53 protein-coding genes, 4 tRNA genes and 1 riboswitch (1 of these 58 only partly in view) are annotated in these 55566 nt (G+C 71.5%); of the genes, 14 read left to right on the top strand and 43 right to left on the bottom strand.

Annotated elements, in window-relative coordinates; translation table 11 throughout:
• Positions 1–48: 48 nt before the first annotated feature.
• From ACTSKS_RS09055 to ACTSKS_RS09105, 11 genes are all read right to left on the bottom strand, one after another.
• On the bottom strand, positions 49–333 hold the full coding sequence (locus tag ACTSKS_RS09055) for a hypothetical protein (RefSeq protein WP_080696003.1): 285 nt from the start codon (positions 331–333) through the stop codon (positions 49–51).
• A gap of 546 nt (positions 334–879) precedes the next feature.
• Complete coding sequence (gene ribH / locus ACTSKS_RS09060; protein ID WP_036383758.1) at positions 880–1362, bottom strand: 6,7-dimethyl-8-ribityllumazine synthase; 483 nt, start codon at positions 1360–1362, stop codon at positions 880–882.
• Positions 1359–2672, bottom strand: coding sequence for a 3,4-dihydroxy-2-butanone-4-phosphate synthase (gene ribB / locus ACTSKS_RS09065; protein ID WP_237069527.1), 1314 nt, complete (start codon positions 2670–2672; stop codon positions 1359–1361). Before ribB ends, ribH begins: the two co-directional genes overlap by 4 nt.
• Entirely contained in the window at positions 2669–3325 is a 657-nt protein-coding gene (locus tag ACTSKS_RS09070) for a riboflavin synthase (protein WP_010078770.1), read from the bottom strand. The genes ribB and ACTSKS_RS09070 overlap by 4 nt, the downstream gene beginning before the upstream one ends.
• Positions 3326–4462 (bottom strand): bifunctional diaminohydroxyphosphoribosylaminopyrimidine deaminase/5-amino-6-(5-phosphoribosylamino)uracil reductase RibD, encoded by a 1137-nt coding sequence (ribD, locus tag ACTSKS_RS09075; protein WP_237069528.1) that lies wholly within the window; start codon positions 4460–4462, stop codon positions 3326–3328.
• On the bottom strand, positions 4459–5163 hold the full coding sequence (pnuC, locus tag ACTSKS_RS09080; RefSeq protein ID WP_004167571.1) for a nicotinamide riboside transporter PnuC: 705 nt from the start codon (positions 5161–5163) through the stop codon (positions 4459–4461). The genes ribD and pnuC overlap by 4 nt, the downstream gene beginning before the upstream one ends.
• A gap of 82 nt (positions 5164–5245) precedes the next feature.
• A riboswitch (FMN riboswitch) is annotated at positions 5246–5390 on the bottom strand.
• Between the two features lie 94 nt (positions 5391–5484).
• Complete coding sequence (rpe, locus tag ACTSKS_RS09085; protein ID WP_004167572.1) at positions 5485–6156, bottom strand: ribulose-phosphate 3-epimerase; 672 nt, start codon at positions 6154–6156, stop codon at positions 5485–5487.
• Between the two features lie 16 nt (positions 6157–6172).
• Positions 6173–7804 (bottom strand): RsmB/NOP family class I SAM-dependent RNA methyltransferase, encoded by a 1632-nt coding sequence (locus ACTSKS_RS09090; RefSeq protein WP_237069529.1) that lies wholly within the window; start codon positions 7802–7804, stop codon positions 6173–6175.
• On the bottom strand, positions 7801–8901 hold the full coding sequence (locus ACTSKS_RS09095) for a methionyl-tRNA formyltransferase (protein ID WP_004167574.1): 1101 nt from the start codon (positions 8899–8901) through the stop codon (positions 7801–7803). The genes ACTSKS_RS09090 and ACTSKS_RS09095 overlap by 4 nt, the downstream gene beginning before the upstream one ends.
• Positions 8898–9473, bottom strand: a complete 576-nt coding sequence (gene def, locus ACTSKS_RS09100) for a peptide deformylase (protein ID WP_004167575.1) — start codon at positions 9471–9473, stop codon at positions 8898–8900. Before def ends, ACTSKS_RS09095 begins: the two co-directional genes overlap by 4 nt.
• Positions 9470–10459 (bottom strand): hypothetical protein, encoded by a 990-nt coding sequence (locus tag ACTSKS_RS09105; RefSeq protein WP_004167576.1) that lies wholly within the window; start codon positions 10457–10459, stop codon positions 9470–9472. Before ACTSKS_RS09105 ends, def begins: the two co-directional genes overlap by 4 nt.
• 158 nt (positions 10460–10617) lie before the next feature.
• Here ACTSKS_RS09105 and ACTSKS_RS09110 point away from each other — a divergent pair.
• The 4 genes from ACTSKS_RS09110 to ACTSKS_RS09125 all read left to right on the top strand — a co-directional run bounded on the left by ACTSKS_RS09110 (position 10618) and on the right by ACTSKS_RS09125 (position 11012).
• A tRNA-Gly gene (locus ACTSKS_RS09110) sits at positions 10618–10691 on the top strand.
• A gap of 18 nt (positions 10692–10709) precedes the next feature.
• A tRNA-Cys gene (locus tag ACTSKS_RS09115) sits at positions 10710–10780 on the top strand.
• Positions 10781–10838: 58 nt separating this feature from the next.
• Positions 10839–10910 (top strand) — tRNA-Val (locus ACTSKS_RS09120).
• Between the two features lie 28 nt (positions 10911–10938).
• Positions 10939–11012, top strand: a tRNA-Gly gene (locus ACTSKS_RS09125).
• A 146-nt stretch (positions 11013–11158) separates the two neighbouring features.
• Here ACTSKS_RS09125 and zapE read toward each other — a convergent pair.
• Positions 11159–12214, bottom strand: coding sequence for a cell division protein ZapE (zapE, locus tag ACTSKS_RS09130; protein WP_237069530.1), 1056 nt, complete (start codon positions 12212–12214; stop codon positions 11159–11161).
• A 222-nt stretch (positions 12215–12436) separates the two neighbouring features.
• Between zapE and ACTSKS_RS09135 the strand changes: the two genes are divergently transcribed.
• Genes ACTSKS_RS09135 through ACTSKS_RS09145 form a run of 3 tightly spaced genes read left to right on the top strand, consistent with a single transcriptional unit; the run spans position 12437 to position 14352 of the window.
• Positions 12437–13330, top strand: a complete 894-nt coding sequence (locus tag ACTSKS_RS09135) for a sulfurtransferase (protein ID WP_078026254.1) — start codon at positions 12437–12439, stop codon at positions 13328–13330.
• A 37-nt stretch (positions 13331–13367) separates the two neighbouring features.
• Positions 13368–13826, top strand: a complete 459-nt coding sequence (locus tag ACTSKS_RS09140) for a SufE family protein (RefSeq protein ID WP_406891085.1) — start codon at positions 13368–13370, stop codon at positions 13824–13826.
• Between the two features lie 7 nt (positions 13827–13833).
• Positions 13834–14352 (top strand): aminoacyl-tRNA deacylase, encoded by a 519-nt coding sequence (locus tag ACTSKS_RS09145; RefSeq protein WP_069941367.1) that lies wholly within the window; start codon positions 13834–13836, stop codon positions 14350–14352.
• Between the two features lie 24 nt (positions 14353–14376).
• Here ACTSKS_RS09145 and pgsA read toward each other — a convergent pair whose 3' ends face one another.
• From pgsA to ACTSKS_RS09170, 5 genes are all read right to left on the bottom strand, one after another.
• Positions 14377–14988 (bottom strand): phosphatidylinositol phosphate synthase, encoded by a 612-nt coding sequence (pgsA, locus tag ACTSKS_RS09150; protein ID WP_063189619.1) that lies wholly within the window; start codon positions 14986–14988, stop codon positions 14377–14379.
• Complete coding sequence (locus tag ACTSKS_RS09155; protein WP_036340811.1) at positions 14988–15668, bottom strand: HIT family protein; 681 nt, start codon at positions 15666–15668, stop codon at positions 14988–14990. The genes pgsA and ACTSKS_RS09155 overlap by 1 nt, the downstream gene beginning before the upstream one ends.
• Positions 15665–17683, bottom strand: coding sequence for a threonine--tRNA ligase (gene thrS, locus ACTSKS_RS09160; RefSeq protein ID WP_078026251.1), 2019 nt, complete (start codon positions 17681–17683; stop codon positions 15665–15667). The genes ACTSKS_RS09155 and thrS overlap by 4 nt, the downstream gene beginning before the upstream one ends.
• Positions 17684–17792: 109 nt before the next feature.
• Positions 17793–21491 carry a DNA polymerase III subunit alpha gene (locus tag ACTSKS_RS09165; RefSeq protein ID WP_442927476.1) on the bottom strand — a complete coding sequence of 1233 codons (3699 nt, stop codon included), beginning with the start codon at positions 21489–21491 and terminating at the stop codon, positions 17793–17795.
• Positions 21488–21814 (bottom strand): DUF6504 family protein, encoded by a 327-nt coding sequence (locus tag ACTSKS_RS09170; RefSeq protein ID WP_036338972.1) that lies wholly within the window; start codon positions 21812–21814, stop codon positions 21488–21490. The genes ACTSKS_RS09165 and ACTSKS_RS09170 overlap by 4 nt, the downstream gene beginning before the upstream one ends.
• 475 nt (positions 21815–22289) lie before the next feature.
• Between ACTSKS_RS09170 and ACTSKS_RS09175 the strand changes: the two genes are divergently transcribed.
• The gene (locus tag ACTSKS_RS09175; protein ID WP_442927477.1) at positions 22290–23015 is read left to right on the top strand and encodes a DUF6318 family protein; all 726 of its coding nucleotides are present in this window, start codon (positions 22290–22292) and stop codon (positions 23013–23015) included.
• Between the two features lie 479 nt (positions 23016–23494).
• Complete coding sequence (locus ACTSKS_RS09180) at positions 23495–23965, top strand: PKD domain-containing protein (protein ID WP_363931536.1); 471 nt, start codon at positions 23495–23497, stop codon at positions 23963–23965.
• A 68-nt stretch (positions 23966–24033) separates the two neighbouring features.
• Here the strand turns inward: ACTSKS_RS09180 and ACTSKS_RS09185 are convergent, their stop codons facing one another.
• From ACTSKS_RS09185 to ACTSKS_RS09200, 4 genes are all read right to left on the bottom strand, one after another.
• The gene (locus tag ACTSKS_RS09185) at positions 24034–24279 is read right to left on the bottom strand and encodes a hypothetical protein (RefSeq protein WP_036313199.1); all 246 of its coding nucleotides are present in this window, start codon (positions 24277–24279) and stop codon (positions 24034–24036) included.
• Positions 24276–24635: a hypothetical protein gene (locus tag ACTSKS_RS09190; protein ID WP_442927478.1), complete on the bottom strand. Its 360-nt coding sequence runs from the start codon at positions 24633–24635 to the stop codon at positions 24276–24278. The genes ACTSKS_RS09185 and ACTSKS_RS09190 overlap by 4 nt, the downstream gene beginning before the upstream one ends.
• A 92-nt stretch (positions 24636–24727) precedes the next feature.
• Entirely contained in the window at positions 24728–25579 is an 852-nt protein-coding gene (locus ACTSKS_RS09195) for an SOS response-associated peptidase (RefSeq protein ID WP_442927479.1), read from the bottom strand.
• A 1-nt stretch (position 25580) separates the two neighbouring features.
• Entirely contained in the window at positions 25581–25829 is a 249-nt protein-coding gene (locus tag ACTSKS_RS09200) for a hypothetical protein (protein WP_036313195.1), read from the bottom strand.
• 203 nt (positions 25830–26032) lie between these two features.
• Between ACTSKS_RS09200 and ACTSKS_RS09205 the strand changes: the two genes are divergently transcribed.
• Genes ACTSKS_RS09205 through ACTSKS_RS09215 form a run of 3 tightly spaced genes read left to right on the top strand, consistent with a single transcriptional unit; the run spans position 26033 to position 28436 of the window.
• Complete coding sequence (locus tag ACTSKS_RS09205; protein ID WP_442927480.1) at positions 26033–27127, top strand: S-(hydroxymethyl)mycothiol dehydrogenase; 1095 nt, start codon at positions 26033–26035, stop codon at positions 27125–27127.
• Complete coding sequence (locus tag ACTSKS_RS09210) at positions 27127–27783, top strand: MBL fold metallo-hydrolase (RefSeq protein WP_036313191.1); 657 nt, start codon at positions 27127–27129, stop codon at positions 27781–27783. The genes ACTSKS_RS09205 and ACTSKS_RS09210 overlap by 1 nt, the downstream gene beginning before the upstream one ends.
• A gap of 32 nt (positions 27784–27815) precedes the next feature.
• Positions 27816–28436 carry a uridine kinase family protein gene (locus ACTSKS_RS09215; RefSeq protein WP_442927481.1) on the top strand — a complete coding sequence of 207 codons (621 nt, stop codon included), beginning with the start codon at positions 27816–27818 and terminating at the stop codon, positions 28434–28436.
• 27 nt (positions 28437–28463) lie between these two features.
• On the opposite strand, the gene ACTSKS_RS09220 is transcribed toward ACTSKS_RS09215, so the two are convergent.
• The 13 genes from ACTSKS_RS09220 to nrdH form a co-directional block, all read right to left on the bottom strand.
• Complete coding sequence (locus ACTSKS_RS09220; protein WP_036338947.1) at positions 28464–29234, bottom strand: lipoate--protein ligase family protein; 771 nt, start codon at positions 29232–29234, stop codon at positions 28464–28466.
• Positions 29231–30097, bottom strand: coding sequence for a thioesterase family protein (locus ACTSKS_RS09225; protein WP_036313183.1), 867 nt, complete (start codon positions 30095–30097; stop codon positions 29231–29233). Before ACTSKS_RS09225 ends, ACTSKS_RS09220 begins: the two co-directional genes overlap by 4 nt.
• A gap of 88 nt (positions 30098–30185) precedes the next feature.
• The gene (locus ACTSKS_RS09230; protein ID WP_036313181.1) at positions 30186–30863 is read right to left on the bottom strand and encodes a methionine ABC transporter permease; all 678 of its coding nucleotides are present in this window, start codon (positions 30861–30863) and stop codon (positions 30186–30188) included.
• Positions 30860–31954: a methionine ABC transporter ATP-binding protein gene (locus tag ACTSKS_RS09235; protein WP_083325258.1), complete on the bottom strand. Its 1095-nt coding sequence runs from the start codon at positions 31952–31954 to the stop codon at positions 30860–30862. Before ACTSKS_RS09235 ends, ACTSKS_RS09230 begins: the two co-directional genes overlap by 4 nt.
• Before the next feature lie 3 nt (positions 31955–31957).
• On the bottom strand, positions 31958–32863 hold the full coding sequence (locus ACTSKS_RS09240; protein ID WP_073115374.1) for a MetQ/NlpA family ABC transporter substrate-binding protein: 906 nt from the start codon (positions 32861–32863) through the stop codon (positions 31958–31960).
• A gap of 507 nt (positions 32864–33370) precedes the next feature.
• On the bottom strand, positions 33371–34354 hold the full coding sequence (nrdF, locus tag ACTSKS_RS09245; RefSeq protein ID WP_239074567.1) for a class 1b ribonucleoside-diphosphate reductase subunit beta: 984 nt from the start codon (positions 34352–34354) through the stop codon (positions 33371–33373).
• A gap of 192 nt (positions 34355–34546) precedes the next feature.
• Complete coding sequence (locus ACTSKS_RS09250; RefSeq protein WP_143739777.1) at positions 34547–35296, bottom strand: hypothetical protein; 750 nt, start codon at positions 35294–35296, stop codon at positions 34547–34549.
• Complete coding sequence (locus tag ACTSKS_RS09255) at positions 35296–40167, bottom strand: DEAD/DEAH box helicase (RefSeq protein ID WP_442927482.1); 4872 nt, start codon at positions 40165–40167, stop codon at positions 35296–35298. Before ACTSKS_RS09255 ends, ACTSKS_RS09250 begins: the two co-directional genes overlap by 1 nt.
• A 91-nt stretch (positions 40168–40258) precedes the next feature.
• Positions 40259–40744, bottom strand: coding sequence for a hypothetical protein (locus ACTSKS_RS09260; protein ID WP_101967806.1), 486 nt, complete (start codon positions 40742–40744; stop codon positions 40259–40261).
• 46 nt (positions 40745–40790) lie between these two features.
• Positions 40791–41342 carry a hypothetical protein gene (locus ACTSKS_RS09265; protein ID WP_036381631.1) on the bottom strand — a complete coding sequence of 184 codons (552 nt, stop codon included), beginning with the start codon at positions 41340–41342 and terminating at the stop codon, positions 40791–40793.
• Positions 41343–41487: 145 nt separating this feature from the next.
• Positions 41488–43614: a class 1b ribonucleoside-diphosphate reductase subunit alpha gene (gene nrdE / locus ACTSKS_RS09270; protein ID WP_144825547.1), complete on the bottom strand. Its 2127-nt coding sequence runs from the start codon at positions 43612–43614 to the stop codon at positions 41488–41490.
• Positions 43615–43661: 47 nt separating this feature from the next.
• On the bottom strand, positions 43662–44129 hold the full coding sequence (gene nrdI, locus ACTSKS_RS09275) for a class Ib ribonucleoside-diphosphate reductase assembly flavoprotein NrdI (RefSeq protein ID WP_004167610.1): 468 nt from the start codon (positions 44127–44129) through the stop codon (positions 43662–43664).
• Between the two features lie 11 nt (positions 44130–44140).
• Complete coding sequence (gene nrdH / locus ACTSKS_RS09280) at positions 44141–44386, bottom strand: glutaredoxin-like protein NrdH (RefSeq protein WP_036313172.1); 246 nt, start codon at positions 44384–44386, stop codon at positions 44141–44143.
• Between the two features lie 411 nt (positions 44387–44797).
• Here nrdH and ACTSKS_RS09285 point away from each other — a divergent pair, with 411 nt between their 5' ends.
• Positions 44798–45103: a GNAT family N-acetyltransferase gene (locus ACTSKS_RS09285; RefSeq protein ID WP_044659652.1), complete on the top strand. Its 306-nt coding sequence runs from the start codon at positions 44798–44800 to the stop codon at positions 45101–45103.
• 9 nt (positions 45104–45112) lie between these two features.
• Here ACTSKS_RS09285 and ACTSKS_RS09290 read toward each other — a convergent pair whose 3' ends face one another.
• The 6 genes from ACTSKS_RS09290 to ACTSKS_RS09315 form a co-directional block, all read right to left on the bottom strand.
• Entirely contained in the window at positions 45113–45673 is a 561-nt protein-coding gene (locus ACTSKS_RS09290) for a hypothetical protein (protein ID WP_442927483.1), read from the bottom strand.
• 49 nt (positions 45674–45722) lie between these two features.
• On the bottom strand, positions 45723–46106 hold the full coding sequence (locus tag ACTSKS_RS09295) for a hypothetical protein (RefSeq protein ID WP_442927484.1): 384 nt from the start codon (positions 46104–46106) through the stop codon (positions 45723–45725).
• A gap of 202 nt (positions 46107–46308) precedes the next feature.
• Positions 46309–47379, bottom strand: a complete 1071-nt coding sequence (locus ACTSKS_RS09300; RefSeq protein WP_095695654.1) for a DUF305 domain-containing protein — start codon at positions 47377–47379, stop codon at positions 46309–46311.
• Positions 47380–47501: 122 nt separating this feature from the next.
• Entirely contained in the window at positions 47502–48443 is a 942-nt protein-coding gene (locus ACTSKS_RS09305) for a class F sortase (protein ID WP_095695653.1), read from the bottom strand.
• Between the two features lie 157 nt (positions 48444–48600).
• Positions 48601–49686 carry an Ig-like domain-containing protein gene (locus tag ACTSKS_RS09310; RefSeq protein WP_179288609.1) on the bottom strand — a complete coding sequence of 362 codons (1086 nt, stop codon included), beginning with the start codon at positions 49684–49686 and terminating at the stop codon, positions 48601–48603.
• Positions 49687–49780: 94 nt separating this feature from the next.
• Entirely contained in the window at positions 49781–50689 is a 909-nt protein-coding gene (locus tag ACTSKS_RS09315; protein WP_095695652.1) for a LysR family transcriptional regulator, read from the bottom strand.
• Positions 50690–50833: 144 nt separating this feature from the next.
• On the opposite strand from ACTSKS_RS09315, the gene gabT reads away from it, so the two are divergent.
• Positions 50834–52156: a 4-aminobutyrate--2-oxoglutarate transaminase gene (gene gabT / locus ACTSKS_RS09320; RefSeq protein WP_095695651.1), complete on the top strand. Its 1323-nt coding sequence runs from the start codon at positions 50834–50836 to the stop codon at positions 52154–52156.
• Positions 52157–52237: 81 nt separating this feature from the next.
• Here gabT and ACTSKS_RS09325 read toward each other — a convergent pair whose 3' ends face one another.
• The 3 genes from ACTSKS_RS09325 to ACTSKS_RS09335 form a co-directional block, all read right to left on the bottom strand.
• Positions 52238–52549: a hypothetical protein gene (locus ACTSKS_RS09325; protein WP_017487866.1), complete on the bottom strand. Its 312-nt coding sequence runs from the start codon at positions 52547–52549 to the stop codon at positions 52238–52240.
• A 202-nt stretch (positions 52550–52751) separates the two neighbouring features.
• A complete protein-coding gene (locus ACTSKS_RS09330) occupies positions 52752–54137 on the bottom strand; it encodes an NAD-dependent succinate-semialdehyde dehydrogenase (protein WP_095695650.1) in 1386 nt (461 codons plus the stop codon).
• Positions 54134–55566: the 3' portion of an APC family permease gene (locus ACTSKS_RS09335; protein ID WP_095695649.1), read on the bottom strand. Its footprint extends 229 nt past the window's final position; the window shows 1433 of its 1662 coding nt (coding positions 230–1662); its start codon lies off the right edge, out of view; the stop codon is at positions 54134–54136. Before ACTSKS_RS09335 ends, ACTSKS_RS09330 begins: the two co-directional genes overlap by 4 nt.

The following is a 55566-nucleotide window of genomic DNA, read 5'->3' on the forward strand; positions in this document are numbered from 1 at the left end:
CGGTCCGCTGTGGTCCTGAATGCTGTGCTCGCATGGTCCAAACGATTGTCAGACATGCCCTAGGGCTTCGATGACCGCGGCCTGGCTGGGCGTTGCCGGGTTCGTGGCGGCCTCTCGACGCACCGCGTCGCGGATCGCTTCGGGCACTCGCACGTTCAGGGCCACGGTCGGCGCCCCACGCCGCGCCAGGGGCGCATACCCACCGGCCGGGTCCGAGGTCGTTGCCGGTTCTGCGGGGATCACCGCTCCGGGAGCCGGGGTCTGGGGGGCCGGGGTGGGCTTGCGTCGCTGTGCTCGCAGACTCAGGTCGGGCTCAAGCTGCTTCTCGTTCATGCGGTGACCCTTTCGAAGATGAGGCCGGCCAGGTCGGCGTAGGCGGAGGCGACGGGTTCGCGCTTCTCATAGTGGCCCAGCCAGTCGCAGGCCAGACGTGCACCGGGGACGATGGAGCGGGCCGGCACCAGGGGGGTGAGCAGCAGCCCGGTCTCGCGCAGCTCCCAGCAGGGCCATGGACTGTTTGAACGCGGCCACGCTGCGGCAGGCTCCGTGCACCCCGACGCAGTCGTCCGAGGCGGGGCGGGCCGCATAGATCACCCGTCTGCGGCGGTGAACGCGTTGGGGGTCAACGGCCCGCCCTGACGGTCGGGGCAGTGGACGACGAGCTGTGGATGCCGCGAGCGAGACGAAGGGCGGGGGCTTCGCGTCTCCGCCTCTATCGTCGGGTCCCCGCGCCCTCCGGCCGACCCCATCCATGACGGCGCGGGGCTGCCGGCGTTCCGGACGGGCCCGGTTGACCGGCCTGCGATCACCCCACCGGCCCCGGGGACAGGGTCCACGTCGAGAGCAGCCGACCCAGCAGGCAGCCCCGCCCGGCCACCCTCAGTCCCGTGGCGTGACCGAGCGCAGCGCGAGCTCGGTGAGGACGGCCGCCTCGAGGGCCTCGCGTCCCTTGTCCTCTCGGGATCCGGGCAGGCCCGCCCGGTCGCGGGCCTGCTGGTCGGTGTCCACGGTGAGCACGCCGAAGCCCACGGGAACGCCGGTGCGCACCGAGACCTCCGTCACGCCCTGGGTCACGGACTGGCACACGTAGTCGAAGTGCGGGGTGTCCCCGCGCACCACGACGCCGAGGACCACGACGACGTCGAAGCGCTCCGCCAGCCGCGCCGCAGCGACGGTGAGCTCGACGGTGCCGGGCACGCGCACGAGCACGGGCTCCAGGCCCAGGTCGGCCGCGGCGGCCTGCGCCCCGGCGATCAGCCCGTCCATGATCTCCGTGTGCCACTGGGCGGCGACGATCGCCACGTTCAGGCCGCTCGCAGCGGCGGGGTCGGGGGTGAAGGTCGGGGCTCCGGCGCCGCTCATGGGGTGTCCTCCTGGTGGGTGGGGTGGGTCGGGTCGGTGGTCGGGTCATCGGCCGGCGTGGCGGGGCCGCCGGTGGCCGTCGGCGGTTCGAGCACGCGGTCCGCCAGGGCGTGGGCCATGCGGTCCCGCTTGGTGCGCAGGTAGACGACGTTGTGCTCGGTGACGGGCGTGGGGGCCGGGACACGCTCGACGACGTCGATGCCGGCCGCCCGCAGCCCCGCGACCTTCGCGGGGTTGTTGGTGACCAGGCGGATGCGCCGATGGCCGGCGGCCGTGAGGACGGCGGCGGCCCCGGCCCAGTCGCGCGCCTCGGCGGGCAGACCGAGGGCGAGGTTGGCCTCGACGGTGTCCATCCCCTCCTCCTGGAGCCGGTAGGCGCGGATCTTGTTGGCCAGGCCGATGCCGCGTCCTTCGTGGCCCCGGAGGTAGAGGACGGCGCCGCCCTCGGCCGCCGCGCGGGCCAGGGCGTCCTCGAGCTGGGGGCCGCAGTCGCAGCGCAGGGAGCCGAGGACGTCGCCGGTGAGGCACTCCGAGTGCACGCGGACGGTGAGGGGACGCTCCGGGTCGGTCTCCCCCGCCACGAGCAGCAGGTGTTCGGCCCCGGTCTCGGCGTCCACGTGGACGCTCACGCGGAACAGGCCGTGTCGGGTCGGCAGGGTGGCCTCGGCGGGGACGGCGGTCAGGGCCGGCGTCGTCTCCTCCAGGTGGGCCACGAGGTCCTCGATGGAGATGAGGACGAGATCGTGCTCGTCGGAGAACTCCCGCAGGGCGGGCAGGCGCATCATGGTGCCGTCGTCGTGGACGAGCTCGGCGATGGCGGCCACGGGCGCGACGCCGGCCAGGCGGCACAGCTCGACGCCGGCCTCGGTGTGGCCGCGGCGGGCCCGGACGCCGCCGGGGACGGCGCGCAGGGGGAACACGTGACCGGGCCGGGTCAGGTCACCGGGGGCGGCACCGGGGTCGGCGAGCACGCGGAGGGTGCGGGTGCGGTCGGCGGCGGAGATGCCGGTGGTGACGCCGGCGGCGGCGTCCACGCTCACGGTGTAGGCGGTCCCCTTGGGGTCCTCGTTGACGGTGGTCATGGGCGGCAGGGCCAGGCGGTCGGCCAGGCCGGCCGGCAGGGGCGCGCAGATGACGCCCGAGGTGTGGCGGACGGTGAAGGCGGTGACCTCGTCGGTGGCCAGGGCGGCCGCGTAGATCAGGTCACCCTCGTTCTCGCGGTCGGCGTCGTCCACGACGACGACGGGCCGGCCGGCGGCGATCGCGGCGATCGCCGCGGGGACGGGGTCCAGACGGATGTGCTCGCTCACGGGCGGGCCTCCTCGGTGGGTGCGGCGGGGGCGGACGGGATGAGCGCGAGACGCTCGGCGTACCGGGCGAGCACGTCGGTCTCGAGGTTGACGCGGTCGCCCGGCCGCAGGGCGCCTAGGGTGGTGGCCTCGAGCGTGGCCGGGATGATGCCGACCTCGAACCAGTGCGCGGCCGCGCCCGGGTCGGAGACGGCGGTGACGGTGAGGGAGACGCCCTGCAGGGCGATGGCCCCCTGCGCGGGGACGTAGCGGGCCAGGCGGGCGGGCAGGCCGATGCGCAGAGTGGTCCAGGCCCCGTGCGGGGTGACCGCGAGGACCTCGCCGGTCCCGTCCACGTGGCCCTGGACCACGTGCCCGTCCAGGTGGTCGGTGGGGCGCAGGCAGCGCTCGAGGTTGACCCGGTCCCCCGGGGCGCGGTCGCCGAGGCTGGTCATGCGCAGCGTCTGGCCCATGAGGTCGGCACGGAACACGCCGGGGCGCTCCGTGGGCTCGTCGAGGGCCGTGAGGCACACGCCGTCGACGGCGAGCGAGCCGCCGGCGGGCAGCCCGTCGAGGGCGCCGCCGGCGTCGAGGGTCAGCAGGGCGGTGTCGGCGGCCGCGTCGTGCTCGAGGGCGACGACGGTGCCGAGATGGGTGACGATGCCGGTGAACACTCAGTCCTCCTGGAAACGGGTCGGGGCGGGGGCGGTGGGCAGGCGCGGGGCCGGCACCGGGCTCAGGTGGGCCCAGACGTCGTCCCCGAAGGCACGGACGGGGCCGCCCTCCGCGGGGTCGGGGTGCCAGCGCAGTCCCTCGGACAGCGTGGCGACGTCCAGGCCGGCGACGGCGGCGCGGCCCGGGCCGAGCAGCAGGGGCGCGGTGTAGACCATGAGCTCGTCCACGAGGCCGGCGCGCAGCCAGGCGCCGAGCACGCGGGGTCCGCCCTCGATGAGCACGTGTGCCGGGCGGTCCCCGCTGCGGGGCCAGGGCCCGGGATGGGCGGCGAGCGCGGCGAGGACGGCGTGCGGGTCGTGGTCCGGCACGTGCAGCAGGACCGGGTGGGTGCGCAGGGCGGCGCCGTCGGGCACGGGCCGGTGACCCTGGACGACGGGCACGGGCTGGTGCGCGAGTTCGGCGCCGGCGGCGTCACGGGCGGTGAGGCGGGGGTCGTCGGTCAGGACGGTCCCCGTGCCGACGACGATGGCGTCGACGCGGGAGCGCACCTCGTGGGCGTGGACGCGGGAGTCCGGGCCGGTGATCCACTGGCTCGTGCCGTCGGCGGCCGCGGCGTGGCCGTCGAGGGACTGGGCGAGGTGCCCGGTCACCCACGGGCGGCCCGCGTCGCGGACCTCGCGCCAGCGGGCGGAGAGCGCGAGGGCGGCCGCCTCGCCGGTGGGGCCGGTCACGCGCACCCCGTGCGCGGCGAGGCGGGCCGCGCCGCCGCCGTCGTGACCGGTGGGGTCCGCGACGGCGTAGCGCAGTGCGCCGATCCCCGCGTCCAGGACGGCCTGCGAGCAGGGGCCGGTGCTGCCGGTGTGGTCGCAGGGCTCGAGGGTGACGTGCAGCGTCAGGCCGGCGGGGTCGAGGGCGGCCAGGGCCGGATCCGCGGCACGGGCGGCCCGCCAGCGGGTCAGGGCGTCGACCTCGGCGTGGGCGGTCCCCCGTCCGCGGTGGTGGCCGACGGCCAGGACGCGGCCGGCCTCGTCGGTCAGGACGGCCCCGACGAGGGGGTTGGCGCCGCGCACGCCGCGCAGCGCGGCGCGGACGGCGAGGTCCATGGGGTCGGCGGACGGGGTCTCGGCGGTGCTCATCGGGCGACGTCCCCCTCGGGGCCGTCGGGCAGCAGCGTCTCCACGGCGGGCTTGTCCCGGTCCGTGGCGCGCAGCCACACGAAGAAGCCGATCAGGGTGAAGGCGCCGTAGAAGGCGTACATCACGGCCGAGGCGTAGTAGCCGGTGCTCCACAGCAGGGGCACGCCGACGACGTCCACGGCCACCCAGATCAGCCAGAACTCCACCCAGCCGCGCGCCATGCCATAGGTCGCCAGCAGCGATCCCACGAACGTCCAGGCGTCCGCCCACACCGGCTCCCACGAACCCAGCGCGCGAAACACGGGGGTGAGGGCGACGGTGCCGACCGCCATGGCCGTCACGAGGAACACGCGCCCGCGCCAGCCGGCCCACTCCGGGGTGATGGCGGGGGCGTCCTCGGCGTGGCCCCGGCGGGCCTGACGCCAGCGCGCCCAGCCGTAGACGGAGACGGCGATGAACATGACCTGTCGGCCGGCCTGGCCGAGCAGGGTGGCGTGGTCGGCCCCCGTGAACAGGGAGGCGAGGAAGACCGTCAGCAGGATGAGGTTGCCGAGGATGCCCACGGGCCAGGCCCAGACCCTGCGCGCCATGCCGCCCAGGGCGGAGGCGAGGCCGAAGACGTTGCCCAGCACCTCGCGCATGAGCAGGCCGCCGCCGGCGACCGGGATGGTCCAGTTGAACGCGTCCACCAGCCAGTCCATGACCGTGACGCCACCTCCTCGGATCGGGACTCCGAGGGGTGCGCTCCGCAGCCCTCCCGCGCAGGGCGCGGAACGGCTCCGCCGCGTGCCTCTCCCATCCCGACTGTACGGTCGGCACCGGAATTCCACCGGTCAGGCCGCTCGGCACCTCCTCGGATGAGGACGGGCCGCGCGGTTAGCGGGCTGTCACCGCCGGTGCGGACTTCCACCGCATCTCGGAGCACGTTGCTGTCCAGCAGTATCGCACGCCCGGCCGGCCGGGGACGACGGACGACGCCGGGCGACGTCCGGCGCGGCGGCCGGGCGACCGCGTCTCCGGGCTCAGTGGCAGGCGCGGGCGGCGGCGGTGCGCAGGCCGACGAGGGCGGCGTCGGGGTCCTCGGCGCCGAACACCGCGGAGCCGGCCACGAACACGTCGGCCCCGGCCTCGGCCGCGCGTTCGATGGTCTCCCGGTTCACGCCGCCGTCGACCTGGAGGGCCAGCGGGACGGGCCCGCCGTCGAGGGCGCGGCGGGCCCGGCGGATCTTCGGCAGCACGACGTCGAGGAACGCCTGCCCCCCGAAGCCGGGCTCCACGGTCATCAGCAGGAGCATGTCCAGCTCCGGGAGCATGTCCAGGTAGGGCTCGACCGCGGTCGCCGGCCGCAGCGCCATGCCGGCCTTCGCTCCGGCCGCGCGCAGCTCGCGGGCCAGCCGGACGGGCGCCGCCGAGGCCTCGGCGTGGAAGGTGACGGACTCGGCCCCCGCCTCCGCGTAGCCCGGCGCCCAGCGGTCGGCGTCCTCGATCATCAGGTGGAGGTCCAGCGGCAGGTCCGTGGCGCGTCGGATCGCCTCGACCACGGGCAGGCCGAGGGTGAGGTTCGGGACGAAGTGGTTGTCCATGACGTCCACGTGCACCGCGTCCGCGCTGGGGATGCGGGCCAGCTCGTCGGCGAGGCGGGCGAAGTCCGCGGACAGGATCGAGGGGTGCAGGCGCGGGGCGTGGGCGGTCATGGTCGGGTCCTCTCGGTCAGGCGCCGGGGGCGCGCAGCAGGGCCAGGAACATGGCGTCGGTGCCGTGCCGGTGCGGCCAGAGCTGGGCCGTGTGGGCGACCACGTCGCCCGGCTCCGGCCCGCCGGCGGGTTCGGCCTCGTCCAGGCGCAGATCGTCGAGCGCGACGGCGTCGAGGGCGGTGCCGGCGTCGAGCAGCTCCAGCTCGGGGTGGCGGCGCACGAGGTCCTGGACCTGGACGACGGTCTCCGCGACGTGCGGGGAGCAGGTCACGTAGGCGAGCACCCCGCCGGGGGCCAGGACGGTGACCGCCGCGTCGAGCAGCTCGGCCTGCAGGCCGGTGAGCTCGGCGAGGTCGGCCGGGGTGCGGCGCCAGCGCGACTCGGGGCGACGGCGCAGCGCACCGAGGCCGGTGCAGGGGGCGTCCACGAGGACGCGGTCGAACGCCGAGGCCGCCTCGGGGGCGTCGGCGATCGTGCGGCCGTCCCCGACCCGGACGGTCCAGGCGTCGGCGGGCACGGCGGCAAGTGCCTGCCGGACGAGGTCGGCGCGGTGCGGGGCGACCTCGTTGGCCACGAGCGTCGCACCCCGCTCGGCGGCGAGGGCGGCCAGCAGGGCCGCCTTGCCGCCGGGGCCGGCGCATAGGTCGAGCCAGCGCTCGGCCCGCCCCGCGGCCGCGGGGACGGGTGCCTGGGCCAGCGCCCGGGCGGTGAGCTGGGAGCCGGCGTCCTGGACGCGGAGCACGCCCTCGCGCACCCCAGGCAGGCGGCCGGCGTCGCCGCCGGAGTGCAGGGCGGAGTCCGGGGCCAGCCGCCCGGGTTCGGCACCGTCGTCGAGGGCCGCGGCGAGCGCCTCGGCCCCACCGGCCACGGGCAGGGCGACGAGGTTGACCACGGGCGGGGCGTTGTCCGCCTCGAGCAGGGCGGCCAGCTCGGCGTCGCGGTCGGCGATGTGGCGAGTGCCGCGGTGGGCAGCCAAGGCCTGGCGCAGCGCGCGGACGATCCACACCGGGTGCGAGGCGCGGACGGCCAGGGCGGCGTCGCCGCCGTCGGCGGGGGCGACGTCGGCCAGCCACTCCTCGAGGGGCCGTTCGGCGACCCGACGCAGCACCGCGTTCACGAACCCGGAGGCGCCGGCCCCGATCTCGGCCCGCACGAGGGAGACGGTGGCGTCGAGGGCGGCGTGGGCGGGCACGCGCATGCCCAGCAGCTGGTGGGCGCCGAGCCGCAGGGCATCGAGCACGGGTGGGTCGATCTTCTCGAGCGGGCGGTCCACGCAGCGGGTCAGGATCGCGTCGTACAGGCCGAGGCCGCGCAGGGTGCCGTAGGCGAGTTCGGTGGCGAAGCCGGCGTCGCGCCGGTCGAGGCGGGCCTGGCGGATGCGCGCCGGGAGGACCAGGTTCGCGTACGCGTCCTCGGCGTGGACGGCGCGGACCACCCCGAACGCGACGCGGCGCGCCGGGTCGGAGGTGCGGGAGCGCTGCGACGGCGCCTGCGCCGAGTACTTCCGCCCGGCGCCGGAGCGACCCCGGTTGCGGGTGCGCCCCTGCGCGTCGCGGCGGTCCTGGGAGTCCGCCCGGGGTGCGCGGCCGCGTTCCCCGCGGGCGCCTCGCTCGCCCCGGCCCCGTCCTGGCTGTCCTTCGCGGCTCATGCGCGTGCCTCCTCGTCCTGTGCCGCGGTGTTCCGCGCGGCCTCGCGTGCCGCCGCCCGGGCGGCGGCCTCCTGACGGACCTGCGCCTCGTGGTCGGCGAGCTCCTCCCCGGCCAGCAGCGCGGCCCCGGCGGCGGCGCCGCGCGCCCAGTCGGCGGCCGGCATCAGCTTCCTGCCCGCCGGCTGGACGCGGGAGAGCCGGACGGCCCCCCCGGCGGTGCGCAGCCAGGCGGCCTTCGCGGCCACCAGGATCTGCCCGGGAACCGCGGCGTCGAGGGCGGGGGGCCAGCCGTCGTCGCCGGCGCGGACCGGGGCGACGCCGTCGAGCTTGAAGCGGGCCGGGGCGGCGCCGTCGCCCGCGGTCAGCCAGCCCCAGGCGCCGGGCTCGGGGGTGACGCCGTTGATCCGGGCGGCCACCTCGGCCGCCGGGCGGGCGGGGTCCACCAGGCCGTCTGCGGCCGTGAGCTTCGGCGCGTGGGTGGGTGCGCCGCGCTGGGGCGTGGCCGTCGCGGTGCCGTCCGCCAGGCGGTCGAGCACGTCGATCACGAGCGGGCCGCCGCGCTCGGCGAGGTCGGTGAGCACGGCCCCGGCGGTCTCGTCGGCCGCGACGGGGCGGGTGAGGCGGGCGAAGACGGGTCCGGTGTCCAGGCCCTCTTCGAGCTGGAACACGTCGGCGGCGATCTCGGTCTCCCCGGCCATCACGGCGCGCTGGACGGGGGCGGCACCGCGGTAGGCCGGCAGCGCGGAGAAGTGCAGGTTGAGCCAGCCGTGGCGCGGGATCTGCAGGGCCTCGGCGGGCACGAGGGCCCCGTAGGCGACGACGACGGCCACGTCCGCCTCCAGCGCGCGCATCGCCTGGAGGGCATCGGCGCCCTCGGGTCCGCGGAGTCGGTCGGCCTTGAGCACGGGCAGGCCCGCCTCCTCGGCCACGACCGCGACCGGCGACGGGGTCAGCACCCGCCGGCGCCCGACCGGGGCGTCCGGCCGGGTGAGCACGCCGACGACCTCGTGGGGTGAGTCGAGCAGGGCGCGAAGCACGGGCACGGCGGTCTCGGGCGTGCCGGCGTAGAGCACGCGCAGGGGTGTCGGGGCGGTCATCGGGCGGCTCCTGTTCCGGCGGCGGGGGCGCCGAAGGCCGAGCTGACGGCGGCCGCGCGCGCGGCCCCGATGCGGCGAGCGGCGCGGTCCACCTCGCCGGCGCGCATGCGGCGGCGGGCCTCACGGCGTTCCTCGCCGTCGAGACGGTCGACGTAGAGGATCCCGTCGAGGTGGTCGGTCTCGTGCTGGAGGCAGCGGGCGAGCAGGCCGGTCCCCCGGTGCTCCACCGGGTTCCCGTCCACGTCGGTGCCGCGGACGACGGCCTCGGCGGCGCGCGCCGGGTGGTAGCGCAGCCCCGGCACGGACAGACACCCCTCGCCCGGCTCCCGCAGCGCCTGCCCGGCGGTCTCGAGCACGGGATTGACCACATGCCCGGCGACGCCGGCGACGTCGAACACGAAGACGCGCAGACCCACGCCCACCTGGGGCGCGGCCAGGCCCACGCCCCCGACGGCGTGCATCGTCGCGATCATGTCCGTCACGAGGGCGCGCACGTCCGCCCCCGCGGGGACGGGCGACGCGGCGGTGCGCAGGACGGGGTCGGGGACGGTGCGGACGGGCAGGACGGTCACGCCGTCACCCTATCGCCGCCCTCGGCGGCGGACGCCGGGCGCGACGACGACCCGTCGGGCGCCACGTCCGGGGCGGCGTGGGAGCCGCCGCCGAACGCCGCGGCGCGCACGGCCTGCAGGCCGGTGGCCGCCGACGCCGGGACCGACGGCGGAGGCGGGCCGATGACGCGGAGCGCAGGTCCGGCGTCGTCCACGGCCTGCGCGTGCCTCCAGACCTGGCGCAGGGCCCAGAACTTGTGCCAGTGGCGGGGCAGCACGCCCGGGTTCGCCTGATGCACGGCGACCTCGGTCTCCCCCAGGGCGACGCCGAGCAGCATCTCGGCCTGACCGTGCCGCCACTCCTCCCAGGTGCCGGCCTCGGGGTCCACCAGGGACTCCTCCGCCTTCAGGCCGGCAGTCAGCTGCATGACCACCTTGGGGTCGAGCGCCTTGACCCGTCCGTCCCGCCCCGTGCCCTTCGTCTTGTAGTCGATCAGGCACAGCCGGCCACCGATCCGGGCGACGAGGTCCAGCGTGCCCGCGTAGCCCACCGTGTGGTTCCAGACGGTGATCTCGGCCGCGATCGGCCGGACGTCGTAGAGGTCCCACCACTCGTCGAAGCGGTCCGCGTAGGCGCCCTCGCCATGCTCGATCAGTCGGGCCCGGGCCTCCGCCATGGTGTGGGGGCGGCCGAGGGCACGCTGGGCGACCTGCTCGGCGTAGTCGTGCACGCGGTCCCCGCGCTCGGCCGCGGCGTCCCGGTAGCGAGCGGCGGCGTCGGCGGACTGCCGGGCCACCTGCTTCAGGCGCGCCGCGGAGCCCACGGATTCCGCCAGGCGCGGATCCTGGGTCACGGACTGGGCCGCCATCCACCCGACCCAGCCGTCCAGGTCCGTCTTCTCCATGCCGATCACGGTGGTGATGGACGGGACCTCGGGCAGGCCCGAGAGGGAGCGCGCGTACATGCGTCCGTGGGGGGTCTGATGCGCGAGGCGTGGCTGGGTCATGGTCAGCCATTCTGGCAGGGTCCACGGACCCCCGACGGAGTGGCCCGACACGCCTGCCGACGCCGATTTTGCATCCGGGCGGAGATGGCCTAGAGTTCTTTCTCGTTGGAAAACGCAGGTGAGCGGCTCGGACGAGCCGATCCCGGCGGCACCGACACGCGGATGTAGCTCAGTTGGCTAGAGCGCCACCTTGCCAAGGTGGAGGTCGCGAGTTCGAATCTCGTCATCCGCTCGCTCAACCTTCACCCCTGGTCGGGTGGCCGAGAGGCGAGGCAGCGGCCTGCAAAGCCGTATACGCGGGTTCGAATCCCGTCCCGACCTCGCAGGCTTCTCCGACCGGGAGTGGCGGCATGTTCATCACCTCCTCGGAGGTGGACGAGCGCGATTGGCGCAGCGGTAGCGCGCTTCCCTGACACGGAAGAGGTCACTGGTTCGAACCCAGTATCGCGCACGGAGACGATCCGTGAGGATCGACTCAGGCGGATGTAGCTCAGTTGGCTAGAGCGCCACCTTGCCAAGGTGGAGGTCGCGAGTTCGAATCTCGTCATCCGCTCCGATCTGAAGGCCCCTCCCCTCGGGAGGGGCCTTCGTCGTGTCCGGCGGCCCGCATCCGCCCGGGCGAGGCCCGCCTCGGCGACGAGGGGCCGGGCAGGACGTCACGTCACGTCCCGCCCGGCCCCGAGTGGCGACCAGGCCGGCTCACTTGTGCTCGGCCACGCCCGTCTGGCCCTCCCGGACCAGGGCGGTCATGCGGGAGACCGTGCGGAAGTACTTCTTCATGTACCCGCCGTGCATCATCTCCTGCGTGAACAGGGCGTCGAAGGGCACGCCGGAGGCGAGGACGGGCACGTCCTTGTCGTACAGGCGGTCCGCGAACACCACGAAGCGCAGGGCCGTGGCCTGCTCCGTGATGGTGTGCACGTCGTGGAGGGCGAGCACGTCCACGTCCTTGACGAGCTCGCGGTAGCGGGAGGGATGCACGCGGGAGAGCATCGCGGTGAGGTCCGCGAAGTCGTCCACGGCGAGCACGCCCGCGTCGGGGAAGTTCTCCCGGGCGGTGGCCTCGACGGCGGCGTCGTCCAGCGGCGACGGGGCGGCAGAGAGGCCGCGGTGGCGGTAGTCCTCGCCGTCCACGCGGATGACCTCGAACTGGTCGGCCAGGACCTGGATCTCGCGCTTGAAGTCCTGCGCCGCGAAGCGCCCCTCGCCGAGCGAGCCCGGCAGGGTGTTGGAGGTCGCCACCAGGCGCACGCCGGCGTCGGCCAGCTCGCGCATGAGGCGGGACATCAGCACGGTGTCCCCCGGGTCGTCGAGCTCGAACTCGTCGATGCACACGAGGGTGTACTCCTTGAGCTCGTCCACCGCCTTGCGGAAGGACAGGGCGCCCACGAGGTTGGTGTACTCCACGAACGTGCCGAACGCCTTGGGTCCGGGGGCCGCGTGCCACGTCGAGGCCAGCAGGTGGGTCTTGCCGACACCGAAGCCGCCGTCGAGGTAGATGCCGGCCGGCCCCGCCGCCCGCTTCTTCCCGCCGAACAGGCCGCCGAGGAACCCGCCGCCCGAGCCGCCCCGGCCGAGGTCTGCCGCGAACCGGCGCAGCCGCTCCACGGCCTGTGCCTGCGTGGGGTGCGCGGGGTCCGGGATGTAGGTGTCGAAGGACACCGTGCCGAAGCGGTACGACGGGTGGAAGCCGGCCAGCAGCTGGTCCGGGGTGACCTGCGGCGAACGGTCGGCGAGGTGGACGATCTGAGCCACGGGACACTCCCAGGGTCGACGACGGGGATTCCGGGCCATGCTATCGGGCCGCGGACCCGACCCATGTGACCTCGCGTGTCCCGGACTGAGGGGCCCCTACCCTCTTAGGTGACACCGATGTGCCGTAATCTGGCGTGCAGGGCACGGACACGGAACCCGCCGTCGTCGTGCCGCCCGCCCCGGGCCCGTGCGGGCCCGCCCGACGCGAAGGAAGGCAGTGCCATGACCGATACCGCCGCGAAGTTCTCCGAGTACGCCCACCCCGAGAAGCTGGTGTCCACGCAGTGGGTCGCCGACCATGTCGGCGACGAGGACGTCGTGGTCCTCGAGTCCAACGAGGACGCTCTCCTCTACTCCACCGGCCACATCCCCGGCGCCCAGCGCGTCGACTGGCACACCGAGCTCAACGACCCCGTCACCCGCGACTTCGTCGGCCCCGAGGCCTTCGCCGAGTTCGCCGCCTCCAAGGGGATCTCCCGGGACACCACCGTGGTGTTCTACGGCGACAAGTCCAACTGGTGGGCCGCCTACGCCCTGTGGGTGTTCACCCTCTACGGCCATGAGGACCTGCGCCTGATGGACGGCGGCCGTGACAAGTGGATCGCGGAGGGACGCGAGACCACCCGCGAGGTCCCGACCGTGGCCCGCGCCGAGTACCCGGTGATCGAGCGCGACGACCACACCGAGCGCGCCGCCCGCGAGGACGTCCTGCAGGCCATCGGGACCACCCCGCTGATCGACGTCCGCTCCCGTCCCGAGTACACGGGCGAGACCACGCACATGGCCGGCTACCCGCAGGAGGGCACTCTGCGCGGCGGCCACATCCCCACGGCGGCGTCCGTGCCGTGGGCGTCCGCGGCCAACGAGGACGGCACCTTCAAGTCCCGCGCCGAGCTGGAGCAGGTCTATCGCGCCGGCGCCGGGCTGCAGGAGGGCGACGACGTGATCGCCTACTGCCGCATCGGCGAGCGGTCCTCCCACACCTGGTTCGTGCTCAAGTACCTGCTCGGCCACGAGGACGTCCGCAACTACGACGGCTCCTGGACCGAGTGGGGCAACGCCGTGCGCCTGCCGATCGCCGTCGGCGAAGAGCCGGGCGAGGCCCCCGCGCGCTGAGCCCCCGGCACGGCGTGGATCACTAGACTGGGACACCATGACCGAGAACCACGCCGTGCCCGCCGCCCTGGCCGAGATCATCGACGACTTCGCCGGGGTGCCCGATCCCGAGAAGCTCGAGCTGCTGCTGGAGTTCTCGGACGAGCTGCCGGCGCTGCCGGAGCGCTACGACGGCCACGAGGCCGAGATGGAGCAGGTCGTGGAGTGTCAGACCCCGCTGTTCCTGGCCGTCGAACTCGAGGGTGAGCCCGGCCCGCAGGCCCCGGTCCGCCTCTTCATCACCGCTCCCCCGGAGGCGCCCACCACGCGCGGCTTCGCCTCCGTGCTCACCCAGGGCCTGGACGGGCTGAGCGCCCTCGAGGTCGTGGACGTGCCCGAAGACATCCCCACCCGCCTCGGCCTGGCCCAGGCCCTCACCCCCCTGCGCCTGCGCGGCATGTCCGCCATGCTCGGCCGCATCAAGCGCAACGTGCGCGAGCAGGCCGGGATCGCCTGAGTCCGCCGTGGGCCAGCGCAAGAAGGATCGCGGCGCCCGGCACGGGGCGGCCACGCCGGCCGTCGCCGCACTCGAGGCCGCCGGGGTCCCGTACCGGCTGCACACCTTCGACGTGGCCCTCGACGCCGGCGGCGAGCGGTTCGGCGTCCAGGTCGCCCGGGCGCTCAGCGTGCCCGCCGACCGACTGTTCAAGACGCTGATGGTGGCGGACCCCGACGGCGCGCTCGCCGCATGCGTGGTGCCCGTGTCCGGTCAGCTGGACCTGCGGGCCGCCGCCGCGGTGCTGGGCGTCAAGCGACTCGCCCTGGCGGATCTGGCCGTCGTCGAACGCCGGACCGGCTACGTGCGGGGCGGCGTCTCGCCCCTGGGCCAGCGCCGGCCCCACCCCGTCGTCCTGGACTCCTCCGCTCTCGACGCGGAACTCATGTACGTCTCCGGCGGGCAACGCGGCCTGGATGTCGAGATCGCCCCCGCCGACCTCGTGCAGGTGACGGGCGCCGTCGTCGCGGAGATCGCGGCGGACTGACGGGCGAGTCCTGCGGCGGACCGGTCAGGCGTCGTCGCGCGCCTGGCGGCGCACCGCGACCATGCGCTGGCCGACGGTGACCAAGGACGCGGCAGCGAGCAGCCCCAAGGTGACGGCCAGGACGACCGGGGGCAGACCGAGGCCGGTGAGGCCGGCGACCACGAGGGTGGCCACGAGCCGTTCCGCTCGCTCGGCGATGCCCACGTGCGCGTCCCAGCCGAGGGCCTCCGCCTTGGCACGCACATAGGAGACGAGCATGCCCAGGGCGAGGCAGGCCCCGGAGAGCGCGCCGACCGCGGGTGCGGCGCCGACGCCGAAGCCCCACAGGCACAGCCCGAGGAACACGGCCGCGTCCTGCACACGGTCCAGGGTGGAGTCGAGGAACGCGCCCCAGCGGCCGGTGGACCCGGCCTCGCGCGCCATGATCCCGTCCACCAGGTCCGAGAACACGAACGCGGTGATGAAGAGCGTGCCCCAGAACAGGTGCCCCAGGGGGAACAGCACGAGCGCGCCCAGGCTCACGCCGAGCGTGCCCACGACCGTCACGGTGTCCGGACTGACCCCGGCCCGCAGGAGCGTACGGGCCACCGGGGTGAACAGGCGGGTGGTGACGCCGCGCGCGTGACGGTCCAGCATCAGGCGGGGCCTCCGGCCCCCGGGCGAGGATGCTCGCCCGCGGCACGGGCGTTGGCCGCCTGGCGCGCGGCGTGGTCCCGGGCGGCCCGGTCCCAGACGTCCGCGAGGATCTGCCGGGTCTCCCCCAGGGTCTGCGACATGTTCTTGGTCCGGGCGATGATCGGCAGGAAGTTGCCGTCGCCGGTCCACCGCGGCACCACGTGCTGGTGCAGATGGGCCGCGATCCCGGCGCCGGCCACCGCCCCCTGGTTCATGCCGAGGTTGTAGCCGGACGCGCCGGCGGCCTGGCCGAGGGCGAGCATCGCCGTCTGGGTCAGCTCCGCCATCTCGGCGGCCTCCTCCGTGGTGGTGTCCGTGTACAGGGGCACGTGGCGGTAGGGGCAGACGAGCAGGTGACCGGGGTTGTACGGGTACAGGTTCAGCACCACGTAGGCGGTGCGGCCGCGGTGGACGATGAGGGAGTCCTCATCGTCGCGCTGCGGGGCCGCACAGAACGGGCAGGTGTGCTCGTCCTTGACCTGGCCCGTCCCCTTGGACACGTACGCCATGCGGTGGGCGTTCCAGAACCGCTCGAAGGCGTCCGGGGCGCCGGGCAGCTCGAAGCCGTCCGTGGCGGCGGCGTCCGCCGACGCGCGGGCCTGCGCTCGCGCGTCGGATCCGCCGGTGCCGGGGCTGGTCATGGGGTGACCTCGCGCTCGCGCACCGCCTTCACAATGCGTTCGATCGCCTCCTCCACCGGCACGCCGTTGTCCTGGGTGCCGTCGCGGAAGCGGAAGGACACGGCGTTCGCCTCCCTGTCCTCGCCGCCGGCGATCAGCACGAACGGCGCCTTCTCCTTGGCCGCGGTGCGGATCTTCTTCGGGAAGCGGTCCGAGGAGTCGTCCAGGCGCGCCCGGATCCCCTCGGCGCGCAGCTTCGCGACGACGTCGTCCAGGTAGTCGTTGAATGCCTCGGCCACCGGGATGGCCACGACCTGCTCCGGGGCAAGCCAGGCCGGGAACGCGCCGGCGTAGTGCTCGGTGAGGACGCCCAGGAAGCGCTCGATGGAGCCGAAGAGGGCGCGGTGGATCATCACGGGGCGCTGACGGGTGCCGTCGGCGGCCTGGTACTCGAGGTCGAAGCGCTCGGGCAGGTTGAAGTCCAGCTGGATGGTGGACATCTGCCACGTGCGGCCGATGGCGTCCCGGGCCTGGACCGAGATCTTCGGGCCGTAGAACGCGGCGCCGCCCGGATCCGGGACGAGCTGCAGACCGGAGGCCTCCGCGACCTCGGCGAGGGTGCGGGTGGCCTCCTCCCAGATCTCGTCGGAGCCGACGAACTTCTCCGGGTCCTTCGTGGAGAGCTCGAGGTAGAAGTCGTTGAGGCCGTAGTCCTTGAGCAGGTCGAGGACGAAGTTGAGCGTGGTGGTCAGCTCCTCCTTCATCTGCTCGCGGGTGCAGTAGATGTGGGCGTCGTCCTGGGTCATGCCGCGCACGCGCGTGAGCCCGTGCACCACGCCGGACTTCTCGTACCGGTACACGGAGCCGAACTCGAACAGCCGCAGCGGCAGCTCACGGTAGGACCGGCCGCGGGAGCGGTAGATCAGGTTGTGCATGGGGCAGTTCATCGGCTTGAGGTAGTAGTTCTGCCCCTGGCGGGTGATCTCGCCGGTCTCGGGATCACGGACCTCGTCGATGTGCATGGGCGGGAACATGCCGTCCGCGTACCAGTCGAGGTGGCCGGACACCTCGTAGAGGTGCTGCTTGGTGATGTGCGGGGTGTAGACGAACTCGTAGCCGGCCTCGGTGTGGCGCCGACGGGAGTAGTCCTCCATCTCCTTGCGGATGATGCCGCCGCGCGGGTGGAACACGGGCAGGCCGGAGCCGAGCTCGTCCGGGAAGGAGAACAGGTCCAGCTCGGCGCCGAGCTTGCGGTGGTCGCGGCGCTCGGCCTCGGCGAGACGCTCCTGGTAGGCCTTGAGGTCGTCCTTGCTGGCCCAGGCGGTGCCGTAGATGCGCTGCAGCTGCTTGTTCTTCTCATTGCCGAGCCAGTAGGCGGCGGCGGAGCGGGTGAGCGCGAAGCCGTTGCCGATGAGCTTGGTGGAGGGCAGGTGCGGGCCGCGGCAGAGGTCGCACCACACGGCGTCGCCGGTCTTGCGGTCCACGTTGTCGTAGATGGTGATCTCCCCGGCCCCGACCTCCACGGAGGCGCCCTCGCCGGCGGTGTCCGCGGCGTCCTTCTTGCCGAGCAGCTCGAGCTTGTAGGGCTCCTCCGCCATCTCGGCGCGGGCGGTCTCCTCGTCCACGACGCGGCGGCGGAAGGTCTGGCCGGACTTCACGATCTTCTGCATGAGCGAGGAGATCTGCTTGAGGTCCTCGGGGGTGAAGGGCTCGTCGACGTCGAAGTCGAAGTAGAAGCCGTCCGTGATGTACGGGCCGATGCCGAGCTTGGCGCCCGGGCGCAGCTGCTGCACGGCCTGGGCCATCACGTGGGCGGTGGAGTGCCGCAGCACCTCGAGTCCCTCGGGCTCCGTGATGTCCACCGACTCGACGGATGCGCCGGCGGGGATCTCGCGGGCCAGGTCCCAGAGCAGGCCGTCCACCCGCATCACGGCGGTGGTCGGCTTCTCGCGGAAGAGGTCGAGGCCGGTGGTGCCGTGCGTCACCTCCCGCAGCTCTCCGTCCACGGTCAGCAGGATGTTCTTCGGCTCCGACACGGTGCTCCTTCGAGGTCTGGCTTCGGGATCGGTGGCGTACGGGGGCCACCGTCGGCCGCGTCCCATTCTAGGGGCGCGGCCGGACGGCGGGGCACGGAGGCGGACGGTCTCATCTGTCCGGGGTGGGCAGCAGCTCCCACGTCTCCGGGTGGGGCACCGGGATCGGGGTGTGCTCCGGCGCGGGCCGATCGGGTGCCGTGCGGCCGGGGCGGGCCCCGCCGGCCGGTCCGACGTCGGTGCGCACCTTCACGGGCCAGCCGCCCGTGCCGTGGTGCGGGATGTCCGGCAGGGGCTGCGCCCCGGTGCCCGCCCGGCTGCTGCGGCGCGCGGCGGCGGCTCGGCGGTCCGCCGCGAGCCAGTCCCGCCACTGCTGCCGGGTGGCGTCCAGGTAGTCGGGGTCCGGGAGCGTCTCGGGCCGGTGCAGGTCCCAGGCGCGCACGGCCTGGACGGACACGGCCCGGTCGCCGGTGCGCCGGACGGTGCCCTCGATCAGCAGGAGGCGGGCGGAGAAGAGCATCTCTCCCGAGGCGTGCTGGGCCTCCGTGAAGAAGGAGGCGTCCACGCAGCCGGTGCCGTCGTCCACGGAGAGGAACACCACCCGCTTGCCGCTGCGCATGGGCGGGGTCTGGGTGGCCACGCGCACCCCTGCCACGAGCACCCGGGACTGCGTGCGCAGCCCGAGCAGGTCCTTCGCCCGGGTGACGCCGAGCGCGTCCAGGTACGGGGCGTGGGAGTCCATGAGGTGGGCGGTGACGTCCAGGGCGGTGAGCTCCAGCTCGGTGCGGACCCGGGCGGCCGGGCCCGGGTCCGGGAAGAGCGGGGCGAGGGCGGTGAGCTCGGTGTCCGGCAGGTCCAGGGCCAGCTGGCCCTCCACCTGCCGTGGACGGGCGGACCGCGAGCGCGGGGCGGTGCGGCCGGGGGCGGTGCCGCGGGTGGTGGAGTGCTGGAGTTCGAGGTGGTGGACGAGGTCGGTGCGGGAGGCGCCGCCGGGTGGGAGGAGGCAGTCGAGGGCGCCGAGCTGGGCGAGGCGTTCGAGGTTGCGGGCGGTGGGGCGGGCGCGGTCGCGGACGTCGGCGAGGGAGCGGTAGGGACGGCCGGCGTCGAGGCGGTCGGTCTCGGCTTCGCTGAGTCCGGAGAGGCTGGTGAGGGGCAGGCGGATGCCCCAGCGGCCGGGGGCGCCGTCGTCGATCTCGGGGTGGGCGGGGACCCACTCGACGTGGACGTGGCGGGAGGAGGCGTTGACGTCCACGGGGAGGACGGGGATGCCCATGCGGCGGGCCTCGGCGACCATGAGGCGGGCGGGGTACATGCCGGGGTCGTGTTCGAGGATGGCGGCCATGAAGGCGGCGGGGTGGTGGGTCTTGAGCCAGGCGGAGTGGTAGGTGGGGACGGCGAAGGCGGCGCCGTGGGCCTTGCAGAAGCCGAAGGAGCCGAAGGCGGAGAGGGTGGCCCAGACCTCGTCGATGACTTCGAGGGAGTAGCCGCGGGCGAGGGCGCCGGTGCGGAAGGCCTCTTCGACGAGGTGTTCCTGCGGGCCGCCGAGGAGGCGGCGGTGCTCGTCGGCGCGGGCCAGTCCGCAGCCGGTCATGACGTCCATGGTGCGCAGGACCTGTTCGTGGAAGACGGTGACCCCGTGGGTCTCGGCGAGGACGGGCCGCAGGTCGGGGTGCGGGTAGTGGGCGGGTGCCCAGCCGTGCCGCTGTTCAAGGAAGGGTCGGACCATGTCGGACTGCATGGGGCCGGGGCGGAAGAGGGAGATGTCCACGGTGAGGTCGTTGAACTCGCGGGGGGCGAGTTTGCCGACGAGTTCGCGCTGGCCCGGGGACTCGATCTGGAAGCAGCCGAGGGTGTGGGTGGTGCGGATCATCGCGTAGGTGGCGTCGTCGTCGAGGGGCACCTGTTCGAGGTCGATGCGCTCGCCCGTGGTGCGTTCGACCTCGGCGATCGTGTAGGCGATGGCGGACTGCATGCGCACGCCGAGGATGTCGAGCTTGAGGAAGCCCATGGGGTCCATGTCGTGCTTGTCGAACTGGCTCATGGGCAGGCCCATGCCGGAGGGCTGGACGGGGGTGCGGTGCAGCAGGGTGGCGTCGCCGAGGATGACGCCGCAGGGGTGCATGGAGATGTGGCGGGGCAGGCGGTCGAGGCGTTCGGTGAGGTCGACGAGCAGGTCCAGCTGGCGGTCGCCCTCGGCGCGGCCGGACTCGATGCGGCGGGAGAGGCCGCCGAGTTCGGGCATGCGCTGGAGGGCTTCGCGGAAGTTCGAGGCGGAGAAGCGCCAGAGCTGCTTGGCGATGGCGTCCACCTCGGGTTCGGGCATGCCGAGGGCGAGGCCGGCGTCGCGGACGGCGCCGCGGGCCCGGTAGGCGTTCTGCATGCTCATGAGGGTGGTGCGCTCGGCGCCGAAGCGTTCGACGACGGCGTGGTAGATCTCGTGGCGGCGGGCGGACTCCACGTCGATGTCGATGTCCGGGAGGGTGGAGCGGTCGGTGGAGAGGAAGCGCTCCATGATCAGGCCGTTGGCCATGGGGTCGACATGGGAGATGCGCAGGGCGTGGTTGACGAGGGAGGAGGCGCCGGAGCCGCGGGCGGCCACGCGGATGCCCATGCCCTCGATGAGGTCGACGACGGCGGCCACGGTGAGGAAGTAGGAGGAGAAGCCGAGTCGGGTGATGATGCCGAGCTCGTGTTCGGCGCGGTCCTGCAGGTCTCGGGCCGCCTGGCTGGTGCCGGGGAGGCCTCCTCCGGTGTGGAGGTGGGGGTAGCGGGCGAGGAGGCCGGTGCGGGTGCGCTCGCGCAGCACGTGCTCCGGGGGGCCGTCGATGCCGATGACGGCGGCCTCGGGGACGCGAGGCACGCCCCAGCCGAGGTCGGTCTCGGGGTCGAGTGCGCAGGCCTCGGCGAGGCGGCGGGTGGCCTCGAGCAGGGGGGCGGGGCGGTCGTCGGCGGCGGAGGCGACCTCGTGGGCGATGCGGTGCATGGCGGCGGTGGACTTGAGCCAGCCCTGCCCGTTGGGCTGCAGGTCGTGGAGGGCGTCGAGGGAGCTGAGGGCGCGGACGGCGTCGAGGACGTCCGCGGTGGCGGCACCGTCCGGGGCCGCGTAGCGCACGGCGTTGGTCAGGACGGCGGGGATGCGGGCCTGGCGGGCGGCGCGGAGGGTCTTCACGGCGTGCCCGGTGTCGAGGCGGTGGCCGGGGGCGGAGAGGTGGGTGACGACGTCGGCGTGGGGGCTGCCTGCGGGCAGGGCCGCCTTCCAGCGGCGCAGGGCGGCGAGGCCGGCCGCGTACCGGCGGCGGGCCAGGTGGCGGCCGACGTCCGAGTCCGGGCCGAGGAGGACGAACAGCTCGGGGGTGGGCGGGTTGTCCCGGTTGGCGGCGGTGGGGACCCGGCCGGCCGCCGCGGCGGCGAGCTCGGCGACGCTGGCCCACGGGCTGCCGCCCGCCGCTCCCCCGGTGGTGCGGGCGTGGGCGGCGGAGACGAGCTCACACAGGGAGCGGTAGCCGGAGCCATGACAGCCTCCTCGGGCGAGCACGACCACGCGGCCGGCGTCCTCGTCCTCGCTCCACCGGACGGCCAGGTCCACGCCCACGATCGGGGTGATGCCGTGGCGCAGGCAGGCGCCCACGTGTTTGGCCATGCCGTAGAGCCCGTCCCGGTCGGTGCAGGCCAGCAGGTCCATGTCCGCGGCCGCGGCGGCGGCCACGAGGTCCTCGGGCCAGCTGACCCCGTAATGGGCACTGAACGCGGAGGCGACGTGCAGGTGGGCGAAGGGGGCGGCGGTGCGTCCGGCCGCGGCGGCCTGGCTCATGCCGACCGCCTCAGGTCCTGGGCGTGCTCGTGGACGCGCACGAGCCGCCACCGGCCGGAGTCCAGGTGGTGGGCGACGTCGAGGGTCTGCAGGGGCGCGGCGCCGGCCCGGGCCAGGCGGACCTGCAGCCGCCACATCTCGTGGTCGACGAGACCGGCGCCGCGGCCCTTCTCCGCGCGGACCTCCTCCGCCCACCAGCGGCGCCGCTCGAACCAGCGCACGGGGCGCTCTGCGAGGACGTAGTCCCGCCCGTTCCAGCGCAGCCCCTGCGGGGTACCGTCTGCCCCGCACTCCACCGCCACCGACTGTGTGAGGACTCCCATTCTGCTTCTCTCCCTGTGCACTGCTGACCGGACCGACGACGGGATGCCGTCGGGCGATGGGAGCGCGGCCCGTCCGGCGGACCGGACGCGGGGAAGAAGTGGGAAGGTGGGGCCGCACCCCCGATCGTACTCGAATATGTGTTCGAATGCGATGGAGGCGAACGTAGGGTGGCCGCCGGACACGTTAAGGACGCATCGCCCCGAGACGAGCGAGGCCGGGAACGCCCTTTTCGTGAGACCGGCTGGCCGAGTCCTGGCGGGGGACCTCGAATCCGACCCTGGGGCGCACATGCACGAGAAAATCGTCTCTTGGGCCGGACGAAGTGCGTCGGCACGGCCCTGTGGACAATGCGAGCAGGACCACAATCCGCCTGCGTATACTCCGAACCAACCGGGCCTCGCATGCCACGGGCACCGCGCTGCGGGATCAGCGCGGGAGGCGCGGACACACGACGGACGTCCAGTTGGAGGGGAAATGTCTCTCACCGCACCCGGGCGCGCCCTGCGCCGCCACCGATTCGCCCAGGCCGGCACGCTCAGCGTGGCCTTGGCGCTCGCGCTGACCGCCTGCGGCGGACAGTCCGAGCCCGCCGAGTCGTCGACGACGTCGCCCTCGTCCGCCAAGCCCGCCGTCGAGACGTCCGCGCCCGCGAGCACGAGCGAGACCGCAGGCGTCAGCTCATCCCCCGCGGCCACGACGAGCGGGTCCGGCGAATACATGCCCGCGTCTGCCGACGGCCCCGCTCAGAACGTGCCCAAGCCGGAGATGCCCGCCGCCATGAAGGAAGAGACCAAGGAGGGCGCCGAGGCGGCGATTCGCTACTTCTGGGACGTGCACTACTACGCCGAGCAGACCGGAGACACGGAACTCCTCGACTCTCTCTACAGCGAGTATTGCGAGTTCTGCCAGTTCAGCTCGAACGACCTGCAAATGATCTACAAAGACGGGGGGTGGTACACCGGCACTGAGGTACAGATCGATTCGATTCTGACTCATCGATCCGAAACCGGGTATGTCTCGACACTCCTTGTCACTACGGGCACAGGAACGGGATACACCAAGGGCGGGGTTGTTCCCGAGAACGGAGATGTTGAAGCGGCCTCCAAGCAGCCTTGGATCGCGGAGGTCTCGTTTAACCCCGAATCTTCACACTGGATTGTTGATGAGATGTCATATGAAGGTTCGATCGGATCTAACTGATGGGGCGCACCTGGATTGCATTAGTGGCATTATTGATCAGCCTCCTGTTCGTGCCTACCACTGCCGCCGCCACCCCTTCACACGCACGAGACATCGAGTCGTGCACTTCTTCGAAGAGCCACTACTCAATAAATAAAAAGGGCATTGCGGCGAATAAGAAATGCTCAGATAGACACTCATCAACCTCAAGTTCAGTTGTTGCAACTGATTACTCAGCGACCGCCGCCCGCCCGGACCCACACCTAGAGCACAAAACGGTCAGTGCATGCTTCTCGGGGCAGCTGGGCAATCCGGATTTCGAGAGTTGTCGAGAGCAAGAGGCGAACTTCTGCCCCGAGGGTTCGTGGATCAGGGCGCAGACCGTAGACACTCGTCAGCCTGATGCTAATCCCGCCTATGGCGCCCCTAAATGTTGGACGGCCAAGGCCTCCAGCAACGGCACCCCGCCCGTCTCCATCGACGAGGTCCGCACGCTCCTCGTGCTGGAGCCTGAGATCCGGTCGGACAATGGCGGACGCGGGATCCGCCATGCGGAGACCAACTTCTACGCAGACGCCGAGACGCGCACGCTCGTCACCACCCTCAACGGGGTCGAGGTCGAACTCCGCGCCACGCCGGTGAGCTTCCACTGGGATTACGGGGACGGGTCCCCCACCAAGACCACCTCGGTCGCAGGCCAGAGCCAGCCGGAGTTCAACGTCCCCACCCCCACGAGCCACGTGTACGAGGACACCGGGCAGTACACGGTCCGCCTCACCACCGTCTACATCGGCGAATACCGGGAGGCCGGGGGCGAGTGGGTGCTCATCCCGGGCACCATCAGCCTCGACTCGGCCCCCGTCACCGCGGACATCTGGCGCACCATCACCCGCAATGTCGCCGATGACTGCAGCGTCGACTCCTCAGCCTGGGGCTGCACCGGCCCCATCGAATCCACTCCGGCCGGCTGAGCACAGACCGCGGGGCGGCCGACGGTCTCCCGTCCACCGCCCCGCGGCCCACTCGTCGGGCAGGTGCGTCAGACCCGGCGCACCCACCCCCGGGCCAGGAACACGAGTCCCGCGCCGACGGCCGCGAGCGCTCCGAGCGCGCCCGCCGGCACCTCACGCCCGGTCTCGACCGTGTCCGGGGTCGTGTGGGCGTCCTCCCCCGCCGGCACGTTCAGGGCCCGGGGCTTCTGCCCATCCGCGAGCGACTCCACGAGTGCGAAGACGTCGGACCGCTCCGCGTCCTGGGTGATGATGACGTCCTCACTCCTGGTCACCCCGTCCAGCGACCAGTCGCGAACGAGGCGGTCGTCGGTCGGGTATGTCGCGTCGGCGAGGTAGTGAAACCCGGTGAAAATTCCAACGCGGTGTCGCGCCAGAGGGTGCCCCAGCGCGGACCCCACGAGAGGTCCGCGACCGACGCGTCGTCGCCCTGGCGCTTGGACCACAATGGCAGCTCCACGCCCGGCTCGGCGTACTTCAGCGCGAGGACCCGCTCGGGGTAGTCCCCAAACACGGGGTCGGCCCGGCTGTGCTCGCCCCACGCGTAGACGAGCCCGGCAGAGGGGCCTCTGTTGCCCTCCGGAATGCCGGCGGTCTCGTCGTCGAGGGCGGCCACCGGGGTGCCGCCCACGGACAGGGTGAACAGGAGATGACCGTCTCCGGCCTCACCGCGGCACCGCGCTTCCGCGTCTCACGGGCAGGTCATCCCCGTCGCCCCGTCTCTCAGAGCAGCGTGCCCTGCTGCTCTCTCATCTCCTGGATCAGTTCTGGCCCGTTGTTCCGGACGTTCCCCACGGCGCTCCCCACGGGCCGCAGCGACCAGCCCGCCGCGACGTCGTACGCGCCGGCGCACACCTGGCCCACGAGGGCGTCGGCTTCTTCGGCAGACCCGAGCGTGTCCGGAGCGAGCCACCGGTCCATCGTCTCGGCATCCATGGGCACGGGCAGCCGGTCGTGCAGCTGGCCGAGCGCGGCGAGCACCGGATCGTCGTCGTCCGCGTCGGGCGCGGCCATGGTGAGGATCGTCGTCGAGAGGACCCAGGCGTCCTCCCCCGCGGCCTTGGCCTCGGGGTCCTGCCACCACTCGTACAGGCCGGCGAACCAGATGACCGGCCCCTCGCCGTCCCCGGCCCCGGCCGGGTGCACGTAGTAGGGCTCCTTCTTCGCGGCCCGCCCGTCGGGACCCTTGGCACCAGGCTCCGGCGCCTTCCACTCGTAGTAGCCCTCCACCGGCACGGCGCAGCGGCGGGCGCGGACGGCGGCCCGGAACGTCGGCTTGGAGGCCACGGTCTCCGAGCGCGCGTTGAACGCACGGGACCCCACGGACAGCTCCTTCGCCCACGGCGGCACCAGGCCCCAGCGGGCCACGTGGATCCGCCGGGTCACCCCGGCACCGCCGTCGCCCCCACGGGTGCCTCCGGCGCCGACGTCGTCCGCGTGCGCCACGAGGATCGGCACCTCGGCTGTCGGCGCCACGTTCCAGCTCTGGCGCAGCACCAGGTCCTCATTCGCCTCGGCATCGCCCAGGGCCACCAGGTCGCTCGTGGCGCGGGCCATCACGTAGCGGCCGCACACGTCAGCGGTCCCTCCCGTCCCGGCCGCGCTCGACATACATCCACGCGATGCCGAGGGCGAAGCCCATCATCGCGCAGCCGATCACGGTGCCCCAGGGCCTCTCGGTGCCCAGTCCGAACACCACGCCCAGCCCGACGCCGATCAGCAGCCCCACCAGTGGGATGCGCCACTGAGCGAGCGTGCCGGCACCGGCCGGAGCCCCGGCTGGAGCCTCGTGGGCCTCGTCCTCGTCTCTGCCATGTCGTGCCACGGTTCGCCCCTCCGTTCACATCGATGTTGCGGCTCAGGTTGCAGTCTCCCCCGGCCGCCGCGGCGACACCACACCCCAGGCCCGGGCCTCTCACCGATGCGTCGCACAGAGTCCTGTGATGGGATGGGCAGAACGAGCCCGCACGCCGCGCCGCCCCACGCATGCGCGGCATCGGGCAGATCCCCACCACCAGGAGGAACAACGTGTCCCAGAAGGTCCGCGGCGTCGTCGCCATGGCGAAGGACGCCCCCGTCACCGTCGAGACCATCGTCATCCCCGATCCGGGACCCGGCGAGGCCGTCGTCGACATCAAGACCTGCGGCGTCTGCCACACGGATCTGCACTACCAGCAGGGCGGGATCGGGGATGAGTACCCGTACCTGCTCGGCCACGAGGCCACGGGTGTGGTCTCCGCGATCGGCGAGGGCGTCGACCACGTCAAGGTCGGCGACACCGTGATCCTCAACTGGCGCGCCGTGTGCGGCGAGTGCCGCGCGTGCCGGAAGGGCGAGCCGAAGTACTGCTTCAACACCCACAACGCGACCCAGAAGATGACCCTCGAGGACGGCACGGAGCTGTCCCCGGCCCTGGGCATCGGGGCGTTCGCGGACAAGACGCTCGTCCACGCCAAGCAGTGCACCCAGGTCGACGGCGTTGACACGCCCGAGGAACAGGCCGCGGTCGGCCTGCTCGGCTGCGGGATCATGGCCGGCATCGGCGCGGCCATCAACACCGGCGAGGTCAAGCGCGGCGAGTCCGTGGCCGTGATCGGCTGCGGCGGCGTCGGCGTGGCCGCGATCGCCGGGGCGAAGCTCGCCGGCGCCACCACGATCATCGCGGTGGACATCGACGCCAAGAAGCTCGCGAAGGCCGAGGAGCTCGGCGCCACCCACACCGTGAACTCGAAGGACGAGGACCCCGTGGAGGCCATCCGCGCGGCGACCGGCGGCTTCGGCGCCGACGTGGTCATCGAGGCGGTCGGCCGCCCGGAGACCTACGAGCAGGCGTTCTACGCCCGGGACCTGGCCGGCCGCGTCGTCTTGGTGGGCGTGCCCACCCCCGGCATGGAGCTGAAGCTGCCCCTGCCGGAGGTGTTCGGCCGCGGCGGCGCGCTGAAGTCCTCGTGGTACGGCGACTGCCTGCCGGAGCGCGACTTCCCCATGCTCGTGGACCAGTACCGCCTGGGCCGCCTGCCGCTGGACGAGTTCGTCACGGAGACCATCGCCCTGGACGAGGTGAACGAGGCCTTCGAGACGATGAAGTCCGGCGACGTCCTGCGCTCGGTGGTGGTGCTCTGATGGCGCGCATCGATCACCTGGTCACCTCCGGCACGTTCTCCCTGGACGGGGAGACGTTCGACGTGGACAACAACGTGTGGATCGTCGGCGGCGCGGAGCAGTGCGTCGTCATCGACCCGGCCCACGACGCCTCGGCCGTCTGGAAGAAGGTGAACGGCCGCCAGGTGCTGGCCATCGTCCTCACCCACGGCCACGACGACCACATCCGCCAGGTCCAGGAGTTCCGCCAGATGGTGGACGCCCCCGTGCTGCTCCACCCCGCCGACCGCATGCTCTGGGACGACGTCTTCCCCGACGAGGAGCCCGACGGCGCGCTCGCCGAGGGCGACGTCCTGCGCGTGGCCGGCGTCGAGCTGCGGGTGCTGCACACCCCCGGTCACTCCCCCGGCTCGGTCTGCCTGTACGCCCCCGCCCTGGGCGAGGCCGGCGACGACGGCGCCCCGACCGGCGTCGTGTTCTCCGGCGACACCCTGTTCCAGGGCGGGCCCGGCGCCACCGGCCGCTCGTACTCGGACTTCGACACGATCATCGAGTCCATCCGCGAGCGCCTGCTCCCGCTGCCGGAGGCCACCGTGGTCCACACCGGCCACGGCGACTCCACCACGATCGGCACGGAGAAGCCGCACCTGCAGGAGTGGATCGACCGCGGCCACTGAGGACGCGCCGAGGTGGGGAAGAATGGTCCCCCGTGACCATCCTCCCCGCCTCGCCCCCTCCCTCCGTGATCCTGCTCGGCGGCGCGTCGGGCTCCGGCAAGTCCTACCTGGCCCGGCGGCACGGCCGGCCCCACCTCTCGCTCGATGCGTTCTACCGTCCGCAGTCCGACGACGGCGCCGCGGGCGGGCCCGGCCCCGTGTTCCCGCGCACCCCCTACGGTGAGATCGACTGGGACCACCCCGGAACGTGGGATGAGCAGGCGGCCGTGGACGCCGTCGTCGAGCTGCTCGAGGAGGGCGCCACGCGCGTGCCCGACTACGACATCTCCACGTCCTCCGTCCGCGGGCACAGCACCGTCGCGCTCGAGCCGGACGGGGTGATCGTGGCGGAGGGCATCTTCGCCGAGCGCATGCCCGCCGCCCTGGACCGGGCCGAGGTCCACTACGCGGCCTGGTACATCGACCAGGCGCGGACCACGACGGCGGCCCGCCGGTTCGTGCGCGATGTCGCCGAACGCCGCAAGCCGGTGCCGTTCCTCGTGCAGCGGGGCTGGTCCCTGTACCGGACGGACGCGGCGCGCCGGGCGGCGGCCGTGGCGGCCGGCTTCACCCCGCGACGCAAGCGGGAGATCATCGCGGATCTCACGGCCTGACGGCCCGCCCGCAGCCAGTCCGTGCCCTCAGCCGGAGGTGCGCGCGCCGAGGACGGCGAGCTGCTCGGCCACGACCTCGATCCCGGCGGCGGCCGCCCACGCCGTGTACTCCTCCCGCAGGGCCGCGGCGAACGCGGGAACGCTCACCCCGGGACGCACGTCCTCGGCCGCGCCCGCCGTACGGGGATCCATGTCCAGACCGAGCTCCCGGTAGACGTCGACGAGCACGGCCCGCAGCGGAGCGGGGTCGGACACCACCACGTGGGTGGAGAACAGGAACGCCCCCTTCACCACGCGCTGCGCGGAGCCGGCCAGCTTCACCGGGTATGTCGGCGCAGGACCCTGCACGGAGAACTCGCCCGGGCAGTACTCCCCCGGAATCTCGCCCACGGAGGCGGGCACGTCCATGCGCGCGAACGCCCGCACGAACAGGTCGGCGAACTCCGCGAACCGGGCCTGCTGCGTGAGCGCCGCGTCCTCCTGCTGGCTCAGGTGGTCCACCACCAGGCAGCCGTGGTGGTAGGCCGCCGCCCGTCCGCCGGCCCGGCGCACCACCGGCTCGAAGCCGTGGGCGCGGGCCGCCGCGGCCGCGGCCTCGAAGCCGGGCAGCCGGGCGTCGCGCTGGCCGAACGCGACCGTCGGTTCGGGCACGTACACGCGGATCAGGCCGTCGAGGGCCCTTCCCTCGGCCGCGGCGGCGCGGAAGACGGCCAGCTCGTCCATGGCCCAGTCGAGGTCTTCGACGGCCCCGAGGGTCCGCTCCTGCACGGCCCAGCGCAGCCGGGGAGCTGCGCTCACAGGCCGCCCTCGGCCGGCCAGGAGCGCAGGGTGAGGGTCTGCTCGGCGTGGGCGAAGGGGCCGTCGTCGTCGTGGAGGACGGTGCTGGTCAGGCCCACGCCGTCCGGGCCCACCGTGACCTGCCCCGCGAGGCCGAGCCAGTGGCCGGTGGGCTCGCGGTACAGGTGGATCTGCAGGTCCACGTTGGGGAAGAACCACCCGCCCGGCTTCGCCGGCAGGGCCGGGGCGATCCCGTTGGCCGCGTCGGTGAGGCTGATCAGGCGCACCAGGTCGCTCGTGCTCTCCCCCGCCACCATCTCGCGGTCCGTGGTGAGCCACACCCGGCCGTGGCCCGGCCCGTGGCCGGGCAGGACGACGCCGTCGAGGGAGGCGATGTACCCGCCTCCCCATCCGTGGAGCGCGTTGTGCGACTGCGCCTGCGAGCGCGGCGGGAGGGGCTCGTCCGGCAGCTGGGCGACGGCGGAGGTGTCCGAGGTGGACAGCAGCCAGGCGCGCAGGGTCAGCACGGTGCGGCCCCGGGCGTGGAGCACGGACTCGACGAGCTCGATGGTGCGGCCCGGACGCAGGGTGCGCGTGACCACCTCGAGCTCGCCCGACCAGAGCGTGCCCAGGATGTCGTAGGAGAGCCGTCCCACCCGCAGCCCGGGAGTGGTCTCGTGCGCAGCCACCTCGTGCAGCAGCAGGCCCGAGACGGCGGCCATGTGCATCTCCTCTTCCCGCCATGCGCCCTGGGCGTGCACGGTGGAGCGCACGCGGGAGGTGCGGACGCCGTCGGCGTCCACGGTGGGCTCGCCGAGGCGGACGTAGAAGGCCAGGGGATCGCCGGCGACGGAGGTCGCGGGGGTGGAGGTGATGTCGGTCATGGGCCGAAGTCTGCCAGAACGACGACGACGGCCGGTGACGTCCCCGCGGGGATGTCACCGGCCGTCGTCGTGCGGACCGAGCCGGGGTTCAGCGGCGCATGACCTTGCGGGCGATGCCGTTGCCGATCAGCTGCAGCGCCTGGACGAACACGATCACCACGATCACGGCCAGCCAGGTGACCTCCGGACGGAACCGGTTGTAGCCCTCCACGATGGCGAAGTTGCCGACGCCGCCGCCGCCGATGATGCCCGCCATCGCGGACATGTCCACGAGCGAGATGATCACGAACGTGAAGCCGAGGATCAGCGGGCCGAGGGCCTCGGGCAGCACCACGGCGCGCACGATCCGCATGCGGGAGGCGCCCATCGCGCGGGCGGCCTCGATCACGCCGGGGTCCAGCGAGACGAGGTTCTGCTCCACGATGCGGGCGATGCCGAACGTGGACGCCCAGATCATGCAGAACACCACGGCGGTGTTGCCGATGCCGGTGCCGAGCACCGCGATGGTCAGCGGCTGCAGGGCGGCGATGAGGATGACGAACGGGATGGGCCGGATGAGGTTCACGATGAAGTTCGTGACCAGGTAGACGGCACGGTTGGCGAAGATGCCGCCCGGGCGCGTGGTGTAGAGGACGAGCCCGACCAGCAGGCCGAGGATGCCGCCGAGGATGAAGGACCAGCCGACCATGTAGAGGGTGTCCCCCACGGCGGTCATCAGCTCGGGGCCGTAGTACCCCCAGTCGAGGTTCTGGAATCGGTCGATCACTGGTGCACCTCCTGCACGTCTCCGGCGCCGGCCAGGTCCGCGACAAACGCGTCCACCGCGGCGGCCTCGCCCGTGAGCGCCACGGTGAGCAGGCCGTACGCGGAGTCCTTGGTGGCGGACATGCCGCCGTGGACGATCTCGAAGCCCACGCCGCGCGTCGATGCGGTGCCGAGCACCGCCGAGACCGCGGCGGAGTCCTTGAGCGAGACCATGATCAGCCGACCCTCGGTGCGCGCCCGGATGCGGGCCACCTCCTCGGCATTCGGCCGGTCCTTGAGCGCCGTGGCCACGAAGGACGCGGCGTCGGCGGAGTGGGCGGGCCGAGAGAAGAGGTCGTAGACCTTGCCGGACTCCACCACGCGGCCGCTGTCCATCACGGCGACGCGGTCGGCGATCGAGCGGATGACCTCCATCTCGTGGGTGATGGCCACGATCGTGACCCCGAGCTCCTCGTTGACGCGGCGCAGCACGGAGAGCACCTCGTGCGTCGTCGAGGGATCCAGGGCGCTGGTGGCCTCGTCTGCGAGCAGGATCTCCGGCTCGGCGGCCAGGGCGCGGGCGATGCCGACGCGCTGCTTCTGGCCGCCCGAGAGCTGCTCCGGGTAGTGCTTGGCCTTGTCCGCCAGGCCGACGAACTCGAGCAGCTCCGCCACGCGAGCGCGGCGTTTGGACCGCGGCCAGCCGGCCGTGTCCAGAGCGAACTCGATGTTCCCGGCCACCGTGCGGGAGGTCAGCAGGTTGAACTGCTGGAACACCATGCCGATGCGGGTGCGCAGCGGACGCAGCTTCGCTTCGGAGAGATGGGAGACCTGCTGGCCCAGCACCGTGACGGTGCCCGACGTCGGCTTCTCCAGCCCGTTGATCATGCGGATCAGGGTGGACTTGCCGGCGCCGGAGAAGCCGATGACGCCGAAGACCTCGCCGCGGTTCACGGCGAGCGAGACGTCGTCCACGGCCTTCACACCGGCACCCTTCTTGGTGGCGTAGACGCGGCTGACGTGGTCGAAGACGATGACCGGCTCCCCCGGGGCGCCCGCGGAGGGGCGCCCCGGGGTGACCGCGTCACGGTCGGACGTATGGGAACCTGCCATGGATCAGGCGCCCTGCTTCGCGATCGCGTCCTGGTACTGCTTCAGGGTCTCGTCGATCTGGGCGGTGTCGAGCTGCACCGGCACGCTCGTGCCGGAGGAGAGCTTCGCGGACTCATCCAGCACGGGCTGCTCGTGGTACAGGGCCGCGATCTTCTTGTAGGTCTCGTTGTCGCGGTCCTCGCGACGCACGGCGAAGCCGTTGACGTACGGCTTGGCGGAGTCGTCCTCGGGGTCGTCCTTGAACAGGGCGGTGTTCGTGTCGATGCCGGCGTCCGCCGAGAAGGTGTTGTTGATGACCGCGCCCTGCACGGACTCGAGCGCGTTCACGGTCTGCTGCGCGGCCACGGGCTGCACCGTCACGGTGGAGGCGGCCTCGTCGATGTCGCGGACCTCCGGGCGGATGGTCTCATTGGACAGCTTCAACAGGCCGGCGGCGACGAGCACATTGATGGCACGGGCCTGATTCACGGTGTCGTTCGGGATGGCGACGGTGTCGCCCTTCTTGAACTCGGAGACGTCCGTGTACTTCTTGGAGTACAGGGGCAGCGGGATGATCTCGGTGGTCCCGATCATCGTCAGGTCCTTGCCGGAGGCCTGGTTGTAGTCGGCCAAGTAGGCGATGTGCTGGAACCAGTTCATGTCGATGTCGCCGTTGTCCAGCGCCGGGTTCGGCTGCGTGTACTCGGTGAAGTTGCGGATCTCGACGTCGATGCCGTGCTTCTCCTTCGCGAGCTTCACCAGGGCGCGGTGCGACTCGTTCTCGGACACGACGCCGATGCGCACGGTCTGGGCGCCGTCGTCGCTCTTCTCCTCGGCCTGCGAGTTGCAGGCGGTCAGGGCGAACGCGCCGACGGCGGCCAGGGACAGGCCGGCGAAGGAGCGGCGGGAGATGTTCGAGGGGGTCGTCATGGGGTTCTCCTTGGAGGACGGTGCGACGTCGCCGGCGCGGGTGGGCGCGGCGGGTACGGAACGGTGCGGAGTGGGCCGTGCGGTGGGTGATTCCCCGCGGGGCACAGCACGGCGGGCGGGGGCGAGAGACGCCCCGAGCCGGAGGCCGGGATCCTTTCGAACGCTGCTCTTGCCCGTCCCCCAGTCACCGCGGGCTCCCCTCGAGGGGTCTGCACGCAGCGGAGGCGGGCCGCTTCTCGGTCCGTTGCCACCCGTGAACATGGGGTTGGCGAGCGGCTCGTCGTGGGACCACGTGGACCCGCCGAGGCGGGATCCACAGCCGCTTCTCCTGAAGCTGGGCCCAAGCCTATCGCAGCGTGTGCGCTCCATCGTGCAGGCCGGTGACGCGCAGCGTCATACTGCGGTGCCCGGGGCCGACGTGTGATGCATCTCGCGAGACGACGACGGCCGGGCGCCTCCGTGGGGAGGCGACCGGCCGTCGTCGGGACGGGGCTCAGGCGGACGGGATCAGAAGTCCCAGTCCTCGTCCTCGGTGTTCTCGGCCTTGCCGATCACGTAGGAGGAGCCTGATCCGGAGAAGAAGTCGTGGTTCTCGTCCGAGTTCGGGGAGAGCGCGGAGAGGATGGCGGGGTTCACGTTCGTGGTCTCGGCCGGGAACATGGGCTCGTAGCCCAGGTTCATCAGCGCCTTGTTCGCGTTGTAGTGCAGGAACTTCTTCACGTCCTCGGCCAGGCCGAGGGCGTCGTAGAGGTCATGGGTGTACTCAACCTCGTTCTCGTACAGCTCGAACAGCAGCTCGAAGGTGAAGGCCTTGAGCTCCTCCCGCTTCTCCTCAGGCAGGGTCTCGATGCTCCGCTGGTACTTGTAGCCGATGTAGTACCCGTGCACGGCCTCGTCGCGGATGATCAGGCGGATCAGGTCGGCGGTGTTGGTGAGGCGGGCGTGCGCGGAGAGGTACATGGGCCAGTAGAAGCCCGAGTAGAAGAGGAAAGACTCGAGCAGGGTGGAGGCGATCTTCTTCTTGTACGGGTCCTGGCCGTCATAGCGCTCCACGATCAGGCCGGCCTTGGCCTGCAGGTTCCGGTTCTCACGGGACCAGCGGAACGCCTCGTCGATCTCCGGGGTGGAGGCCAGCGTGGAGAAGATCGAGGAGTACGACTTCGCGTGCACCGACTCCATGAACGCGATGTTCGTGAGGACGGCCTCCTCGTGCGGGGTCATGGCGTCCGGGATGAGGGAGACGGCGCCCACGGTGCCCTGGATCGTGTCCAGCAGCGTCAGGCCCGTGAACACGCGCATGGAGAGCAGTCGCTCCTCATCCGTGAGGTGGGACCAGGACTGGACGTCGTTGGACAGCGGCACCTTCTCCGGCAGCCAGAAGTTGTTGACGAGGCGGTTCCACACCTCCACGTCCTTCTCGTCCTGAATGCGGTTCCAGTTGATCGCCTCGACGAGGTGGGACTGCTGGGTCTCGGTCACGGCAGGGCACATCCTTCAGAAGAATTCGTTGAGAATCCGCGGATTCCGGGGGCTCACGGGAGCACGGTCATCGGGGCGCGGGTCCCGGACAGTCTAGGCGCTGGGTGCCGCTGGGGCCATGGAGGCGAGGGTGTGGTCGGCCACCCTGGCGCGAAGTCGCTTCCACCCCGCTGGACCGATGCCGGTCCGACACGTCCCCAGGTTCTAACCCTCGCCGCGCTCCGCCATGCTGGCGACGGTGAGTGCTCGTTCGAGCTGGGCATGCGCCATCGGCGCGTCGATCATGCGCCGGATGGATTCAGGATCCGAAGCCTTTCCAGGGACCCGGAGCGCGTCAGCCACGATCCGTGTCACGTCGTCCGCTTGGAGTCGGGCCACTGCCTTTTCCCACTCGTCGCGACGCACCACTGAGGCATCGGTCTTGTCGGCACCGGTAGCATCCGCTGTCGCCATCCGATCGCGCAGGGCGAGGCCGAGCATGAAAACGCTGACAAGATTCGCACGGGCCGCCTGCCCACTCGGGTCATCCCGTATGGCTTGGAGTGTTTGTTCCACAGACCGGCGGAAGGCCTGAGGTGACATGGCTGCAACAACCTGCACCTGCCGGACCTGCTGCAGTCGTTCGGTCCGCGTCAAACGGGCCCAGAGTGCTCGAGCCTTGGGAACGGCGACTGCGCCTGCCCAACGCCCAACGGCGGGTAGGGCATAACGGATGCCGACACGCACGAGCGCACCAGCTGCCAGCACAAGGAGCGCCTCCCACTCCTGGGCGGCCTGGCCGCCAATGCGGTGGCTGGAGGCCCCGCCCGTCGGCCCGTCCTCGACCCACCGCCATGCCGCATGACCGCGGAGTTTCCCTTGATCGTCGAAAAGGTGACCGGTCTTGGCCCCGCCGCCATTCCTGGCATTTCCTAAACGCAACCCATCCGGAATCTCCGGCTCCCAGCGTCCCATCACTCCACCTCCAGCGTCGGCAGTGCATCGACGATCTTCATGGTCTCCACGCTTACCGTCACGATGCGGCCGAGCAGGTCGCGGATGTAGCGCGGGTCGCCGTGTTCGCGGCCCCAGTCATTGGGGTCGTTGACGATCCCCGAAGCCTTGTCCGTCTTCACCTGGTAGCGCTCGAGGATCCAATCCACGGCAGAGCGCGACCCGAGCGTGTACCGCTGGACCTCTTCCGGCAGGCCGGTCAGGGTGAGGTAGCCGTTGTACTTCACGGTGGTTTGGTCCCACGCACCGGCCTTGCCGCCGTACTTCATCTGGGTGACCCGGTACCGCTCGACCTCGTCGAGCGCCTCCGGATCGATGGCCCAGTGCTCCTGCAGCGAGTAGGGCTCCACGGACTCGTAGCCGATATGCAGCTCGGAGAGCGCCCGGCCTGCATTGGAGAACGCCCGGAAGTCCGACGACGGCACCTGCGGAATGCGCGGCAGCATCTTCCTCAGGTCCGCTGCGAACCTCTCCCGGTAATCGGGCGAGTGCAGCACGCCGTAGACGTAGTAGAAGATATCGTCCTTCGTCACCGCCTCGCCGTATTTGGCACGGTAGGACGCCAGGGTGGCGTCCGTGATGTTGTCCACTCGCGTGTAGGCCGCGCTGCCCGAGGTTGTCATCGCGGCTTCGGCAAACAAGTCACCCTCAAACTCGACGTAGGTGTAGCGAGGAAAGAACTGACCCTGTCCAGATCCCCAATAGGAGAGATCCGGCAGAGCGTCCGTCGCCAAAACACTGAACCACTTATCGCTACCAGGGCCTACCATATAAAAACCTACGTTTTTCGAAATCTCATCCGGAAAAAATCGTCGCATAGCGGCCGGACGATGGATCAAATCTGGATTTGCTGTGACGTAACGCTTGTTGAATGGGCGATACGACGCCGGGTGGAACCGAATCGGGTTGACGCAGATCTTCCGGCCCGCCTCGTGACGCGCAACGAGTGACGAGCTCCAGCTAACGTGGCTGGGGTCCATGTCGCGTTGACCAGCTTCTATGCCAGCATTGAAGTAATCAGAAATACGTTTCACTTTCTCATGAAGGGATTCCTTTGAATCAGAGTAGACCCAGGCATCACGATTCGTCTGGAGTCCAGCGCCATTGGACGCAAAAATTGCGTTGCGACCGTCTTTCATGGACAGCGGATGGAATGTGTGGAACCGTTCATCCCGCTGATTGATCCAATCACCCTCGGCGTTCGGGGTGATCTCCTGCCAGTTCAGAGACCCCAGCGTCGCCTGATCCACCAGGTTCAGTTTGGCCTCCCGGTCTAGGTAGTCGCCGATGTCCTTGTAGTGCAGGCGCGCCGCCTCCACATCTCCGGGCCGCTTCACCAGCAGAAGCACGGCCACGGTTGCCCTACTGCCCGGACCAAAGATCTGCCCACCTTCGCGACGAGCTCTCTCCCCAGACGTCCGTGTGTTCCCCCGGAGGTTATACACGTAGACCTCGTGGAACTCGGAGTACAACGTCTTGCGCAGACCAGCCGCCGTGTTCCCGTCGATGTACCCGCCGTTGGACACATAACAGAGCACTCCGCCCTGCTCCGATTTCAGCAGCCGGTCAGACCCCCACCGAATGGCCCGGATGTACGAGTCATAGAGCGAATTCTTGTTCTGCGCTGTCGAGAGCTTCGCGTAGCTGTCCCGGATGGATGCGTCCAAGGTCGGGTAGCTCAGGTTCGCGTTGTCGTCGTTGCCGGAGGTCTGCCCCACCGAGTACGGCGGGTTGCCGAGGATCACCCGGATGTCCAGGTTGTTCTGCGCCACCACGCGGTCGTTATTGGAGCGGAACACCTTCTCATCCAAGGTGTCCCCGTGCTCCGTCATCTGGAAAGTGTCCGTCAGCACAATCCCATTGAACGGTTCGTACCCGACCGCCGCGGCATCGTCCCCGCGCGCCGCGGCCTGCTCCACCATGAGGCCGTGGAACGTGGCCTCGATGTTGATGGCCGCAATGTAGTAGGCCATAAGCAGCAGCTCATTGGCGTGCAGCTCCTGCGTGTACTTGCGCAGCAGATCCTCCGGCCGGATCAGCCCGGACTGCAGCAGCCGCACCACGAAGGTGCCCGTGCCCGTGAACGGATCCAGCACGTGCACGCCCTCATCCGTGACGCCCACACCGAAGTTCTCTCGCAGCGCCTCGTCCACGGCACGGAGGATGAAGTCCACCACCTGCACCGGCGTGTACACGATCCCCAGGGATTCCGCCGTCCGCGGGAACGCCAGCTTGAAGAACCGCTCGTACAGCTCCGTGATGATCTTCTGCTTGCCCTCGGCGCTCTCGATGCCCTCAGCGCGCACCCGCACACCCCGGTAGAACTCCTCGAGGGAGTCCACCTCCGTCTCCAGGTTGCACGAGTCCAACACCTGCACCATGGCGTCCATCACCTGGGACACCGGATTGTGCGCCGCGAAGGAGTAGTCCTCGAACAGCGCCTCGAACACGGGCTTCGTGATGAGGTGCTGGGAGAGCATCTCTACCGCGTCCCGCTCGGTGATGGACTCGTTCAGGTTGCCCTGCAAGCCCTCGAGGAACGCCGCGAACTCCTCCCGCGGCCGCGGGTCCGGGCCGTCCAGGATGCCGCGGATGCGGATGATGTGCCGGTCCGCGATGTCCTTGACGTCCTTGGCCCAGTCCTCCCAGTAGCGCCGATCCCCCACCTTGCGCACCAGACGCGCGTAGATGGCGTCCTTCCACTGCTGAGCGTCCTGCATGGCGAACAGGGCCTGACGCGTGCCCCGAACGGACTTGTCCTCGCCCGAGCCGGGAGCGCCGTCGTCCTCCGCGGCGTCGCCCGAACCGATGCCGATCACCTGCACCCGGTCCTCCACCGACCGGCCCAGCGCGATCTGGTTGACCATCGCCTCGAAGCGGTCGTCGTGGGCGCGCAGTGCCTGCAGCACGTCCCACACCACCTTGTAGGCCTTCGAGTCGTTCAGGGCCGACTCCGGGTCCGCCGTCGCATCCACCGCGATGGGCAGGATGATGTAGCCGGTCTTCTTGCCCTCGGCCCGCCGCATGACCCGCCCCACGGACTGCACTACGTCCACCTGCGAGTTCCGCGGGCTCAGGAACAGCACCGCGTCCAGGGTGGGGACATCCACGCCCTCCGAGAGGCACTTGGCGTTGGAGAGGACCCGCACCGTGTTCTCCCCCGCCGGCTGCTTCAGCCAGTCCAGCTCACGCACCCGCTGCGCCATGGGGAAGGTGCCGTCCACATGGGAGGCCTCCACCCGCAGGTCCGGGGTCATGGGGTCCGTGGAGGTGGCCAGCTGACGGCTCACCTGCTCGAACTGGAGGGCCAGCTGCTTCGACTCCTTGATGTTCCGGGCGAACGCCACCGCGCGGCGCATCGGCGCGGCATCCACCTCGTCCAGCCGGCCGCCGTCCACCCCGCGCTTGGCCAGCCCATTCCAACAGCCCACGATCCGCGCGGCGTCGTCCAGGTCCAGACCCTCGGTGTCCGCGAGCATCTGCTGGAAGGAGGCGCCGATCGCGTTGGTGTCCACCGCGAGGATCAGCACCTTGTAGTCCGTCAGGTGGCCTTGCTCCACCGCCTTGCCGAACCCCAGCCGGTGGAACTCCGGGCCGTAGATGGACTCATCGTCCATCGAGTAGACCGTGACCTGGTCCTGCGCGGCCTTCGCCTTGGCCTCCTGCACGTAAATGCGCGGGGTGGCCGTCATGTACAGGCGCTTGGCCGCCCGGATCTTCGCGGCGTCGTGGACCATCGTGAACGCCGAGCCGTCCTGGCCCTGCTCGGTGACGCCCGTGGTGCGGTGGGCTTCATCGCAGATGACCAGGTCGAACTCAGCGAGGCCGAGGTCCTGGGCCTGCCGGACCACGTCGATGGACTGGTACGTGGAGAAGACCACCGTCACGGCCTCGTCCCCGGTGGAGACGGCCGCGCGGGCCGCGAGCTTCGCCGGGTCCGTGCTGGCCGGGAAACCCAGGTCCGAGGCAGCGATGTCCTCACTGGCCCGGCGCCGCCCCACAGAAGCGTCTGAACACACGGCGAACGGGCGCAGCGGTACGGCCGCATTGGCCGTCCACTCATTCAGCGTCTGCTGCAGCAACGCGATCGACGGCACCAGGAACAGCACCGTGCCGCCCACCGGCACCATCCGCTCCACCAGCTTCAGCGACGTGAACGTCTTGCCCGTGCCGCAGGCCATGATCAGGCGGCCACGGTCCTTGGTCTCGAACCCGGCCACGACGTCGTCGATCGCCTCCCGCTGGTACCGACGGGGCTCCTTGCGTGGGCGCTGGGTCAGCTCCTCCGGGCGGTCGAAGGTGAACTCGGACCAGTCCACGGTCGAGTCCACCAGCGTCTGGATCCCCACCCTGGTGACGTCCTTGGACTGGCCCGCCCGCGCTGCTTCCGCTGACGAGGACCACTCGAGCGCCGTGTCGATCACCATGCCGTGGGCGAAGTCCACCTTTCCCAGCTCGGTGAAGAAGGAGTCAATGCTGCCCTTCTGCAGCTTCTTCTCCGGATCGAAGAACTTCACCTGGACGCCGGTGAGTTCACCGGTGTAGCGATCCTTCGCGACGATGTCGATGCCGTTGTCCGGCCTATTCTCCCGACCGGGCCATTCATTCCACAGCCACACGTCCGAGAACTGGTCCGCGAACTTCGGCTCCACCTCGAGGAATCGCTTGGCCAGCCGTTCGAAGCGACGGCCCTGTTCCTGGCGGGAGAGCTCTGAGAGCCAGAGACGATCAAGCACCTCGTCGAAACCGACGCGGGACTCACCCCCGGAGTCCGCCTGGCCCATGGACGAGGGGCCGGTCGAGGATGCGGCGTCCGGCGTCGAGATGGTCATGCGGACCATTGTGACCCGGGGCCACCGGGGAGTGGAATGCGGCTCGCGGGGGTGTCTCACCGGGTGGCCGGCTTATTGGCGGCTCAGCGGTTCAGCGGCGCCAGCCCTCCGGCTGCGCGGCCAGGCCGACGATCATGTCCCACGGCAAGACGGCGCGGATCTTGCCGCACCGGCGTCGGTGGTCAGACTCCGCTGCGGCCGCGTCGGCGGCTTCCCTCACCGTGGCCTCGTCTGCTCCCAGGGCCTCGGCGATCCAGAGGATCGCCTCGCTGCACAGGAGCCGGTTGTACGCCCGCCGCGCGGAGGTGTTGGGCGTCCCACGGGTGTACGCGCCGGATCCGTTGGTCGACTGCGTGCTGAACCACCGGACCATGTGCTGCCGCTGCGACGAGTACCAGACGTTCCGTCGCTGCCCGTGACGATCCTCGTAGTCCTGCGCGATCGGCGTGCGCTCCGTGAGGGTGCCGAGAATGGTGGCGAAGGCTCGGGTCGTGAAGTCGCCGGGCGCGACGTCATCATCCGTTGCATGCTGTGCCCCGCGCTTCCGGCGGGCCCAGGACTGTGTTGGACTGCTCATGATCACCATTCTGGCCTGCACCGGACCCTGAGCGCCGAGCCTCCCGTCAGTTCGTGCGCTTGAGGCCGCGGCGCAGCCAGGGGTCGGCCCAGCGGGTGAGGGCCGGCAGCACGAGGTAGACCATGAACGGCATCACCAGCACGACGTTCGCGAGCACCCGCAGCGGCAGGGGCACGTCCGCCGGCAGGAGGTGGGACGGCAGCCACTGGCCGAGCAGGCTCATGGGGAAGAACCCGGAGAAGATCACGATCATCTGCTTCCACCGGGGCGGGGTGACGGGGTCGGCGAGCTCCGCCGGATCGAACCAGCCCTCGAGCCCGGTCCGCGCGCTGACCTGCTCGGACACCACCTGGCCGGCCATCTGCGCCGCCCAGGCCGCCCGCTCAGGCGACTCCTCCCACGCCCGGCACGTGGCGTCGTCGGCGAACCGGTACACCATGTGCCACACGTGCGAGTCCCGCTCCAGGCGCTCCAGCCCGGAGCCGAGGTAGCCGTCGAAGCCGAGCATGACGTCCTGCCCCGCGCGCACCCAGTCGCGGATCCGCGGAGCGGCCTCGGGCGCCATGTGCCGGGCGATCTGCTTGGTCACCGTGCTCATGCCAGGAGGATACGGGGCGCGGGTCGGCCGGGCCTGCCCGCCGTCCCCGACCAGGCGTGCCACCCCACTTCGCGGCGGGAAATCGAGCGCAAGCGCGCTCAGAAGCGCGGAATACGCGGGATTTCCCGCCTCGAAGGGTCGGCTGTCAGAGCATGCAGCTCACGCAGCCCTCGACCTCGGTGCCCTCCAGCGCGAGCTGGCGCAGGCGGATGTAGTAGATCGTCTTGATGCCCTTCGTCCACGCGTAGATCTGCGCGCGGTTCAGGTCACGGGTGGTGGCCGTGTCCTTGAAGAACAGCGTCAGGGACAGGCCCTGGTCCACGTGCTGCGTCGCCGCGGCGTACGTGTCGATGATCTTCTCGTAGCCGATCTCGTACGCGTCCTCGTAGTACTCGAGGTTCTCGTTGGTGAGGTACGGCGCCGGGTAGTAGACGCGGCCGAGCTTGCCCTCCTTGCGGATCTCGATCTTCGAGGCCACCGGGTGGATCGAGGAGGTCGAGTTGTTGATGTAGGAGATCGAGCCCGTGGGCGGGACGGCCTGCAGGTTGCGGTTGAAGATGCCGTGCTCCATGACGGAGGCCTTCAGCTCACGCCAGTCGTCCTGCGTGGGCAGGGCGATGCCGGCCTCGGCGAACAGCTCGGCGACGCGCTCGGTGGCGGGCGCCCACTCCTGATCCGTGTACTTGTCGAAGAACTCCCCCGAGGCGTACTTCGAGTCCTCGAACCCGCCGAACCGCTGACCGGTCTCGATGGCAATCCGGTTCGAGGCCCGCAGCGCGTGGAACAGCACCGCGTAGAAGTACATGTTCGTGAAGTCGATGCCCTCCTCCGAGCCGTAGTGGACGCGCTCGCGCGCCAGGTAGCCGTGGAGGTTCATCTGCCCCAGACCGATGGCGTGGGAGGCGGCGTTGCCCTTGGCGATGGACGGCACCGACTGGATGTCGGACATGACCGACACGGCCGTCAGCGCACGGATCGCGGTCTCCACGGAGCGGCCGAAGTCCGGCGAGTCCATGGTCTTGGCGATGTTCATCGAGCCGAGGTTGCAGGAGATGTCCTGGCCCACGTGGGCGTAGCTCAGGTCCTCGTTGTACTCGGAGGCCTCGGAGACCTGCAGGATCTCGGAGCACAGGTTGGACATGGTGATGCGGCCCTTGATCGGGTTCGCGGCGTTCACGGTGTCCTCGAACACGACGTACGGGTAGCCGGACTCGAACTGGATCTCGGCGATGGTCTGGAAGAACTCGCGCGCGTTGATCTTGGTCTTCTTGATCCGCGGGTCGTCGACCATCTCGTAGTACTTCTCGGTCACGGAGATCTCGGAGAACGGCACCCCGTAGACACGCTCGACGTCGTACGGCGAGAACAGGTACATGTCCTCGTTCCTCTTCGCCAGCTGGAACGTGATGTCCGGGATCACGACGCCGAGGGAGAGGGTCTTGATGCGGATCTTCTCGTCCGCGTTCTCGCGCTTGGTGTCGAGGAAGCGGTGGATGTCCGGGTGGTGCGCGTTGAGGTACACCGCGCCGGCGCCCTGGCGCGCGCCGAGCTGGTTGGCGTAGGAGAAGGAGTCCTCGAGGAGCTTCATCACGGGGATGACGCCGGAGGACTGGTTCTCGATCTGCTTGATGGGCGCGCCGTGCTCGCGGATGTTGGTCAGCGAGAGGGCCACCCCGCCGCCGCGCTTGGACAGCTGCAGGGCGGAGTTGATGCCGCGGGCGATCGACTCCATGTTGTCCTCGATGCGCAGCAGGAAGCAGGAGACGAGCTCACCGCGCTGCTTCTTGCCCGAGTTGAGGAACGTGGGGGTGGCCGGCTGGAAGCGGCCGGCGATCATCTCGTCCACCAGGTGGGTGGCCAGCTCCTGGTCGCCCCGGGCCAGGTGGAGGGCGACGACGGCGACGCGGTCCTCGTAGCGCTCGAGGTAGCGCTTGCCGTCGAAGGTCTTCAGGGCGTACGAGGTGTAGAACTTGAACGCGCCGAGGAAGGTCGGGAAGCGGAACTTGGCCTTGTAGGCACGATCGAACAGGCCCCGGATGAACTCGAAGGGATACTGCTCGAACGTCTCGGTCTCGTAGTAGTCGTTCTTCTGCAGGTAGTCGAGCTTCTCCTCCAGGTCGTGGAAGAACACCGTGTTGGTGTTGACGTGCTGCAGGAAGTACTGGCGCGCGGCCGCGTGGTCGGCCTCGAACTGGATGCGACCGTCGGCGCCGTAGAGGTTCAGCATGGCGTTGAGCTCGTGATAGCCGAGGTTCTGCCACTCGGCGGGCATGTTCTTCGCCTGGCGGATGAGGTCCGCCTCGGTGGGTGCGGTGGTGGTCATGTCCACAGTCCTTCCAGGCCGCCGCGGACGCGTTCGACGTCGTCGGGCGTGCCCATCAGCTCGAATTTGTACATGAGGGGCACCTGGCACTTGCGGGAGATGATGTAGCCGGCCAGGCAGTAGCCCTCATGGAAGTTGGTGTTCCCGGACGCGATCACGCCCCGAATCCAGTGACGGTTCTCCGGGACGTTGAGGAACTTGATCACCTGCTTCGGGACCGCGCCCGGCCCGCTGCCCCCGCCGTAGGTGGGGGTCATCAGGACGTACGGGGCGGTGGCCCCGAGGGTGGGCTCCCGGGTGATCAACGGCAGTCGAGCCACCCGGTCCTCGGGCAGCTCGAGCTTCTCGACGAAGCGGTGCGTGTAGTTGGAGGCGGAGGAGAAGTAGATCAGTCCCGCGTCGGTGGGGACGAGCCCCTGCGCCTCGGCCGAGCGGATGTGGCTCGGGTCCGCGGCGACGGTCATGTCGGCTCCGGTCAGGCCACCGATGCCGCGGCGGACTCGGCGAGCTCGGCGATCTTGTCCGGGCGGAAGCCGGACCAGGAGTCGGTCTCGGTGACGACGACGGGGGCCTGCATGAAGCCGAGGGCACGGACGCGCTCGAGGGCGGCGGGGTCCTGGGACATGTCCACGACCTCGTAGGCGATGCCCTTCTTGTCCAGTGCACGGTAGGTGGCGTTGCACTGCACGCAGGCCGGCTTGGTGTACACGGTGACGGTCATGGCGATCCCTGTTCTTTCGTGGTCTCTGGTGGTCTGCGGGTGTCGGCGCGGCGCTCGCGAGGTGCATCGCGGGGCGTGCCGAACATCTGCGTCGATACTACATCTAGTGATCACGGCCGGGAACCATCCCTACATGTAGTAGTCACACCGCTGTAGTTACGTATCCCCACCCTCTGCCCATCCTGTCCACACCCTGCTGTGCGAGACGATCCGCGCGGACATGCGGGACACGCCGGGACCGAGGTCGACTGTCCACAGCCGGTGGAGGTCTCGGGGCCGGGTCCCCACAGCCGGAAAGTCGAGTTCGCCACGTCTGCGAGCGGCGTGTCCGACCCCCGCGGACCACTACATGTAGGAGCCCGCCGCCGGCCGGCGTCGGAATACCCCGTGACCACCGGGGGTTGCCCCGGCATGAGCACCTCCCCCACCGTCACCCGCAATGACGCCGAGTCCCGCTACGAGCTCCACGACGGCGGCACACTGCTCGCCGTCCTCGACTTCCGGGACAACGGCGCGGCCGTCTCCCTGAACCGCGCGTTCACCATCCCGGTGCACCGCGGCCGGGGCCACGCCGCCGCGCTGACCGCCGGCGCCGTCGAGGACATCGAGACGAACGGCGGCCCCGCAGGGGGCCGCCGCATCGTGCCGATGTGCTGGTACGTCGCCCAGTGGTTCGACGAGCACCCGGAGAAGAGCGCGCTGCTCGCGCCCCGCTGACCGGCGCGGTCAGGCCGCGACGCGGTGCCGGCGCACCACGGCCAGGACGCCCGCGGCCAGCACCGCGACGGCGACGGGCCACGCCGCCGGACCACGCCCGGTCTCGACCGCGTCCGGCACCGTGTGCTCGCCCTCGGCCGGATCCGCAGGGGTCTCGGGCTCCGCCGGCGAGGTGGGAGTGTCGGGATCGGCCGGCTGGCCCGGAGCCGGAGCGTCGTCGAACAGACCGGCCACGGGGAAGGTCACGAACCCCGGGATCCGCCCGTTCTCCCAGTCGTAGAGGTCCACGCGGGGGTCGCCGAACCGCACGGTCACCGTCCGCGTCGTCGTCACGCCGTCCCTCGTGGCCCGCAGGGTGACAATGTCGGATCCGGTGAAGCCCTCGGGCGCCTGGTACACGTAGCCGCGCGGCCCGCCGGTCTCCTCCTCCGTCACCTCGACGACCCGACCCTCGGCCGGGCCCGCGACGAGCGTCAGCGGCGCCGCCTCATCGCCCGTGTACGAGGAGATGAACACGTGTCGCTCCCCCGGCGCCGCGAGCAGGGTGGTGTCCCAGGCGGTGGGGAGCATGTGGAAGCCGAGCTCATGACGCTGGTCGGCGCGCAGCGGCTCGCCCGGGTCAGCGGTAGAGGGTGTAGACGACGGGACCGGTCCCCGACTCGCCCAGGCTCCGCCGGGCCGCGGCGACGTCGAAGTCACCGCGCTCCAACTCGTCGTCGTACGTGAACGGGACCTCGGTCTCGGCGCCGCGGGCCTCCCCCTCCAGCGCCGGAGCCACCGTCAGGCGGACGTCGGACTCGTCCACCTCGAACTCGGTGCCGAAGGAGGCACCGGTCTCACCCTCCGCGCTGGCCACGAGGAAGGATCCGCCGGGCAGGTCGTGCTCGGCGGTCCATCCAGCGGGGTGGGCGGGTGAGGCGAGGGCGGGGGTCGCCCCCAGGCCGGTGAGAAGGACGCCGGCGCCCAGGGCGGCGGCAAGGCGGGTCGGTCGGGCGGTGCGCATCGTGCTCCTCCAGGGGTACGGTGCTGCGACGGGCCGAAGGGTTCTCCGGCTCGGACGCCCGAGGTCGACCGGATGCCGCACTCGCCGCTTCGGCACGAATCTACGCCGCGCGGACGTGAGGCGGGTCACTGTCCGGTGACGAAGCGCTATCGACTCGGTCACGGCGACGCGCGATGCGGATCGGGCCGGCCGGCGCCGCGCGTCAGCGGGACGCGCTGGGCGAGGGGCTCGCCCCGGAGGAGGGGCGCGGGGTGGCCTGCGCCGTGTCGGCCGGGCTGGGCGACGGGCTCGCCGACGCGGCGTCCCGCCCCCGCTGGTCCTCGGCGTCCCGGCCGGAGGCGCTGGCGGAGCCCGACGCGCCGGAGGAACTGGGCGAGCTCGACGACGGCAGCACCGGCTTCTGGGTGGCGCGGAAGTTGCGCACCTCCTGCACCGACTCCGGGACGAAGTCCGAGGGGACGGAGCCGCCGTCGGCGCCGGTGCCCTCGATCTTGATGGGGCCGGTGAACCCGGACGGTTCCGCCGTGCGCGCCCCGCTCGACCCGATCACGCCCATCTCCCCGAGCGTCGCGGCCAAACTCTCCAGCTCCTTGCGATGGCCCTCGACCACGCTGGAGGCCAGCTCCTTCGCCGCGTCGTCCGAGCCGTCCTCCGCCTCCGTGGCGGAGATCGTCAGCGCGCCCTGATAGAGGCGGCGCATCTGGAGCAGGTAGATCCGTCCTGCCTCCTCCGGCTCGGCGGCGGCCAGCACGTTCTTCTCCCGGTCAGACAGGAGTCCGGCGCGCAACTCGTCGCCCACGATCTGGGTCGGCTCCGCGTCCTCCGTGGACTCGGGCTGCGCAGACGGGGTCGACTCGGCACCCGCACCGCGCACGTCATCCGAGGGGACGCCCCAGCCCTCGAGCATCGACTCGAGCCGGCGCGCCCGCTCCTCGTGCTCGGACTTCATCCGTTCGGCGGTGGCCCGGATCCCCTGGTCCACGCCGTCCTTGCCCAGCACCTGATCGGACTGCTGGATCGCGTCGCGGTGGTTGCGCAGCAGCAGACCCGCGAACTGGATGTCCGCCGCGAGCGGGTCGGCGGACGTCTGGCTGGGGCTGGCCAGCACGCCCTCCAGGTAGGTGTTCCCCGCCTCCGTGCCACCGGTCTGTCCGGGCTCCTCGGCGACGCTGCAGCCGCCGGTGGCCAGGGTGATGCTCAGGAGCGCCCCTCCGACGGCCACGCTCCAGCGGCGGGGGCGCACGCGGGCGGGGGCGATGTCGGCTCGGCTCATGGGCGCAGGTCCTCTCGGCGGTCGTCACCCGGTCACGGGGTCAATGGCGGTCCGACGCGGTCGGCCGCCCCGGCCTCCCCAGGGTACCCCTCCGGCCTCCCGGCCCCGAGGTCGCCGCAGCCTCAGGCGACGCGGGTGGCCTGCACCACCCAGTTGTTGAAGGCGTTCCCGGCCATCCCGGTGCCCGGCACGAGGTCGCACGTGATCAGTGTGACCTTCGCGTCGTCGCCCCCGGGCTCCCATGCCCAGCGGTTCGCCGGGTCCTGGGTGAGCGCCTCCTTCTCCACCGAGACCGCGTCCGCATCCGCCTCGAAGGCGGCCTGCGTGCCGTCGTCGTACGTCACCACGACGACGGCGCCCGCCCGCACGTCGCCCAGGTTCCAGAACACGTCCCGCACGCCGTAGTAGACGACGTGCCCGGCCAGTACCCCCGCGTACTGGGAACGCTCCCCCGGCGTGGTGCCCCACTGCGGCGGACCGTACCAGCCGACCGTCTGCGGCTCCGGGTCCAGGTCGCCGCCCTCGTCCAACTGCGTCAGGTCGATCCCCGCTCCGACGATCTGCTCACCGTCCTGGTGGACGTCCACGTGCACGGGCGTCGCCGTGATCTCGTCCCACGGGGCGGCGGGGCCGGAGAGGTGGGCGGCCGCAGCAGGGGCCGGCTCCTCGGTGGGCGTCGACTCCTCGGTGGTCGTCGACTCCTCGGTGGTCGTCGGCTCCTCGGTGGGCGTCGACTCCCCGGTGGGCGTCGACTCCCCGGTGGGCGTCGACTCCTCGGACGGCGCGGGTGTGTCGGTGGGCTCCTGGGTCTCGACGGGGACCGCCGCCTCCCGCGTGGGTGCCGCCGAGGACGGGCTCGGCGTCGCCGTCGGTGCGGGGCTGGGCGTGGGGCGTGCTGACGACGACGACGGCGACGGGGTCGCGGACGCCGTGGCGCTGAGGGTGGGGGCAGCGCTGATCGGCACGGCGCCGACCGCCAGCACCCCGCGCAGCGCGAGGAACACGAGCCCCAGGCACAGCAGCACCAGGACCACCCACAGGGTGCGTCGGACGGTGGTGTTCATCCGGGTTCTCCCCTCGTGTGCATCGGCCCGGCCCGCCCGGGGCCGCGTCCGACGACGGCATGGTCTCACGCGCTCCGGCCTCGGCCCGGCGCGTCGTCCGTTCGGGATGGCCGAGGCGACCGGGACGCGGGTGCGCCCCGGCGGCCTCGGTGCGGGCTCAGGCCAGGCCGAAGGTGCGGCGCAGGCGCACCAGAACGCCGGCGGCCAGGGCGCCGATGGCGGCCAGGCCCCACGCGGAGCCGTTGCCGGTCTCGACCGTGTCCGGGACGGTGTGGCCGTCCTCGGCCGGCTGCTCGGGAGCCGGGGCCGCGGGCTCGCCCTCGTCGACGACCGGTTCGGCCGGCTGCTCGGGCTCGGCGGGCTCCTCGGGGGCGGGGGCCGGATCGACCGGCTCCTCCGGGGCGGGCTCGGGTTCCGGAGCCGGCTCGGGTTCCGGAGCCGGCTCGGGCTCGGGCTCGGGCTGCGGCTCGGGGGCGGGCGCCGGGTCGATCGGGGTGGGCGTGGAGTCGCCCGGCAGGTCGAGCACCTCGACCGTGAACTCGACCGTGCGGGTGACGCCGTTCGCGGTCATCACCACGGTGAAGGTGTCGGTCCCGAGGAAGTCCTTCTCCGGGGTGTAGCCGAAGGAGGTCCCGCCGATCTCGACGGTGCCGTGCTGCGGCGCCACGGTGAGCTCGGCGTCGATCGGGCTCGGCACGCCGCCGTCCTCGGTCACGAGGGACTCGACGACGGTCGCGTTCTGGTCCGTGTAGACGCGCCACGTGGCGACCTCGGCCCAGTCCTCGAACGGGATGAACTCCTCGGCCTCGATCGGGGTCATGGTGCCGTCGGCGGCGAAGGCCGCGCCGAAGGCGAGCTGGCCGGCGCCGTAGACATGCACCTCGTAGGGCTGCGCCAGGTCGCCGCCGAGGGCCTGCTCGATGTCGTGCAGGAACACGGCGCCCATGTCGTCCTCGGTGATGAAGTCGACCTGGATCTCGGTCTCCTCCCCCGACGCGGTGACGACGACGGCGCGGATGTCCTCGGTCGCGAAGTTGTCGTAGAGGACGAACTCCATCAGGTCGTCGTCCGCGCTGACGAACGTGCCGGACGGGGTGCCGTGCTCGGGCGTCCAGGTGGCGGCGTGGGCCGGGGCGGCGGCGACGCCGACGAGGACGGCGGCACCGAGGGCGGCGGCGGACAGGCGGGCGGGGAACTGCAGGGACATGGGGTCCTCCGGTTCGGCGGCGCGGGCGTGGGTCACCCGGGGCGGGTGCCGGTGATGGGGGTCACGGACATCTCGACCCTATCTGTCACATGTGCATCTGTTGAGCTCCGCCTGTCCACAGCCGCCGAGTTCACTCACTCTTCATGTGCGACGCCGCATCCCCGGGCTCGGCATAGCGGTCCCGGACGAAGGCCTGCAGGCGACGGGCGAGCGCCTGCAGCGTCTCGGCGGCGAAGTGGTCCTCCCGCCACGCCGCGTGCAGTCGTACCGCGAGCGTCCGCCCCTGCGCGATGACCCGCACCGGCGTCAGCCCGAAGACCGGGTCCTCGGTGACGACGGCGACGCCCGCCCCCGTCGCGACCAGGGCCTGGGCCACCCGCCCGGAGTTCGCCTCGACGAGGGCCGGTGGCGTGAGGCCCGCCACGGCCACGGCGCCGTCGAGGACGCGCCGCGCCATGAAGGTGCGGGCGGGTGCGACGACGGGCTGGGCCACGAGGTCGTCGAGGGACACCCGCGTCCGGCCCGCCCAGGGGTGACCCGGGGCGACGTACGCCCAGACCGGCAGGTCCATCAGCGGCAGCGACGCGACGGAGGGCGGCGGCACCGTCGGCATCACCACGAGGTCGTGCCGCGCGACGGCGTCGAGCAGCGAGTCGTCCAGCTGGGTCTCCGCGACGCGCGGGCGCGGGTCCTCCTCCCCGAAGGTGGCCACGAACGGCAGCACGACGTCGATGAGGGTGGTGCCCGGCGCGGCCACGGCCACGTCCGTGAGCCGACCGGAGGCGAGCGCGCGGGCCGCCTGCTCCGCCCGTCGATGGGCGACGAGGACCTCGCGCGCCACCGGGAGGAACGCCTCGCCGGCCGTCGTCAGCTCGAGCCGACCGGCGACCCGGGCGAACAGGGGCAGGCGCAGCTCACGCTGAAGCCGCTGCAGCTGCCGACTGAGCGCGGATTGTACGAGATCCAGGCGGATCGCGGCCCCCGAGACCGTGCCGACCTCGGCCACCGTGACGAAGGCCCTGAGCAGTTTTTCCTCCATGCCGAATGAGCATAGCCACCATGCAAGATCATCACTGGACGGCATGCACTCAACGCCCCACCCTGGGAGGACGCGGCCCGACGCGTCGTCGTCGTGCCCACCCGTCGTCCCCGCTCCCGTGAGCCGTCCCCAGGAGGCATCCCCATGACCGCCACCCCCGACCTCGAGCAGACCCGCCATCTGGCCACCGAGCTGCCCGGCCCTCGCTCCCGTGAGCTCGCCGAGCGCCAGAAGCGCGCCGTCCCGGCCGGCGTGGCCACCACCATGCCGGTGTACGCGGCCCGCGCCGCGGGCGGCATCCTCGAGGACGTGGACGGCAACCGCCTGATCGACCTGGCCTCCGGCATCGCCGTCACCTCCGTGGGCGCCTCCCACCCGCGCGTCGTGGCCGCCGTCCAGGAGCAGGTCGCGCAGTTCACCCACACCTCGTTCATGATCACGCCCTACGAGGGCTACGTGGCCGTGGCCGAGCAGCTGGACCGCACCAGCCCGATCCCCGGCGAGACCCGCACCGCCCTGTTCAACTCCGGCGCCGAGGCCGTGGAGAACGCCGTCAAGGTGGCCCGCGCCTACACCGGCAAGCAGGCCGTGGCCGCGTTCGACCACGCCTATCACGGCCGCACCACCCTGACGATGGCGCTGACCGCCAAGTCCATGCCCTACAAGCACAGCTTCGGACCGTTCGCCCCCGAGATCTACCGAGTGCCCGGCTCCTACCCGCTGCGGGACGGCCTGTCCGGCGCCGAGGCCGCGCAGCGCGCCATCTCCGCGCTGGAGAAGCAGATCGGTGCCGACAACCTGGCCGCCGTGATCATGGAGCCGATCCAGGGCGAGGGCGGCTTCATCGTCCCGGCCGAGGGCTTCCTGCCGGCCGTGGTCGAGTGGTGCAAGGCCAACGACGTCCTGTTCATCGCGGACGAGGTCCAGTCCGGCATCGCCCGCACCGGCGCCTGGTTCGCCTCCGAGACCGAGGGCATCGAGCCGGACCTGATGGCGACCGCCAAGGGCATCGCCGGCGGCATGCCGCTCTCCGGCGTCACCGGCCGCGCCGAGGTGATGGACTCCGTGCACCCGGGCGGCCTCGGGGGCACCTACGGCGGCAACCCCGTCGCCACGGCGGCGGCGCTCGCCGTGTTCGAGGCCGTCGAGGAGGACGGTCTCCTGGAGAAGGCCCGCCGGATCGAGCAGGTCATCCGCGAGCACTTCGAGCAGAACGCCGACGACCGCATCGCCGAGGTCCGCGGCCGCGGCGCGATGATGGCGATCGAGTTCGTGGGCCCCGCCACCGGCGAGCCGGACGCGACGCTGGCCGCCACCGTGGCCGCGGCCGTGCGCGCCACCGGCGTCATCCTGCTCACGTGCGGCACCTACGGCAACGTCGTCCGCTTCCTGCCGCCGCTGACCATCGGTGAGGACCTCCTCAAGGAGGGCCTGAGCGAGGTCACGAAGGCGCTGCAGTCCGCCTGAGCGCCCGCCACCGGCGGACCGACGACGACGGCCCCGCATCCCTGCCCGGGATGCGGGGCCGTCCGCCTGTCGGCAGAGGACTCAGATGTCGTCCTCGTACGCGGGGCCGCCTTCGTTCTCCAGGGCCTCGAGGCGCCGGGACTTCTCGGCGGTGAAGATCCGGCGGACCCCCGTGCCGCCGAACTCGTCCTCCGGGACCAGCCCGACGCCGTACTTCCGCAGGGCCTTCTCCAGACGCAGACGCTCGTCCACCCGCAGGTCGGCCAGCCCCTTCTCGAAGCGGCGCAGCTGCTCCTTCTCGAGGCCGGCCGCGGTGGCCAGGGTGCGGACACTGACCTGGGCGAGAGCGCGGCCGGCGCGCGCCACGTCGAAGGTCATGGGGGTGGGGTACATCAGACATTCTCGATTCTGCTGGGATTCAGGGGGGGAACCGGTCCATGATGGCCACGGGGCGGTTGAATGGACAAGGGCGCGCCAGCCTAGAGCCCGCTGTGCGACATGCGCGTCGCTGACCCATCGCTCCCGCCACGCCGGCGGGACGCGGACGGGCCCGCCTCCGGTCACCGGAGGCGGGCCCGTCGTCGTCGTGGGGGTGTCAGTCCTGGACGAAGTACGTCTGCTTGTTGACGAACTCGTCCATGCCGAGCGGGCCGAGCTCGCGGCCGAAGCCGGAGCGCTTGACGCCGCCGAACGGGATCTCGGCCCCCTCGCCCGCCGGCGTGTTGACGTTGGCCATGCCGACCTCGAGCTGCCGGGCGACCCGCTCGGCCTGGGCCTCGTCCTGGGAGAACACGGCGCCGCCCAGGCCGTACTGGGAGTCGTTGGCGAGGGCGAGCGCCTCGTCCGCGGACTCCACCTTGTAGACGACGGCGACGGGGCCGAAGAGCTCCTCGCGGTAGGCGTCCATCTCGGAGGTGACGCCCGTGATCACGGCCGGGGCGAAGCGGGCGCCCGCCTCGTCCGTGACGGTCCCGCCGACGTGGACGGTCGCCCCCTGCTGCCGGGCCCGCTCCACCTGCTCGGCCAGGCGCTCGGCGGCACCGCGCGAGGACAGCGGGGTGAACACCGTCGGGTCCTCGTCGGCGGCCTCCCCGGGCTTCATGGCCTCGGCCAGGGACACCAGCTCGGCCACGAAGGCGTCGTGGATGTCCGCCGTGACGATCATGCGCTTGTTGGAGTTGCAGGCCTGGCCCATGTTGTACATGCGGGTCGCCCACGCGGTGCGGGCGGCCTCGGCCGGGTCCTCGGCGTCGAGCACGATGTACGGGTCCGACCCGCCGAGCTCGAGGACGGCCTTCTTGAGGTGCTGGCCCGCGAGCGCGCCGATCACGGAGCCGGCCCGCTCGGAGCCGGTCAGGGAGACGCCGGCCACGCGCGGGTCGGCGATGAACTCGGCGATCTGGTCGTGCGTGGCGAAGACGTTGGTGTACACGCCGGCCGGCACGCCGGCGTCGTCCATGATCTGCTGCACGGCCAGGGCCGAGCGCGGGCAGATCTCGGCGTGCTTGAGCACGATCGCGTTGCCGAGCATGAGGTTCGGCGCGGCGAAACGGGCGATCTGGTAGTACGGGAAGTTCCACGGCATGACGCCCAGCAGCACACCCAGGGGCAGGTGGCGGATCATGGCGCGGCCGCCCTCGAAGGTCTCGATGGGGCGGTCCGCGGCGAGGGTGGGGCCCTTGTCCGCGAAGTAGCCGAAGATGGCCGAGCTGAACTCCGCCTCCTCGACGCCCTCGGTCACGCGCTTGCCCATCTCGGTGGCGATGATCTGCGCGAGCTCGTCCTTGCGCTCCTCGAAGAGGTCCGCGACCTTGTGCACGATGGTGGCGCGCTCCTCGATGGGGCGGGCGGCCCACGCGCGCTGGGCGGTCTCGGCGGCGGCCAGCAGCTGGTCGACCTCACCGTCGGCGAGAGTCGGGAAGGTCTCCACGACCTGGTCGGTGCTGGGGTCCTGCACGCGATAGCCGGTGGGGGTGCTCATGAGTGGGTCCTCTCGTTCGGGTCCCGGACCACGGCAGTGCCGTCGTCGTCCGGACGGATGATCGGGATGGGTCGGGTCGAGTCCGTCTGCGGCAGGGTCTCGCCACGGAAGTAGGCCGGGTGGCGCAACCGCGTCCACATCATCAGTACCACGCCGATCGCCAGCACGCCCATGCCCAGGATGAACACGGTGCCGACGCCGAACACGGACGAGCCGGAGCCGTAGTCGGGGTCGGTGGAGTCCAGTGCGGTCACGCAGAACATCACCAGCAGCACGAGGCCGCCGATCAGCGGGAACAGGAAGGTGGTGAGGGCGTTGCCCACCGAGGTGAACCACTCGCGGCGGAAGTACCAGACGCAGGCCAGGGCGGTGATGCCGTAGTAGAAGCAGATCATCAGGCCCAGGGCGGTGATGGTGTCCCACAGGGCGTTCTCGGAGAGCAGCCGCGTGACGACGTAGAAGAGGCCGGCGAAGCCCGCGCACACCCAGGTCGCGAAGGCCGGGCTGTTGAACCGGGGGCTCAGCTCGGCGAAGCGCGCGGGCACGGCCCGGTAGAAGCCCATCGCCAGCAGGGTGCGGGCCGGGGAGACCATGGTGGACTGCAGGGAGGCCAGGGAGCTGACGAGGATCGCGCTGGACATGATCACGGCGAAGGGGCCCAGGATCGGGCCGGCGAGGACCGCGAAGATCGACTCCTGGTTGTCCGGGTTGCCCGCGCCCAGGCCCTCGGAGCCGATGCCCGCCCAGGAGATCACGGCCAGGGCGGACAGGATGTAGACGGCGATGATGACGAACACGGTGACGGCGGCAGCCCGGCCGGGGGTGCGCTCGGGGTCCTTGGTCTCCTCGTTCATCGTGAGGGTCACGTCCCAGCCCCAGAACAGGAAGATGGACAGGGAGACGCCGGCCGCGACCACACTGAAGTCGCCCGCGGTGAACGGGTTGAACCAGTCCAGCTGCACCGGGGTGGGGTCGAAGCCCGCGCCACGGGAGGACTGCGTCAGGGCGGCGACCGCGAACGCACCGAGGGCCAGGATCTGGAAGGCCACCAGGATGTACTGCAGGTGCTTGGTGGTCTCCATGCCGCGGTGCGAGATCCATCCGGCCAGGGCCAGGTACACCAGGGTCAGGGGGATGTTGACCCACAGGTTGCCGGCCAGGTCCGCGATGGCCTGGCTCCCGGTGATCTGGGCGAGCAGCAGGAACGTGAAGTCGACGGCGACGGCCGCCAGGTTGGACAGCACGATCACGGAGGCGGCGATGAGCCCCCAGCCGCCCATCCACCCGACATACGGCCCGAAGGCGTGCGTGGCCCAGGTGAACGACGTGCCGGAGTCCGGCACCCGCGTGTTCAGCGCCCGGTAGCCGAGGGCCACCAGGAGCATCGGGATGAAGCCGAGCAGCAGGATCGCGGGCACGTGGGTGCCGA

Origin of the sequence: Micrococcus sp. TCR-5 (genome assembly GCF_052220525.1) — a bacterium.
GTDB classification, from domain to species: Bacteria; Actinomycetota; Actinomycetes; order Actinomycetales; family Micrococcaceae; genus Micrococcus; species Micrococcus luteus.

Bases quoted from the DNA above. Each gene is read 5' to 3' on its own strand.
- ACTSKS_RS09260 (WP_101967806.1), bottom strand. From the start codon at position 40,744: ATGAGCAGTCCAACACAGTCCTGGGCCCGCCGGAAGCGCGGGGCACAG.
- ACTSKS_RS09300 (WP_095695654.1), bottom strand. From the start codon at position 47,379: ATGAGCCGAGCCGACATCGCCCCCGCCCGCGTGCGCCCCCGCCGCTGG.
- ACTSKS_RS09325 (WP_017487866.1), bottom strand. From the start codon at position 52,549: ATGTACCCCACCCCCATGACCTTCGACGTGGCGCGCGCCGGCCGCGCT.
- ACTSKS_RS09250 (WP_143739777.1), bottom strand. From the start codon at position 35,296: ATGGGACGCTGGGAGCCGGAGATTCCGGATGGGTTGCGTTTAGGAAAT.
- ACTSKS_RS09155 (WP_036340811.1), bottom strand. From the start codon at position 15,668: ATGACCAGCCCCGGCACCGGCGGATCCGACGCGCGAGCGCAGGCCCGC.
- ACTSKS_RS09315 (WP_095695652.1), bottom strand. From the start codon at position 50,689: ATGGAGGAAAAACTGCTCAGGGCCTTCGTCACGGTGGCCGAGGTCGGC.
- pgsA (WP_063189619.1), bottom strand. From the start codon at position 14,988: ATGCTGGACCGTCACGCGCGCGGCGTCACCACCCGCCTGTTCACCCCG.
- pnuC (WP_004167571.1), bottom strand. From the start codon at position 5,163: ATGGACTGGCTGGTGGACGCGTTCAACTGGACCATCCCGGTCGCCGGC.
- ACTSKS_RS09105 (WP_004167576.1), bottom strand. From the start codon at position 10,459: ATGACCCAGCCACGCCTCGCGCATCAGACCCCCCACGGACGCATGTAC.
- nrdH (WP_036313172.1), bottom strand. From the start codon at position 44,386: ATGACCGTCACCGTGTACACCAAGCCGGCCTGCGTGCAGTGCAACGCC.
- ACTSKS_RS09090 (WP_237069529.1), bottom strand. From the start codon at position 7,804: ATGAGCCGCGAAGGACAGCCAGGACGGGGCCGGGGCGAGCGAGGCGCC.
- ACTSKS_RS09140 (WP_406891085.1), top strand. From the start codon at position 13,368: ATGACCGAGAACCACGCCGTGCCCGCCGCCCTGGCCGAGATCATCGAC.
- ACTSKS_RS09265 (WP_036381631.1), bottom strand. From the start codon at position 41,342: ATGAGCACGGTGACCAAGCAGATCGCCCGGCACATGGCGCCCGAGGCC.
- ACTSKS_RS09170 (WP_036338972.1), bottom strand. From the start codon at position 21,814: ATGGGAGTCCTCACACAGTCGGTGGCGGTGGAGTGCGGGGCAGACGGT.
- ACTSKS_RS09255 (WP_442927482.1), bottom strand. From the start codon at position 40,167: ATGACCATCTCGACGCCGGACGCCGCATCCTCGACCGGCCCCTCGTCC.
- ACTSKS_RS09210 (WP_036313191.1), top strand. From the start codon at position 27,127: ATGGCGCGCATCGATCACCTGGTCACCTCCGGCACGTTCTCCCTGGAC.
- ACTSKS_RS09095 (WP_004167574.1), bottom strand. From the start codon at position 8,901: ATGACCGCCCCGACACCCCTGCGCGTGCTCTACGCCGGCACGCCCGAG.
- ACTSKS_RS09235 (WP_083325258.1), bottom strand. From the start codon at position 31,954: ATGGCAGGTTCCCATACGTCCGACCGTGACGCGGTCACCCCGGGGCGC.
- ACTSKS_RS09240 (WP_073115374.1), bottom strand. From the start codon at position 32,863: ATGACGACCCCCTCGAACATCTCCCGCCGCTCCTTCGCCGGCCTGTCC.
- ACTSKS_RS09165 (WP_442927476.1), bottom strand. From the start codon at position 21,491: ATGAGCCAGGCCGCCGCGGCCGGACGCACCGCCGCCCCCTTCGCCCAC.
- ribD (WP_237069528.1), bottom strand. From the start codon at position 4,462: ATGAGCACCGCCGAGACCCCGTCCGCCGACCCCATGGACCTCGCCGTC.
- ribH (WP_036383758.1), bottom strand. From the start codon at position 1,362: ATGAGCGGCGCCGGAGCCCCGACCTTCACCCCCGACCCCGCCGCTGCG.
- nrdF (WP_239074567.1), bottom strand. From the start codon at position 34,354: ATGTGCCCTGCCGTGACCGAGACCCAGCAGTCCCACCTCGTCGAGGCG.
- nrdI (WP_004167610.1), bottom strand. From the start codon at position 44,129: ATGACCGTCGCCGCGGACCCGAGCCACATCCGCTCGGCCGAGGCGCAG.
- ACTSKS_RS09295 (WP_442927484.1), bottom strand. From the start codon at position 46,106: ATGCGCACCGCCCGACCGACCCGCCTTGCCGCCGCCCTGGGCGCCGGC.
- ACTSKS_RS09055 (WP_080696003.1), bottom strand. From the start codon at position 333: ATGAACGAGAAGCAGCTTGAGCCCGACCTGAGTCTGCGAGCACAGCGA.
- gabT (WP_095695651.1), top strand. From the start codon at position 50,834: ATGACCGCCACCCCCGACCTCGAGCAGACCCGCCATCTGGCCACCGAG.
- ACTSKS_RS09330 (WP_095695650.1), bottom strand. From the start codon at position 54,137: ATGAGCACCCCCACCGGCTATCGCGTGCAGGACCCCAGCACCGACCAG.
- ACTSKS_RS09175 (WP_442927477.1), top strand. From the start codon at position 22,290: ATGTCTCTCACCGCACCCGGGCGCGCCCTGCGCCGCCACCGATTCGCC.
- ACTSKS_RS09225 (WP_036313183.1), bottom strand. From the start codon at position 30,097: ATGACCGACATCACCTCCACCCCCGCGACCTCCGTCGCCGGCGATCCC.
- nrdE (WP_144825547.1), bottom strand. From the start codon at position 43,614: ATGCCCGCCGAGTGGCAGAACCTCGGCTATCACGAGCTCAACGCCATG.
- ACTSKS_RS09305 (WP_095695653.1), bottom strand. From the start codon at position 48,443: ATGAACACCACCGTCCGACGCACCCTGTGGGTGGTCCTGGTGCTGCTG.
- ACTSKS_RS09290 (WP_442927483.1), bottom strand. From the start codon at position 45,673: ATGCTCCCCACCGCCTGGGACACCACCCTGCTCGCGGCGCCGGGGGAG.
- rpe (WP_004167572.1), bottom strand. From the start codon at position 6,156: ATGACCGCCCACGCCCCGCGCCTGCACCCCTCGATCCTGTCCGCGGAC.
- ACTSKS_RS09135 (WP_078026254.1), top strand. From the start codon at position 12,437: ATGACCGATACCGCCGCGAAGTTCTCCGAGTACGCCCACCCCGAGAAG.
- ACTSKS_RS09285 (WP_044659652.1), top strand. From the start codon at position 44,798: ATGAGCACCTCCCCCACCGTCACCCGCAATGACGCCGAGTCCCGCTAC.